The 44050-nt window shown below is 62.3% G+C and carries 41 protein-coding genes and 1 pseudogene; 22 read left to right on the forward strand and 20 right to left on the reverse strand.

Annotation, left to right across the window (positions count from 1 at the left end):
• A pseudogene (locus CQW31_RS26900) lies at positions 1–126 on the reverse strand (IS5/IS1182 family transposase); the annotation flags it as partial.
• A 42-nt stretch (positions 127–168) separates the two neighbouring features.
• On the opposite strand from CQW31_RS26900, the gene CQW31_RS32280 reads away from it, so the two are divergent.
• From CQW31_RS32280 to CQW31_RS26920, 4 genes are all read left to right on the forward strand, one after another.
• The gene (locus CQW31_RS32280; RefSeq protein WP_349306186.1) at positions 169–402 is read left to right on the forward strand and encodes an S-type pyocin; all 234 of its coding nucleotides are present in this window, start codon (positions 169–171) and stop codon (positions 400–402) included.
• Positions 396–662 (forward strand): bacteriocin immunity protein, encoded by a 267-nt coding sequence (locus CQW31_RS26910; RefSeq protein ID WP_099815825.1) that lies wholly within the window; start codon positions 396–398, stop codon positions 660–662. The genes CQW31_RS32280 and CQW31_RS26910 overlap by 7 nt, the downstream gene beginning before the upstream one ends.
• The gene (locus CQW31_RS26915; RefSeq protein ID WP_099815826.1) at positions 659–841 is read left to right on the forward strand and encodes a hypothetical protein; all 183 of its coding nucleotides are present in this window, start codon (positions 659–661) and stop codon (positions 839–841) included. The genes CQW31_RS26910 and CQW31_RS26915 overlap by 4 nt, the downstream gene beginning before the upstream one ends.
• 62 nt (positions 842–903) lie before the next feature.
• Entirely contained in the window at positions 904–1584 is a 681-nt protein-coding gene (locus tag CQW31_RS26920; RefSeq protein ID WP_099815827.1) for an RES family NAD+ phosphorylase, read from the forward strand.
• Between the two features lie 32 nt (positions 1585–1616).
• On the opposite strand, the gene CQW31_RS26925 is transcribed toward CQW31_RS26920, so the two are convergent.
• The 4 genes from CQW31_RS26925 to CQW31_RS26940 all read right to left on the reverse strand — a co-directional run bounded on the left by CQW31_RS26925 (position 1617) and on the right by CQW31_RS26940 (position 6223).
• A complete protein-coding gene (locus CQW31_RS26925; protein WP_178075592.1) occupies positions 1617–2249 on the reverse strand; it encodes a hypothetical protein in 633 nt (210 codons plus the stop codon).
• A 155-nt stretch (positions 2250–2404) separates the two neighbouring features.
• Entirely contained in the window at positions 2405–4306 is a 1902-nt protein-coding gene (gene cysN, locus CQW31_RS26930) for a sulfate adenylyltransferase subunit CysN (RefSeq protein ID WP_099815828.1), read from the reverse strand.
• A gap of 16 nt (positions 4307–4322) precedes the next feature.
• On the reverse strand, positions 4323–5240 hold the full coding sequence (cysD, locus tag CQW31_RS26935) for a sulfate adenylyltransferase subunit CysD (protein ID WP_054884652.1): 918 nt from the start codon (positions 5238–5240) through the stop codon (positions 4323–4325).
• Between the two features lie 224 nt (positions 5241–5464).
• Entirely contained in the window at positions 5465–6223 is a 759-nt protein-coding gene (locus tag CQW31_RS26940; protein WP_099815829.1) for a Nif3-like dinuclear metal center hexameric protein, read from the reverse strand.
• Between the two features lie 167 nt (positions 6224–6390).
• Between CQW31_RS26940 and algW the strand changes: the two genes are divergently transcribed.
• Positions 6391–7551, forward strand: coding sequence for a Do family serine endopeptidase AlgW (gene algW / locus CQW31_RS26945; protein ID WP_099815830.1), 1161 nt, complete (start codon positions 6391–6393; stop codon positions 7549–7551).
• A 44-nt stretch (positions 7552–7595) separates the two neighbouring features.
• Here algW and CQW31_RS26950 read toward each other — a convergent pair whose 3' ends face one another.
• From CQW31_RS26950 to CQW31_RS26965, 4 genes are all read right to left on the reverse strand, one after another.
• Entirely contained in the window at positions 7596–8360 is a 765-nt protein-coding gene (locus CQW31_RS26950) for an amino acid ABC transporter ATP-binding protein (RefSeq protein ID WP_027918029.1), read from the reverse strand.
• Positions 8361–8370: 10 nt separating this feature from the next.
• Positions 8371–9468 (reverse strand): amino acid ABC transporter permease, encoded by a 1098-nt coding sequence (locus CQW31_RS26955; RefSeq protein ID WP_054884655.1) that lies wholly within the window; start codon positions 9466–9468, stop codon positions 8371–8373.
• 10 nt (positions 9469–9478) lie between these two features.
• The gene (locus tag CQW31_RS26960) at positions 9479–10657 is read right to left on the reverse strand and encodes an amino acid ABC transporter permease (protein ID WP_054884656.1); all 1179 of its coding nucleotides are present in this window, start codon (positions 10655–10657) and stop codon (positions 9479–9481) included.
• Between the two features lie 67 nt (positions 10658–10724).
• Positions 10725–11753 carry an amino acid ABC transporter substrate-binding protein gene (locus tag CQW31_RS26965; protein WP_054884657.1) on the reverse strand — a complete coding sequence of 343 codons (1029 nt, stop codon included), beginning with the start codon at positions 11751–11753 and terminating at the stop codon, positions 10725–10727.
• Between the two features lie 331 nt (positions 11754–12084).
• On the opposite strand from CQW31_RS26965, the gene CQW31_RS26970 reads away from it, so the two are divergent.
• Together CQW31_RS26970 and rhlB are read left to right on the forward strand one after the other, a co-directional pair.
• Entirely contained in the window at positions 12085–12741 is a 657-nt protein-coding gene (locus CQW31_RS26970; protein WP_054884658.1) for an alpha/beta hydrolase, read from the forward strand.
• A 100-nt stretch (positions 12742–12841) separates the two neighbouring features.
• Positions 12842–14305: an ATP-dependent RNA helicase RhlB gene (gene rhlB / locus CQW31_RS26975; RefSeq protein ID WP_099815831.1), complete on the forward strand. Its 1464-nt coding sequence runs from the start codon at positions 12842–12844 to the stop codon at positions 14303–14305.
• A 152-nt stretch (positions 14306–14457) separates the two neighbouring features.
• On the opposite strand, the gene moaE is transcribed toward rhlB, so the two are convergent.
• The 5 genes from moaE to CQW31_RS27005 form a co-directional block, all read right to left on the reverse strand.
• On the reverse strand, positions 14458–14904 hold the full coding sequence (moaE, locus tag CQW31_RS26985) for a molybdopterin synthase catalytic subunit MoaE (RefSeq protein WP_099815832.1): 447 nt from the start codon (positions 14902–14904) through the stop codon (positions 14458–14460).
• Between the two features lie 2 nt (positions 14905–14906).
• Entirely contained in the window at positions 14907–15152 is a 246-nt protein-coding gene (gene moaD / locus CQW31_RS26990) for a molybdopterin converting factor subunit 1 (RefSeq protein WP_099815833.1), read from the reverse strand.
• On the reverse strand, positions 15152–15622 hold the full coding sequence (moaC, locus tag CQW31_RS26995) for a cyclic pyranopterin monophosphate synthase MoaC (protein WP_054884662.1): 471 nt from the start codon (positions 15620–15622) through the stop codon (positions 15152–15154). The genes moaD and moaC overlap by 1 nt, the downstream gene beginning before the upstream one ends.
• Before the next feature lie 116 nt (positions 15623–15738).
• Entirely contained in the window at positions 15739–17133 is a 1395-nt protein-coding gene (locus CQW31_RS27000; protein WP_054884663.1) for a PhoH family protein, read from the reverse strand.
• Positions 17134–17415: 282 nt separating this feature from the next.
• The gene (locus tag CQW31_RS27005; RefSeq protein WP_099815844.1) at positions 17416–18543 is read right to left on the reverse strand and encodes a polysaccharide deacetylase family protein; all 1128 of its coding nucleotides are present in this window, start codon (positions 18541–18543) and stop codon (positions 17416–17418) included.
• A gap of 137 nt (positions 18544–18680) precedes the next feature.
• On the opposite strand from CQW31_RS27005, the gene yaaA reads away from it, so the two are divergent.
• Complete coding sequence (gene yaaA, locus CQW31_RS27010; RefSeq protein WP_054884664.1) at positions 18681–19460, forward strand: peroxide stress protein YaaA; 780 nt, start codon at positions 18681–18683, stop codon at positions 19458–19460.
• Here the strand turns inward: yaaA and CQW31_RS27015 are convergent.
• From CQW31_RS27015 to CQW31_RS27035, 6 genes are all read right to left on the reverse strand, one after another.
• On the reverse strand, positions 19445–20698 hold the full coding sequence (locus CQW31_RS27015; RefSeq protein ID WP_099815834.1) for an efflux RND transporter periplasmic adaptor subunit: 1254 nt from the start codon (positions 20696–20698) through the stop codon (positions 19445–19447). The genes yaaA and CQW31_RS27015 overlap by 16 nt on opposite strands.
• A complete protein-coding gene (locus CQW31_RS27020) occupies positions 20691–22154 on the reverse strand; it encodes a TolC family protein (protein ID WP_099815835.1) in 1464 nt (487 codons plus the stop codon). Before CQW31_RS27020 ends, CQW31_RS27015 begins: the two co-directional genes overlap by 8 nt.
• Positions 22147–23319 (reverse strand): ABC transporter permease, encoded by a 1173-nt coding sequence (locus CQW31_RS27025; protein ID WP_099815836.1) that lies wholly within the window; start codon positions 23317–23319, stop codon positions 22147–22149. The genes CQW31_RS27020 and CQW31_RS27025 overlap by 8 nt, the downstream gene beginning before the upstream one ends.
• Positions 23312–23977 carry an ABC transporter ATP-binding protein gene (locus CQW31_RS27030; protein WP_099815837.1) on the reverse strand — a complete coding sequence of 222 codons (666 nt, stop codon included), beginning with the start codon at positions 23975–23977 and terminating at the stop codon, positions 23312–23314. Before CQW31_RS27030 ends, CQW31_RS27025 begins: the two co-directional genes overlap by 8 nt.
• On the reverse strand, positions 23974–24765 hold the full coding sequence (locus CQW31_RS31030; RefSeq protein ID WP_143524260.1) for a hypothetical protein: 792 nt from the start codon (positions 24763–24765) through the stop codon (positions 23974–23976). Before CQW31_RS31030 ends, CQW31_RS27030 begins: the two co-directional genes overlap by 4 nt.
• Before the next feature lie 86 nt (positions 24766–24851).
• A complete protein-coding gene (locus CQW31_RS27035; protein ID WP_099815838.1) occupies positions 24852–25292 on the reverse strand; it encodes a hypothetical protein in 441 nt (146 codons plus the stop codon).
• 928 nt (positions 25293–26220) lie between these two features.
• Here CQW31_RS27035 and CQW31_RS27040 point away from each other — a divergent pair.
• The 14 genes from CQW31_RS27040 (at position 26221) to CQW31_RS27105 (ending at position 43888) form a co-directional block, all read left to right on the forward strand.
• Positions 26221–27537, forward strand: a complete 1317-nt coding sequence (locus tag CQW31_RS27040; RefSeq protein WP_054884671.1) for a nucleotide sugar dehydrogenase — start codon at positions 26221–26223, stop codon at positions 27535–27537.
• A gap of 73 nt (positions 27538–27610) precedes the next feature.
• On the forward strand, positions 27611–29092 hold the full coding sequence (locus tag CQW31_RS27045) for a glycosyltransferase family 2 protein (RefSeq protein WP_177332362.1): 1482 nt from the start codon (positions 27611–27613) through the stop codon (positions 29090–29092).
• Between the two features lie 37 nt (positions 29093–29129).
• Positions 29130–30296, forward strand: a complete 1167-nt coding sequence (locus CQW31_RS27050; protein WP_099815839.1) for an alginate biosynthesis protein Alg44 — start codon at positions 29130–29132, stop codon at positions 30294–30296.
• A 12-nt stretch (positions 30297–30308) separates the two neighbouring features.
• Positions 30309–31736: an alginate biosynthesis TPR repeat lipoprotein AlgK gene (gene algK / locus CQW31_RS27055; RefSeq protein ID WP_054884674.1), complete on the forward strand. Its 1428-nt coding sequence runs from the start codon at positions 30309–30311 to the stop codon at positions 31734–31736.
• Complete coding sequence (locus CQW31_RS27060; protein ID WP_099815840.1) at positions 31733–33211, forward strand: alginate export family protein; 1479 nt, start codon at positions 31733–31735, stop codon at positions 33209–33211. The genes algK and CQW31_RS27060 overlap by 4 nt, the downstream gene beginning before the upstream one ends.
• A gap of 16 nt (positions 33212–33227) precedes the next feature.
• Positions 33228–34787 (forward strand): mannuronan 5-epimerase AlgG, encoded by a 1560-nt coding sequence (gene algG / locus CQW31_RS27065; protein WP_054884676.1) that lies wholly within the window; start codon positions 33228–33230, stop codon positions 34785–34787.
• Positions 34788–34800: 13 nt separating this feature from the next.
• Positions 34801–36243 (forward strand): alginate O-acetyltransferase, encoded by a 1443-nt coding sequence (locus CQW31_RS27070; RefSeq protein ID WP_054884677.1) that lies wholly within the window; start codon positions 34801–34803, stop codon positions 36241–36243.
• A gap of 7 nt (positions 36244–36250) precedes the next feature.
• Positions 36251–37354 (forward strand): mannuronate-specific alginate lyase, encoded by a 1104-nt coding sequence (locus tag CQW31_RS27075; RefSeq protein ID WP_099815841.1) that lies wholly within the window; start codon positions 36251–36253, stop codon positions 37352–37354.
• Between the two features lie 216 nt (positions 37355–37570).
• On the forward strand, positions 37571–39031 hold the full coding sequence (locus CQW31_RS27080; RefSeq protein WP_054884679.1) for an MBOAT family protein: 1461 nt from the start codon (positions 37571–37573) through the stop codon (positions 39029–39031).
• A gap of 10 nt (positions 39032–39041) precedes the next feature.
• Positions 39042–40199, forward strand: a complete 1158-nt coding sequence (locus tag CQW31_RS27085) for an alginate O-acetyltransferase (RefSeq protein ID WP_099815842.1) — start codon at positions 39042–39044, stop codon at positions 40197–40199.
• A 20-nt stretch (positions 40200–40219) separates the two neighbouring features.
• The gene (locus CQW31_RS27090; protein ID WP_054884681.1) at positions 40220–40867 is read left to right on the forward strand and encodes an alginate O-acetyltransferase AlgF; all 648 of its coding nucleotides are present in this window, start codon (positions 40220–40222) and stop codon (positions 40865–40867) included.
• Between the two features lie 35 nt (positions 40868–40902).
• A complete protein-coding gene (locus CQW31_RS27095; protein ID WP_054884682.1) occupies positions 40903–42357 on the forward strand; it encodes a mannose-1-phosphate guanylyltransferase/mannose-6-phosphate isomerase in 1455 nt (484 codons plus the stop codon).
• Between the two features lie 101 nt (positions 42358–42458).
• Positions 42459–42923 (forward strand): hypothetical protein, encoded by a 465-nt coding sequence (locus CQW31_RS27100; RefSeq protein WP_054884683.1) that lies wholly within the window; start codon positions 42459–42461, stop codon positions 42921–42923.
• Positions 42924–43075: 152 nt separating this feature from the next.
• The gene (locus CQW31_RS27105; RefSeq protein ID WP_054884684.1) at positions 43076–43888 is read left to right on the forward strand and encodes an SDR family oxidoreductase; all 813 of its coding nucleotides are present in this window, start codon (positions 43076–43078) and stop codon (positions 43886–43888) included.
• Positions 43889–44050 lie beyond the last annotated feature (162 nt).

A 44050-nucleotide genomic window follows, 5' to 3' on the forward strand; every position in this document is an offset into this window, starting at 1 on the left:
GATGACGGGTTGCATTCGATATTGGTCGCAGTAGCGGCGTAGCGCTTCTGCGTCGTAGCCCTTGTCGGCAAGCAGCCATTTGCAGCGCTTGCGCGGGCGGCCACATTGGCTCGATGGAATGCTGACCAAACCTTCGCCAGCTTCGATGACTTCGCCCAGTCCTTCTGGATGGCCCTCGCCGAGGATCCGGTCTACTCCCACCAATTCGTCACCTCGCAACTCAACCGCATCAAGCAAGGCTGGCCACTCCGCGCGCCTTTCTGCGAGACGGCCAATGGCGTGCGCAACTATCAGATCTGCCACCTCGACCCGCCCACCATGGGCGGTGCGATGTACGACGCCAAGAACCTGCGGATCATGAGTGCCCTGCAGTACGCGCTGTCTTCGGAGGTGGAATGGTGATCAGTCAAAAGCACAGCCTCGCCGACTACACCTGCGCAGAATTCCGAGGCGTGGTCGATGAACTGCTCCAGGCAACCGGAACTTCAGCCTGGCAGGATCAATTATTGGAGCACTTTATCGACATGGCCGAACACCCGGATGGCTCCGACCTCCTCTACTACACGGCAAACGAGCTGGAGGGCTGCGCCGTGGGCGTGATTGCACGTATCATCGCTTGGCGAAAATCAAAGGGACTTCCCCTGTTCAAGGACGTGCAATGAACAAGTCTGTATGGATATTGATGCTGCTTCTATCCGGATGCGCCGACGGAAGAATCCTCATCCTGCCTAATCTGCAGGACCAGAAGTTCGCCTGCGACATGGATCCTTACAAGCAAGGTTGCGAACGCCATAGTGACTATGACCGGCACTACAAGTCGCTCGAGAAAAAAAAGGGCTAGTTAGCATATGCCGTTCATTCAGCGCTACCTGCGCCATCACCGCGATTGCTCGGAGGTGCCTCATGGGCGGTATAGCGATAAACCCGGATAACACTATCTCCGGGCAAGTGCTGGAAACTCTGAACAACTACCCCGAACTACTGCGCCAAAAACCCCCCGGTACTGTGCTGCACCGCGTTCAGCCCTCCCGTTACGATGCCAACCCCGTCCACTATCGCGCCGACTATCGCGCCGACTCCGACACACGCTATGCCGATCCCGCCAGACAGATCGGGGTCTACTCTCTCGGTTTCACCGCGGAAGTTGCCGTAGCCGAATCTTTCCAACCTGGACAGGGCATCGACGACCAGTCCGTTAGCCTCTGGCGACTTAAGCAAGCGTCCCTCCATCGGCTCAAGGCAGCACGCGTATTGAACCTGGTCGACGTCGCCGCGCTGGCAAACAGAGCCACTCACCATAAAGTACGAGATATCGTGCAGGCCAGGGGAGAAGGGCGAGAGGGATACGCACTCACCCAAAAATCCAGCCAGGCATGCATGGATATCCGAAAGGTCGACGGCCTGCTCTACCCATCAGCGGTCTATATGGTGACCGGGTCGATGCAGGGGTGCAACCTTGTCTTGTTCGAAGGCCGTGAGTGCCAAGTCGATGTGGTAAGCCACCAGCTTGTAATGGAACCCCTGCTATCGAATGGCGAGACAGCAGCGGAGTTCCTGGAGAGCTTGGGTGTAGTCCTGGAGTAAGGAACAAGGCGGGCCTCTCATGAGGCCCGTTCTCACTGCCCTGTCATCAGCGCATTCCGGTAATCACGCTTGATGATATCCAGAGCTGCTGGATCATCCAGCACTTCGAATCGGGGCAATACGTTGCCAGGTTCGCCTGGGTCCGAATAATCCATCCTGCCGACCAGATGCTGAACAAGCGTGTTCATGGCTTCGGTATCAGCGGGGTCGACATCAAGCGACCTGATCAATGCTTCAATAATCAACCTTGGCTTGTTTTCGACAAACTGAAACGAAGGGTAGAACTTTCTGCGGTTGCCCGTATTGGTATACGCCAAAAGTTTACCCGCCTTGGTCTTCTGACTCAGCGCTTGCTTGGTAATGCCCAGGATTTCGCAGGCTGCTTTGGCATCGAGCAGTTCACATCGGCTGTCTACCCGTTCAAAGGCACGTGCCTTCATCCTGGCCACAGCTTCCTGATTGCGCGTTGCAATACTGCGCTTGGCTTCAACTTCGACCTTGGCGAGCGCAGCAAAGGCCTTCTCGTCCGCAAGCGCCACGGCTTTTAGCACTACCGCCGCCGACGCTCGCGCAAGATGTTCCTCGAAGCGCTCCCGCAATGCAGCCTTGGCGGCCTCGATATGAGCGAGCGCAGGATGAATGGCATCATGGGTGACCACACTCATGGTTCCTCCGCGGGGCCTGAATAGCCCCTGTGCCCATAGGCTAGGGCGCCGCACCACATATGTCAACTTGTCAATTAGTCTATATGTAAAGCTTGTACTCACTTCACAGATACAAAAAACCCCGCCGAAGCGGGGCTTTTAACAAGTAGCAATACTTAGATCGCGCCACGCTGCCGCAGCACATCCAGCACCTGCTTCACACCTTCTTCAACACTGGTGTTCTGGGTATCGATCACCAGGTCAGCATCCAGCGGCACATCGAACGGGAAGCTTTCGCCCGGGATGTTGTCGCCACCGGCCGCATACAGGCCCTGCGGATCACGCTCGCGGCACGCCAGCGGCGAGGCCTGAACGTAAACGGTCACCAGGCGGTCCTTGCCGATCAGCGCCTTGGCCTGTTCACGGCCTTCGGCATCCGGGGCGACGAACGCCGCCAGGGTCAGCAGGCCGGCTTCGTTGAACTGGCGCGCCACATGGGCTGCGCGGCGCCAGTTCTCGGTGCGGCCGGCGCGGTCCTGTGGCAGGCCCTTGTTCAGGTCGTGGCGCAGGTTCTGGCCATCGAGCACGTATACCGCACGGCCCATGTCGAACAGCTTGCGCTCGACGGCATAGGCCAGGGTGCTCTTGCCAGCACCGGAAAGGCCGCTGAACAACACGGTGGCGGGCTGCTGGCCGAAACGCAGGGCGCGCTCTTCGGTGGCTACGTGAGCGAGCTTGCCATGCTGGCCAGCACCGCCGTGCGGCAGGACCGGCGGCGCGATGATCATGCCGGCGCCGACGGTGCCGTTGGTCAGGCGGTCGATGACGATGAACGCGCCGGTGGTGCGGTTGCTGTCGTAACCGTCCAGGGCGATCGAGGCGTCCAGGGCGACCTTGACGCGGCCGATCTCGTTCAGCTGCAACGCGCTGGCAGCGCCATGCTCCAGGGTGTTCACATCGACCTTGTGGGTGATGCTGGCAATCGAGCCCGGCACATAGCTGGTGGCGCGCTTGATGTCGTACTTCTTGCCCGGGAGCATCGGCTCCTCGGCCATCCACACCAGCATGGCGTCGAACTGGTCGGTAACTGGCGGCACGTTATCGGCGTGCACCAGCAAGTCGCCACGGGAGATGTCGATCTCGTCTTCCATGGTCAAGGTCACGGCCTGGCCTGGGCCGGCGTTCTCCAGTTCACCTTCGTAGGTGACGATGGACTTGACCCGGCTGCTCTTGCCCGACGGCAGCACGACCACTTCGTCACCCTTGTGCACCACGCCGCTGGCGATGGTGCCGGCGAAGCCGCGGAAGTTCAGGTTCGGGCGGTTGACGTACTGCACCGGGAAGCGCAGGTCGGTGAAGTTGCGATCGGCCGACACTTCGACGGTTTCGAGGATTTCCATCAGGGTCGGGCCGGCGTACCAAGGCGATTGCTCGCTGTGGTTGACCACGTTGTCGCCCTTGAGCGCCGACATCGGCACGAAGTGCAGGCTGCTCGGCTTCAGGTTGATGGCATCGGCGAACTTCAGGTAGTCGGCCTTGATCGACTCGAACACGCCTTCGTCGAAGCCTTTGAGGTCCATCTTGTTGACTGCGACCACGATGTGCTTGATGCCCAGCAAGGATGCGATGTAGCTGTGACGACGGGTCTGGGTCTGCACGCCGTAGCGGGCATCGACCAGGATGATCGCCAGGTCGCAGGTGGACGCGCCGGTGGCCATGTTGCGGGTGTACTGCTCGTGGCCCGGGGTGTCGGCGATGATGAACTTGCGCTTGGCGGTCGAGAAGTAGCGATAGGCGACATCGATGGTGATGCCCTGCTCGCGCTCGGCCTGCAAGCCGTCTACCAGCAGCGCCAGGTCGACTTCTTCGCCGGTGGTGCCAACTTTCTTCGAATCACGGGTGATGGCCTCGAGGTGGTCCTCGTAGATCATCTTCGAGTCGTGCAGCAGGCGCCCGATCAGGGTGCTCTTGCCGTCATCCACGTTACCGCAGGTGAGGAAACGCAGCAGTTCTTTACGCTCGTGCTGAGCCAGATAAGCGAGGATATCTTCGCTGATCAAATCGGATTGGTGCGACATGGAGTGACCCTGAAAATTAGAAGTAGCCCTGACGTTTCTTGTCTTCCATGGAACCGGCGCCATCGTGGTCGATGACTCGGCCCTGGCGCTCGGAAGTGCGCGTCAGGAGCATTTCCTGAATGATGTCGGTGAGCGTTTCGGCTTCCGACTCGACAGCGCCCGTCAGCGGGTAGCAGCCGAGGGTACGGAAACGCACCTTCTTCTTGACGATGCGCGCCTTTTCTTCCTCGGAAAGGTGCTCGAGGATGCGATCGTCGTCGATCATGATCAGGGTGCCGTTCTTTTCGATGACTTCACGCTCAGCGGCGAAGTACAGCGGCACGATCGGGATGCCTTCGAGGTAGATGTACTGCCAGATGTCCAGCTCGGTCCAGTTCGACAGCGGGAAGACGCGGATCGACTCGCCCTTGTTGACCTTGCCGTTGTAGACGTTCCACAGTTCCGGGCGCTGGTTCTTCGGGTCCCAGCGGTGCTTGCTGTCACGGAACGAATACACGCGCTCCTTGGCCCGGGATTTCTCTTCGTCGCGGCGCGCGCCACCGAAGGCGGCGTCGAAACCATGCTTGTCCAGCGCCTGCTTGAGGCCCTGGGTCTTCATGATATCGGTGTGCTTGGAGCTGCCATGGGTGAACGGGTTGATGCCCTGCGCCACACCCTCAGGGTTGACGTGGGTGATCAACTCCAGGCCCATTTCCTCGACCATCTTGTCGCGGAAGCGGTACATCTCCTGGAATTTCCACTGGGTGTCGACGTGCATCACCGGGAACGGCAGCTTGCCCGGGAAGAAGGCCTTGCGCGCCAGGTGCAGCATCACGGCGGAATCCTTGCCGATCGAGTACAGCATCACCGGGTTGTCGAACTCGGCGGCCACCTCGCGGATGATGTGGATGCTTTCCGCCTCCAGCTGTTTCAAGTGCGTCAGTTTGTCGACCATGGCTACTCACGAAAAACGATCTTATGGACGGCCTGCGGGCCGTGTTCGAGCGAGCCACTTTATCACAGCGGCTGCTTCTATTTAGGAGGCGGGCTAGATCGAAAAAGTCTAACGATATGACTGCGGGTTTGGGCCTGGCAGGCCCGACCCTTTCGCGGGTAAACCCACAGGCCCGGCGCGATCCTGTGGGAGCGGGTTCACCCGCGAAGCAGGCGACACCGATGTCAGACAGGATTCGGGCAATCGATGAACAGGTGCTCCAGGGCGAAGCGCCGCGCCAGGTAATCACCCAGCGCCTGCACCCCATAGCGCTCGGTAGCATGGTGCCCGGCAGCAATGAAGCTGACGCCATTCTCGCGGGCGCTGTGATAGGTCTGTTCGGACGCCTCGCCCGTGAGGTACAGGTCAACTCCCGCAGCAATCGCCGTGTCGATGTAGCCCTGCCCGCCCCCGGTGCACCAGCCCACCCTGCGGATCATCGCGTCACCTTCTACCAGCAATGGCTCACGCCCGAGCACTTCCTGCACCCGGCGGGCAAAATCGCGCGCGGTCACCGGTTCCGCCAGCGAACCGACAAGCCCGACCACCTTGGGGTTTTCCGGGTCCAGCGGGCCTTCGACAGTGACGTCCAGTTGCCGCGCCAGCTGCACGTTGTTGCCAACTTCAGGGTGCACATCCAGCGGCAGGTGAAACGCCAGCAGGCTGATGTCGTGCTTGAGCAGGGTCTTCAGCCGGCGTTGTCGGATCCCGGTCACGCAGGGGTTCTCGCCCTTCCAGAAGTAACCATGGTGCACCAGGATCAGGTCGGCCTCGGCTTCGACCGCGGCATCCAGCAAGGCCTGGCTGGCGGTGACGCCGCTGACGATGCGGCTGACCTGCGGCCGGCCCTCGACTTGCAGGCCATTGGGGCAATAGTCCTGGATCTTCGCGCTGCCCAGGTAGCGTTCGGCTTCCTCGACCAGGGTGTTGAGAGCGACGGCCATGAAAATCTCCTCGAAATCTGCGCTTTTCACGGGCGCAACGCCTGCAGAACGCCCGTATAATGCCGGCCATTATGGGCCGTCGCCGGCATCGGGGGAACCGGTGTATGATCGCGCGCGCTCATGCCCCATTGCGTGGCCACCGGCCCCCGCTCTTTCAGGACTCGTTCATGTTCAAGGCGTTGCGTTACTTTGGCTGGCCCCTGCTTACCGGTATTCTGATCGCCGTACTGATCATCCAGCGCTACCCGGAGTGGGTCGGCCTGCCCAGCCAGGACGTCAACCTGCAGCAAGCTCCACAAACCACGCGGATCATGCAGGGCCCGGTGTCCTACGCCGACGCCGTGACCCTCGCCGCCCCGGCCGTGGTCAACCTGTACACCACCAAGGTGGTGAACAAGACCGCCCACCCGCTGTTCGAGGACCCGCAGTTCCGCCGCTTCTTCGGCGACAACCTGCCCAAGCAGCGCCGCTGGGAGTCGAGCCTGGGCTCGGCGGTGATCATGAGCCCCGAGGGCTACCTGCTCACCAACAACCACGTCACCAGCGGCGCCGACCAGATCGTCGTGGCCCTGAAAGACGGCCGTGAAACCCTGGCACGGGTGATCGGCAGCGACCCGGAAACCGACCTGGCGGTGCTGAAGATCGACCTGAAGAACCTGCCAGCCATCACCATCGGCCGCTCCGACAACATCCACATCGGTGATGTGGTACTGGCCATCGGCAACCCGTTCGGCGTTGGCCAGACCGTGACCATGGGCATCATCAGTGCCACCGGCCGCAACCAGCTGGGCCTGAACAACTACGAAGACTTCATCCAGACCGACGCGGCAATCAACCCGGGCAACTCCGGCGGTGCACTGGTCGACGCCAATGGCAACCTGGTCGGCATCAACACCGCGATTTTCTCCAAGTCCGGCGGTTCCCAGGGCATCGGCTTCGCCATTCCGATCAAACTGGCACTGGAGGTGATGAAGTCGATCGTCGAGCATGGCCAGGTGATCCGTGGCTGGCTGGGCATCGAAGTGCAGCCGTTGAGCCAGGAGCTGGCTGAATCGTTCGGCATGCAGGGCCGTCCGGGCATCGTGGTGGCCGGGATCTTCCGCGACGGCCCGGCGCAGAAGGCCGGGCTGCAGCTGGGCGACGTGATCCTGAGCATCAACGGTGAACCGGCCGGTGACGGGCGCAAGTCGATGAACCAGGTAGCGCGGATCAAGCCGACCGAGAAGATCACCATCGAGGTGATGCGCAATGGTCAGCAGCTCAAGCTGATTGCCGAGGTGGGGCTACGACCACCACCGGCGCCGAGCCCGGCGAAGGAAGAGAACTGAAAAAAAGGGGCCGCATGCGCGGCCCCTTTTTTTCACTGCGCGTATCAGTGCAGGATCTGGCTGAGGAACAGTTTGGTCCGGTCACTGCGCGGGCGGTCGAAGAAGTCATCCGGCGCCGCCTGCTCGACGATTTCCCCTTTGTCCATGAAGATCACCCGGTTCGCCACGGTGCGGGCAAAGCCCATTTCGTGGGTCACACAGAGCATGGTCATGCCGTCCTCGGCCAGGCCGACCATGGTGTCGAGCACTTCCTTGACCATTTCCGGGTCCAGCGCCGAGGTCGGCTCGTCGAACAGCATGATCTTCGGCTTCATGCACAGCGCCCGGGCAATCGCCACACGCTGCTGCTGGCCACCGGAGAGCTGCCCTGGGAACTTGTGCGCCTGCTCCGGAATGCGTACCCGCTCAAGGTAGTGCATGGCGATTTCCTCGGCCTTGCGCCGTGGCATCTTGCGCACCCACATCGGTGCCAAGGTGCAGTTTTCCAGAATGCTCAGGTGCGGGAACAGGTTGAAGTGCTGGAAGACCATGCCCACCTCTCGGCGGATCGCTTCGATCTGCTTGAGGTCGTTGGTCAGTTCCACGCCATCGACCACGATGCGGCCCTGCTGGTGTTCCTCCAGGCGGTTGAGGCAGCGGATGGTGGTCGACTTGCCCGAGCCGGATGGCCCGCACAGGACGATGCGCTCGCCCTGGCGCACGTTCAGGTTGATGTCCTTGAGCACATGGAACTGGCCGTACCACTTGTTCACGCCCTGCATCTGGATGATGCCTTCGGGGCCGGCAGGCTGCTTGATCGCTTCACTCATTTCGAAACTCCTAACGCTTGTGGCCAGTGTCCAGCTTGCGCTCCAGGTGCATGGAGTAGCGGGACATACCGAAACAGAAAATCCAGAACACCAGGGCGGCAAACACGTAGCCCTCGGTGGCCATGCCCAGCCAGGCCGGGTCAGCGGCGGCTTGCTTGACGCTGTTGAGCAGGTCGAACAGGCCGATGATGATCACCAGGCTGGTGTCCTTGAACAGGGCGATGAAGGTGTTGACGATACCGGGGATCACCAGCTTGAGCGCCTGCGGCAGAATCACCAGGCCCATCGAGCGCCAGTAGCCCAGGCCCATGGCAGCGGCGGCTTCGTACTGGCCCTTGGGGATAGCCTGCAGGCCACCACGGACCACTTCGGCGACATAGGCCGACTGGAACAGGATCACCCCGATCATCGCTCGCAGCAGCTTGTCGAAGCTCATGCCTTCCGGCAGGAACAACGGCAGCATCACCGACGACATGAACAGCACGGTGATCAGCGGCACGCCACGCCAGAACTCGATGAAGGTCACGCAGACCACCTTCACCGCCGGCATCCGCGAGCGCCGGCCAAGGGCGAGCAGGATGCCCAGTGGCAAGGCGCCGACGATCCCCACGGTAGCGATCACCAGGGTCAGCATCAGGCCGCCCCACTGGCTGGTGGCGACATTGCTCAGGCCCAGCACGCCGCCATGCAGCAAGGTGTAGGCGATGATCGGATACAGCACCAGAAAGCCCAGGCCGTAGAAGGCCTTGCGCGGGAAACGCTTGATGAACAGCGGTGCCGCACCGAGCACCGCCAGCCACACGGTGAGGTCGACACGCCAGCGCAGCTCGGCCGGGTAGTAGCCGTACATGAACTGGCCGAAGCGCTGCTGCACGAACACCCAGCAGGCGCCCGACCGGGTGCAGTCAGCGCGGGTAGTGCCGACCCAGTTGGCGTCGATCAACGCCCATTGCACCAACGGTGGCACGATCAGCCACACCAGGTACACGGCGAACACGGTCAGCAGGGTGTTGAGCCAGCTGGAGAACAGGTTTGCACGCATCCATGCGAGCACGCCGACGGTTTTCACCGGTGGCGGCATGTCGGGTTTGAAAACATGAGCATTCACGGGCGTATCCTCACCGCTCGATCAGCGCGATGCGCTTGTTGTACCAGTTCATCAGCAGCGAAATGCTGATGCTGATGGCGAGATAGACACTCATGGTGATGGCGATCACCTCGATGGCCTGGCCGGTCTGGTTGAGCACGGTACCGGCGAACAGCGAGACCATCTCGGGGTAACCGATACCGGCCGCCAGTGACGAGTTCTTCGCCAGGTTCAGGTATTGGCTGGTCAGCGGCGGAATGATCACCCGCAGTGCCTGGGGGATGATCACCTTGCGCAGGGTCGGGCCGTCGCGAAGGCCAAGCGAGTGGGCCGCTTCGGTCTGGCCGTGGCTCACCGAACGAATGCCGGAACGCACGATCTCGGCAATGAACGCCGCCGTGTAGATGGTCAACGCCAGGGTCAGCGCCAGCAGCTCAGGGATCAACACCCAGCCGCCGACAAAGTTGAAGCCTTTGAGCTGCGGTACCTCCCAATGCACCGGGCTGCCGAACAGCAGCGCGCAGGCACCTGGAATGGCGATGAGCAGCGCCAGCCCCACCCAGAACTTGTGGAACGGCTCGCCGGTTGCGTCGAAGCGCCTGTTGGCATAACGCACCATCAGCACGATTGCCACCAGTGCCAGCACCAGGGCGACCACGAACGGCCAGAAGCCTTCGGCCATCGAGGCACCGGGCATGTTCAGGCCCCGATTGCTGATGAAGAAGGCATCGTTGATGTTGATGCTGCCCCTTGGCCCCGGCAGGGTCAGGAACACCGCGAAGTACCAGAACAGGATCTGCAGCAGCGGCGGAATGTTGCGGAAGGTTTCCACATAAACGGTCGCCAGCTTGTTGATCATCCAGTTCGGCGACAGCCGCGCCACGCCGATGATGAAGCCAAGGAGGGTCGCCAGGATCACGCCGATGAACGTCACCAGCAAGGTGTTGAGCAAGCCGATGACGAATACCCGCGCATAGCTGTCGGATTCCACGTAGGGAATCAGGTGCTGGGCGATGCCGAAGCCAGCGCTACGTTCGAGGAAGTCGAAGCCCGAGGTGATACCCCGGTGTTGCAGGTTGGTTTGCGTATTGTGAAACAGGTACCAGCCCAGGCCCACCACGAAAGCGATCGTGAGAACCTGGAACAGCCACGCGCGCACTCGTGGATCACTCAGGGTCAAGCCCTTCCGTGCGCCGATATGATTTTGCATGAAGTGCCCCGGACATTAGGGATTCGAACAGCCCGCGGCGGCAACACGCCGCCGCAGGGTGCAACCATCAGCGCACGGGTGGCGCGTACTGGATGCCGCCGTTGTTCCACAGAGCGTTCAGGCCACGGTCGATCTCCAGCGGTGTGCTCTTGCCCAGGTTCTTCTCGAACACTTCGCCGTAGTTGCCGACCTGCTTGACGATCTGCACTACCCAGTCCTTGGGCAGCTTCAGGTCCTTGCCATATTCACCGTCTGCGCCCAGAAGGCGGGCAACGTCCGGGTTCTTGGTGGACTTGGCCTCGGCCTCGACGTTCTTCGAGGTGATGCCGGCCTCTTCGGCGTTGAGCATGGCGAACAAGGTCCACTTGACGATGCTGAACCAGTCTTCGTCGCCTTTGCGCACTACCGGGCCCAGGGGTTCCTTGGAGATGGTTTCCGGCAGCACCACGTAATCTTTGGGCGATGCCAGCTTGGAGCGCTGGGCGAACAGCTGCGACTTGTCCGAGGTCAGCACGTCGCAACGACCGGATTCCAGCGACTTGGCGCTTTCGTCGGAGGTGTCGAAGGTGATCGGGGTGTACTTCAGCCCGTTGGCGCGGAAGTAGTCCGAAACGTTCAGTTCGGTGGTGGTACCGGCCTGGATGCAGATGGTCGCACCGTCGAGTTCCTTGGCGCTGGAAACGCCGAGCTTTTTATTGACCAGGAAGCCGACGCCGTCGTAGTAGGTCACGCCCGCGAACACCAGGCCCATGCCGGCATCGCGCGAGCTGGTCCAGGTGGTGTTGCGCGACAGCACGTCGACTTCGCCCGACTGCAGCGCGGTGAAGCGTTCCTTGGCGTTGAGCTGGCTGAACTTGACCTTGGTCGCGTCGCCGAACACGGCGGCGGCCACGGCGCGGCAGACATCGGCGTCGATACCGACGATCTTGCCCTGCGTATCAGGTACCGAGAAGCCTGGAAGACCGTCGCTCACGCCACACTGGACGAAGCCCTTCTTCTTTACCGCATCGAGCGTGGCGCCGGCCTGGGCGGTGCTCACGGCGCCCAGTGCAGCGGCAGCGGTCAGGACTGCCAGGGTGGTTTTCAACATCTTCATTCACAACCTCCAAATCGCTCTTGTTGTACGAGCCGGAATTGCACCGCACCCTTATGAGGCGCATCCGACCCTTGTTGGCTTGTTATTGGGTCAATTGGCGCAATGGGCTGTTCTGTGACAGCCTTCGCGTGCAGAGGGTGTTACCGTCACGGCCCGCCCTTTGCATCGTATGAAGAAGTGCAAAGCGCGTACCAGATTTGCTGGCTGGAGCGTTTAAGCGCTCGTCAAGTAGGGAAAGTTGTATCGTTGCGACATTCTTTTTCCGACAATCAATTGCAGCGCCTTCTTTTCACGCACGGCCTAATAACATCCGCACTCTTTCGGAGCAGTCATGACCAACCCGTTGATTCTCGAACCCCAGAAAACCGCTGACGCCTGTGTGATCTGGTTGCACGGTTTGGGTGCCGACCGTTACGACTTCCTACCAGTGGCCGAATTCATGCAGGAACGGCTGACCAGCACCCGCTTCGTCATGCCGCAGGCGCCGACCCGCCCGGTGACCATCAACGGCGGCTACGCCATGCCCAGCTGGTATGACATCAAGGCCATGACCCCGGCCCGCGCCATCGACGAAGCACAGCTGGAAGAATCGGCCGAGCAGATCATCGGCCTGATCAAGGCCGAGCAGGCCAAGGGCATCAACCTGTCGCGGATCTTCCTCGCCGGCTTCTCCCAAGGTGGCGCGGTGGTGCTGCACACTGCCTATATAAAGTGGCAGGAAGCGTTGGGCGGAGTGATCGCCCTGTCGACCTACGCCCCGACCTTCTCCGACAGCCATCAGCTGAGCGCTTGTCAGCAACGCACCCCGGCCCTCTGCCTGCATGGCGTGCACGACCCGGTAGTGATTCCGTCCATGGGCCGTACCGCGTTCGAATACCTCAATACCTGGGGCGTCGCCGCACGCTGGCACGAATACCCGATGGAGCACGAGGTGGTGGTCGAGGAACTGAGCGATATCCACGACTGGCTGAGCAAGCAATTGCAATAAGCCTCAGCTTCTGTAGTTGTGGGAGTTTTCCGCTACGCCGCGCCCAAATCTTGCTTTACACTGCCCGGCGTACATTCCTTAACCAGTTGATGAGACGATCGTGCTCAAGGCACTCAAGAAAATATTCGGCAAAGGAGACGCTGCGGCACAGCCCGCCGCTCCTGCTGCCAGCGTGACGCCGACGGCGCCCGCCCCCACTGCCGAGGCCCGGCCCGCGCCGAAACCGGACGCGCCCCGCGCCAAGCCCGCCGCCAAAGCAGAAGCACCCGCCCACGCGGCAGCGCCTGCCGACAAGCCGGCCAAGGACAAACCACGCCGCGAACGCAAGCCAAAGCCCCAGGCGAGCCTGTGGAAGCCGGAAGACTTCGTGGTCGAGCCGCAAGAGGGCAAGACCCGCTTCCACGACTTCAAGCTCTCAAACGAGCTGATGCACGCCATCCACGACCTCGGTTTCCCTTACTGCACGCCGATCCAGGCGCAGGTACTGGGTTATACCCTGGCCGGCCAGGATGCCATCGGCCGCGCCCAGACCGGTACCGGCAAGACCGCGGCATTCCTGATTTCGATCATTTCCCAGCTGCAGCAGACGCCGCCGCCCAAAGAGCGCTACATGGGCGAGCCGCGCGCGCTGATCATCGCGCCAACCCGCGAGCTGGTGGTGCAGATCGCCAAGGATGCCGTTGCCCTGACCAGGTACACCGGCCTGAACGTGATGAGCTTCGTCGGCGGCATGGACTTCGACAAGCAGCTCAAAGCGCTGGAAGCCCGTCATTGCGACATTCTGGTGGCCACCCCGGGCCGCCTGCTGGACTTCAACCAGCGCGGCGAGGTGCACCTGGACATGGTCGAGGTGATGGTGCTGGATGAAGCCGACCGCATGCTCGACATGGGCTTCATCCCCCAAGTGCGGCAGATCATCCGCCAGACCCCGCCGAAGAGCGAACGCCAGACCCTGCTGTTCTCCGCCACCTTCACCGACGACGTGATGAACCTGGCCAAGCAGTGGACCACCAACCCGGCGATCGTCGAGATCGAGCCGGAAAACGTCGCCAGCGAAACGGTCGAACAACACGTTTATGCGGTGGCCGGCAGCGACAAGTACAAGCTGCTGTACAACCTGGTGACCCAGAACAAATGGGAACGGGTGATGGTGTTTGCCAACCGCAAGGATGAGGTACGGCGCATCGAGGAAAAGCTCGTGCGCGACGGTATCAACGCCGCGCAGTTGTCCGGTGACGTACCGCAGCACAAGCGTATTCGCACCTTGGAAAACTTCCGCGAAGGGCGCATCACCGTGCTGGTGGCCACGGATGTGGCCGGGCGCGGGATTCACATCGACGGCATCAGCCACGTGATCAACTTCACCCTGCCGGAAGACCCGGACGACTACGTGCACCGCATTGGCCGTACGGGCCGCGCGGGCACCAGCGGGGTGTCGATCAGCTTTGCCGGTGAGGATGATTCCTACCAGCTACCGGCCATCGAAGAGCTGCTGGGGCGCAAGATCAAGTGCGAGATGCCGCCGGATGAATTGCTGAAACCGGTGCCTCGCAAGCACCACTGATGCGCTAGCCGCCCTTGTAGGAGCGGCCTTGTGTCGCGAAAGGGCCGCGGAGCGGCCCCAGGATTTCAGCTTGTATGCAGAAATTGTTGGGACCGCTTCGCGCTCCTTTCGCGACATAAGGCCGCTCCTACAAAAGCGATCTGTGTCCTGCCTTACCAGCGCCCGGCGGCATCCTGGTCACTCTGCTTGCCTTCCACCCAGCGCGGCCCATCCTGGGTATTTTCCTTCTTCCAGAACGGCGCCCGGGTCTTCAGGTAGTCCATGATGAAGTTGCAGGCATCGAACGCCGCCTGCCGATGGGCACTGGCCACACCGACAAAGACGATCGGCTCACCCGGCTCCAGCGCACCGATGCGGTGCAGCACCTCGACCTTGAGCAACGGCCAGCGCTGCTCGGCCTCGACCACGATCTTGGCCAGGGCCTTCTCGGTCATGCCCGGATAATGTTCGAGAAACATCCCCGCCACGTCCCGACCATCGTTGAAATCGCGGACATAGCCGACGAAACCGACCACGGCGCCAACGCCGACGTTGGCCGCATGCATGGCATTGACCTCGGCCCCCGGGTCGAACGCCCCGTGTTGCACTCGCACTGCCATGTTCAGCCTCCGGTCACCGGCGGGAAGAACGCCACTTCATCGCCCTCTTCCAGCGGCTCGTCGAGCTTGCACAGCTCTTCGTTTCGCGCACTCATCAGGTTCTGTTCGGCCAGCACCGCATACTGCCCACCCTTGGCCACCAGGGCCTGGCGCACATCGTCGACCACTTTGAACTCGCCTTCCAGGCGCTCGGCATCGACGCCCAGCAATTCACGGTAACGGGCGAAGTACATCACTTTGACCTTCATCACGCCTCCACCTTGTAGTGCCCACTCTTGCCGCCAACTTTTTCCAGCAGGCGCACCTGTTCGATGACCATGCCCTTGTCCACTGCCTTGCACATGTCATAGATCGTCAGCGCAGCGACGCTGGCGGCAGTCAGCGCTTCCATCTCGACCCCGGTCTGGCCGGCCAGCTTGCAGCGGGCCAGGATACGCACCGCGTCCTGGCCTTCGGCGCTCAGTTCGACCTTGACGCTGGTGAGCATCAGCGGGTGGCACAGCGGGATGAGGTCACTGGTCTTCTTCGCCGCCTGGATGCCGGCAATGCGCGCCACGGCGAACACATCGCCCTTGGGATGCTCGCCGTCGACGATCATCTGCAAGGTCTGCGGCAACATGCGCACCCGCGCCTCGGCCACGGCCTCGCGCTCGGTCACGGCCTTTTCAGTGACGTCGACCATGTTGGCGCGCCCCTGGGAATCAAGATGAGTCAGCACTGCTCTGCTCCTGTGAAGGGAACAGAGAGTGTAAACCCGTGGGTCAGGTTTGCGCAGCGATATGTGTCGGCAGGACCGGCGAAAAGGCCGGGCGGCGCACCGCCCGGCTGGAGGTATTACAGATGGGACTCGGCGTACTCGGCCAGCACCGAGCGTGGCACACCCTGCAGGGTGATGTGCACGCCATGGGGGAAGTCCTTGAAACGCTCGGTCAGGTAGGTCAGCCCCGAACTGGTCGCGGACAGGTAAGGCGTGTCGATCTGCGCCAGGTTGCCCAGGCACACCACCTTGGAACCGGAGCCTGCCCGGGTGATGATGGTCTTCATCTGATGCGGCGTCAGGTTCTGGCACTCGTCGATCAGGATCAGGCTCTGCTGGAAGCTGCGCCCACGGATGTAGTTAAGCGACTTGAACTGCAGCGGAACGCGTTCGAGGATGTATTCGACGCTGCCATGGGTGCTTTCATCGTCCATGTGCAAGGCTTCCAGGTTGTCGGTGATGGCACCCAGCCAAGGCTCCATCTTTTCCGCCTCGGTGCCCGGCAGGAAGCCGATCTCCTGGTCCAGCCCCTGCACGCTGCGGGTGGCGATGATGCGCCGGTAGCGCTTGCTGACCATGGTCTGCTCGATGGCTGCGGCCAGGGCCAGGATGGTCTTGCCGGAGCCGGCAGCGCCGGTCAGGTTGACCAGGTGGATGTCCGGGTCGAGCAAGGCGAACAGCGCCAGGCTCTGATGAATGTCCCGCGGCTTCAGGCCCCAGGCTTCCTGGTGCAGCAAGGGTTCCTGGTGCAGGTCGAGCAATAGCAGTTCGTCGTTGCGAATGCCTTTTACCCAGCCAACAAAACCCTGCTCATCAATGATGAACTCGTTGATATGCACGGCCGGCAGGTTATCGATCATCTGCACCCGATGCCAGGTGCGGCCACGTTCCTGGCGGGTATCGACTTTGCTGACCCGGTCCCAGAACGAGCCGGTGACCGAGTGATAGCCCTTGGACAGCAACGACACGTCGTCAACCAACTGGTCGGTACTGTAGTCCTCGGCCGCGATCCCGCAGGCGCGCGCCTTCAGGCGCATGTTGATGTCTTTGGTAACCAGCACCACGTCCAGGTCGGTGCGCCGGCTGCGAACTTCGAACAGGGTGTTGATGATGATGTTGTCGTTGAGGTTTTCCGGCAGCAACTTGCTGGGTTCGTTGCGCGGGCTCATCAGGATCGACAAGTAGCCCTTGGCGCCGCTCTTGCCACGCTGAATCGGCACGCCCTGCTCGACATCGCTGGGCGAAGCGTCACCGAGGGTCTGGTCGATCAGGCGAATGGCCTGACGACATTCGGCGGCGATGCTCTGTTTGCCGGTCTTGAGCTTGTCGAGTTCCTCCAGCACCGTCATCGGAATGGCGACGTGATGCTCCTCGAAGTTGAGTAATGCGTTGGGGTCGTGAATCAGGACGTTGGTATCGAGCACATAGAGGATTGGCTTGCTGGAGGAAGGGTTGCGTCCTTGGTCATCCATACTCGGTCACCTTATGTCGAAGCCACACGGCACGCTCTGTGTGCGCCGCAGAGTGACCGCCGTTCTCCCCGTATCCGCGTTGCTACGGGCGGGAAGCGTTCCTGGCAAGGTGGGCCTGGATGACGCCACCTGTGCTGCAGGAATCGGCTGTCTGGTTTCTTCATACCGCAAAAGCCATTACCGGAAAAAGCATTTTTACGAGATTTTGAAGTTTATTTTTCCGATTGACGAAGAGCGCTTGGCGGCAGCACCAGACGAGGCTACAGTCAGAAGTCATACCCTCTATTCGCGATAGGCGTAATCGTGGCAGCCCTCCCAGCCGATGCCGCTTTGCGCGGTGTTGTGCAGCAACCACTCGAGCGCCGTCCGGGCCTTGGGCAGGCTGTCATGGAACTGGATCACCCCCTTGCGCCATAACAGCATCAAGGTTATCACCCGCTGGGCCGAAGCTTCGGCAGTCAGCGCGCCATCATCCAGAGCGTCGATGTCCCATAGCGAAACCCGCAGCTGCTGGCTGGCCATGAACCCTTCGGCGTCAGCCCGGCGCTGCCCATATGGCGGGCGGAACAGCGGCACGTATTGCTCCGGCAGGTCGGCCTGAACCCGCGCCTGGGCGCGTTTGATCGAATCCTGCCAGCCCTGCCACTGGGCGTGGGAGCGATATTCCCAGCCCTGGATACCCACGCATTGGCCGGCATAGAGATCGGTCAATGCGTTCGCCGCGCCTGCATCTCGCCGCTGCTGCAGGCGATTGCCCAGGACAAAGAAGGTGCCCTGCAGCTTCTGCTTGCGCAGGTACTCGGTGAGTTCATCGGTACTTGCGCCATCAGGCCCGGGGCCACCGACGAAGGTCAGCAGGAACAGGCGGTCGTTCAGCTCATCGCCATTGCGCTCGCGGCTGGACAGGCGTTCGACCTCGCTGCTGGTCTGCGGCAACAACGCTGCCTTGCGCAGCTGTTCATCCAGGTAACGGACATGGAACTGATGACTGGGTTCGATCCAACCGGTATAGAACGTGCCGACATCGGCAGCGAATGTTGCCGCCTTGGTGCGCAAATCTGCCATTGACTCCAGCAGATAGCAGAACGAGGCGTCTTGCTCGCAACTGCGCTGGGCCTGCTGGTAACCCTGCCACAAACGCTGCCACATCTGCGCACGCACAGCGCGAATCTTTTGCAGGTTGATCTGCCGCAATCCCAGCCGTGCAGCCAGTGTGGCATCGTCGAGCAGCTCGCTTTCATGCAGGACTCGGGCAAACGACAGGATCTCTGCCCGCGAGGCGACGTCGAACAGCACCGGGCTATCCAGTTGCTCGGGCCACTGGCTGCGGTCCAGGCTGGCCGGGGGCACGGGGGCGGCCTGGGCGGCCAGGCTCAACAAGGTGGCCAGCAAGGCCCCGGCAATGCGCACGATCAATCTCTCCGTGACAGCCAAAACGCGCACTATAACGCCTGCTTTGGCGATGGTCTGTGACTATTGTCGTCATAGTTTGGCGTTCCCGGTCGCGATCCGTAGAATCCGCTGCAACGATTCCAGGAGCCGACCCGATGCTGACGGTGATTTCCCCCGCCAAGACTCTCGACTATGACACCGCGCCGGTGACCGACCGTTTCACCTTGCCACAATACCTGGACGACTCCCAGGAACTGATCCTGCTGCTGCGTGAGCTTTCACCCGCTCAGATCAGCGAGTTGATGCACCTCTCCGACAAGCTCGCCGGCCTCAATGCCGCGCGCTTCGGCAGCTGGACCCCGGACTTTACCCCGGCCAATGCCAAGCAGGCGCTGCTGGCATTCAAGGGGGACGTGTACACCGGCCTGGATGCCGAAACCCTCGGCGAGGATGACTTCAGCTATGCCCAGGCGCACCTGCGCATGCTCTCCGGCCTGTACGGCCTGCTGCGCCCGCTCGACCTGATGCAGCCGTACCGACTGGAAATGGGTACCAAGCTGGCCAATGCCCGCGGCAAGGACCTGTATGCCTTCTGGGGCACGCGCATCAGCGAATGGCTGAACCAGGCGCTGGCCGACCAAGGCGACGACCTGCTGCTGAACCTGGCCAGCAACGAGTACTTCAGCGCCGTGAAACGCAGCGCACTGAAGGCCCGGGTAATCAACGTCGATTTCAAGGACCTGAAGAACGGCCAGTACAAGATCATCAGCTTCTATGCCAAGAAGGCCCGCGGCATGATGAGCCGCTTCGTCATCCAGGAACGGGTCAACGACCCGGAGCAGCTCAAGCAGTTCGACGTGCAGGGTTACTACTACAGTGCCGAGCAGTCCAAGCCGGATCACCTGGTTTTCCTGCGCGATCACCCGGCCGAATGATCAAGACCGGAGCCGTCTGGCGGCTCCGGCGCAATCAGCACGTAACCACTTTCCAGGCCCTGAACTTCGACCCCCTGCACCCCTGCCGGACCAGCCGTGACCGGTACTTTGCGCGGCGCCTGGGTTTCGTCGGCCCGAAACAGCACATAGGTGCGCCCGGCCTCGTCCACCTGCAACGCGGGCGCAGGTACCACCATCGCCCGTTCCTGGCGATGCAGCAACAACTGCAACTGGGCGCTCATGCCCAGGCGCAGGCCCAATTGCAGGGGTGCGGCGGGCAAATCCAGATCGACGCGCACGTCATACCAGGCTCCCTGGGCCGTATCGTCGCGAGCTTGCATGGCAATACGGTCGATGCGGCCTGCAAGCCGCTGCCCGGCGATGACGGCTTCAACCTCCATGCCCTCGCGCACCTTCAACAGATCGTGCTCTTCCAGCCTGGCCATCACTTGCAGACGCTCCAGGTCGACCAGCGTCATCAACGCCATCCCCTGGCTCACCGCTTGCCCGACGTGTAGCTGCCGGCCGCCGTGGCCGGCCTCCGTACTCACGGGCAAGAGCACGCCAGTGAAAGGCGCTTCGATCACCTGCTGATCACGCATCCTGATCAGGGCCCGGCACTGTGCTTGCGCGTTGGCAAGCTCCATTTCAGCGATCAACAACGCATCACCCTGCCCCCGGGCACGCGTCAGCCGCAGTTCCTGCTCGGCATCCAGCAACGCCTGACGCTGCTCCCCAAGCAGTTGTTCGAGGCTGACGACTTCCATACGGGCGACAATGCCACCCTCGAAAAGACGCTGGGTGTCATCCAGGCTCGCCTGGGTGGCCGCCATGGCGGCGCGAGCTGCTGCCACAGCGCGCAAACTTCGCGCCACCTGCGGGCCGCTTTGCCAACTACGCAACTGCATGAGCTGTTCCTCGGCCTTGAGGCGCTCTGCCTGGGCACGGCGCAGCTGGATGTCCAGCTGAGCAGTGTCCAGGCTGATCAACGGCTGGCCTGCCTCGACGCGCTGCCCTTCCTCAACCGGCATTGCCGCGACCACGCCAGCGAACGGCGCACTCAGTGTCACCTGACGTGCCGCCTGAAGTCTGCCGACAAGCCCCAGACGGTTTTCCAGCAATTGCGGTTCGACCCGCAGCCACCTCTGCTCGCGCGGCTGCACGGCGCCGGGCCAGTTCAACATCGCCAGAACAACACCGGTCATCGCTACCGCCAGCCAACAGCCCCACTTAATCATTGAGGCTCACCTGCCACTTGAGCAACGTGGTCCCTACGACCTGGTCGAGGACGACCTGCGCATCCAGGTACGCGATCGTAGCTTCGAGTTGCGTGCTTTGCGCCTGACGCAGATCACTCTCGAAACTGAGCACCTGGAAATTGCTCGAGCGCCCTGCCGCGAGCTTTTGCTGTTCGATGTCCAGCTTGCGCCGGGTCAGTGCCAGCGCCCGTCCGGCGATTTCCAGCTGTCGCCAGCGCACCTGCAGGTCGCGTATCGCGGTACTCACATCACGCTCAAGCTGTTGACGGGATTCGACCAGGCCCAGGCGCTGGGTTTCCACCTCGACCTGGGCCCGTACCTGCGCCTGGCGGCGACTTAAGTCACCGATCGGTACCTCCAGCTCCAGCCCCAGGTAGTGCTCCCATGCCGCTTCATTGCCGGGCCGTTGATGCATCTGGCTGGCCCCACCGACCAGCGACAGGTCCCACCATTGCGCGTTGCTTGCGACCTGCAACGCGATGGCCGCCTGTTCGGTCGCCAGCTGCTGCATCAGATAGGTCGGCTGCAACGCTTCGGCGCGGGCCAGGGCCTGCTCCGTGCTCACCTGCCAACGCTCGGCCAGCAGCCGCTCCGCGGCCCGCAGCGGGGTCGCAAGGTCCAGGGCGAGCAATTGCGCAAGGGCTACGCGGCTGTGGTGCAGCTGGTTGCGGCTGCCTTCGACGGTCAGTTCCTGACTGGCAACCTCGGCTTCTGCCTGCACGACTTCAAAGGCAGCCATGCGCCCGGCGGCGATCAAGGCGTGGCTTACTGCCACCAGCTGACGGGCACGCAACAGGCTATCTTCGGCGATACGCAGTTGCTCCTGGGCACGCAGCAGCTCCCGGTACGACAGCAGCGTCCGGGTAATGACCTGCGCCACGTCGTCGGCGAGCGCCAGGCGGTTCGACTGTTCAGCCAGCGTGGCCTGGCGCAACGGTGCGCTGGCTATCTCGCGTCCGGCGCCGCGCAGCAACGGCTGGACGATCATCAGGCTGGCACCATCCCGATACCGCCGCCCCGCCGAATCGGCTCGGGTATGCCCGTAATCCCAGTCCAGGCTCAGGCGCGTTCCGTACGGGGTCAGCAGGCTGGCGCTCGGGGCCAGCTGCGCCTCACGGTAGCGATCGGCATGATTGCGATTGCCCAGGTAGCGTGCCTTGAGCGACAGCTGCGGGGCGAACCGGTCATGGGCCACGCGCAGGTCGAACTTCTGCGCGACACGCTCAAGGTAGGCACTGCGGATCGCCCGGTTGTCGCGCAGGGCCAGGCCAACGGCATCGGCCAGGTCGATCTCCACGGGTTCGCCGTGCATTGCCGACAAGGCACTCACCGGGCCTGCCTGCCGCAAGGTCGGCCGGGACGGTTGCAACGCGCGGTCGGCCATGGCCAACAGAGGTAACGACCAGATGCAGGCCATCGCCAGCCACTTACTCATCACGCAACGCGACAACAGGTTGAAGACGCGCCGCTGCCAGTGCGGGCTGCAAACCGAAGAACAGCCCCAGGATCAGCGCCATGCCCATGCTCGCCGGAAGCGACCTTGCATCGAGCGCAAAATCCCACCCTGATCCGCGGGCAAACAGCCAGGCGGCCACAAGGCCCAGCACCGCGCCCAGCAGCGCGCCGGCAACGGACAGCACCAGCGCCTCAAGCAGGAACTGCCAGGCGATATCCCGAGCGCGCGCGCCCAGGGCCATGCGCACGCCGATTTCGCGTCGACGCTGCACCACGTTCATCACCATCACATTCATCACCCCCACACCGCCCAGCAGCAAGGCAACGGCGGCGGTGCCGGCCAGCAGCCCGGACATCACCCGCGACTGACCAGCCATGCCTTCGAGCATCTGCCGTGGTAACTGGACATCTACCTCATGCTGCGTGAGCCTGGCGCGCAGGTAGCGCTCCAACGAACGTGCCGCCTGGACCAGGGTCGAGGCATCGGCCCCCTTCGCGATCAGCGTCGCCACCTCGGGTATCGGGCTCAAGCGACGCATGCCTGGCAACGGCATCAACACGCTGTCGTTGAAATTGATCGGCAACATCGGGTTGTACCCTCGTGGCGCGAGCACGCCGACTACCTCGAACAGATAGCTACCCAATTGCACGCGGTCACCCGGCCTCGCCTGCAACCGCGCCGCCAGCGAAGCCCCCAACAGCACATGCGCGGCCGGGTCATCGTAAGCAGACAGCGAGCGGCCCTTGGCAACCTCGAGGTCGATGACCTCGAACAACTGTGCGCTGCTGCCTGCCACCATCGTCTCGACGCTCTCCCCGTTGAACTTGACGGCGAACACACCGGCTGCCAACGGAGCGACAGCTCGGATGCCTGGCGGCAATCCGACAAGGTCCAGACGCACGGGCATGCCGCCTTCGGCCGTGGCCTGAAGGTTCACCACCAGCAACTCGCTTCCCAGGCCCTGGAACAGTTGCCGGGCAAACTCGGTCGCGCTGTGGCCGATATTCATCAGGGCCACCAGCGCGGCACAGCCGACTGCGATGCCTGACAGTGCAAGCCAGGCGCGGGGGCCCAACTGCCAGACGCTGAGCAAGGCCTCGCTGAAGCGTTGCTGCCAGCCTGGGCCGTAGGCGGCTTCAGGCATCGAATACGCCACCATTGCGAACCAGCAGGCAGCGGTCCATGCACCGCGCAATGGTCGGGTCGTGTGTCACCACCAGCAGCGTCATGCACTGCTCACGATTCAGCTTCGTCAGCAGCCCGATGATGTCCCGTGCCGTCTCACCATCCAAATTGCCTGTGGGCTCATCGGCCAGCAGAATCCTTGGTTCTGTAACCAAAGCCCTGGCTATTGCCACTCGCTGGCGTTGGCCACCGGAGAGATGAGCCGGGCGATATTTCGCACGATGCTCCAGGCCGACTTTCTCCAGCTGGGCCTTGGCGAGCTGCCGAGCCGAAGCCAGACAGATGCCACGGTAGCTCAACGGCAGCGCAACATTGTCCAGCACGGACAGCCTTGGCAGCAGGTTGAAACTCTGGAACACGAAACCAAGCAGGCGATTACGGATGATGGCGCGCTGGTCGTCATCAGCGTGTGCCAGTTCACACCCATCCAGGACCAAACGCCCGTGACAGGGCTGGTCAAGGAGACCGATCAGGTTGAGCAGCGTGCTTTTGCCAGATCCGGATCCACCGATGATGGCGCAAGACTGGCCTGCGGGGAGGGATAACGATACGTCCTGCAGGACGGCTTCGCCTCCCAGACGGCGGGTGATGTGGTGCAGGGAAATGATCGAGGTCATCGCTCGGTTCCCTCCTTGCCGATTGCATCTGTGGTGGGATCAAACGGCACCGGGGGCAGCTTGTCTTCCGCATTCCATTGTTTGGCAACTATCTCGATCAATGACATACCTGATGCCTCGCCCTCTTCACGGTTGCGAGAAAGCATCATTCTGTAATCCACCTCCCAATTACCCTGAATCTGTGCTTCTTCTATAGCCGGAAGCGCTCTGTAGTACTCTATAATTTCGCGTAAACCTTGTTCTATCCCTCCTGTTGACCGGCGTTCGCCTTCCATTTTCCCGGTTATGTAGACGGACCATTCCGATCGTCGGCTCGCCAATTCCAACCGCGCAGCGCGTCGCTCATTGACAGTAAAGTCACCGCCTTCATCATAGGTAATCAAACTGAGTTGATCAGAAGATAAACTCGTAAACGGATTGGGGCCTCGACCATTAGCAAAATCGTTAGCTTGTTGCGCCCGCTCTAACAGCTCCACATCATCGGTATCGGGTAGAAAGTTATCGTAAGATGACTTGCTGAATAAGTAGCTTGCTCCCGTCAGTTTATCCAGCACGCGTGAAGCCAATGCCGACAGTTCGCTACGAGAAAGCTGACTGTCTCGAATCGCCGCGCGTTGCGCTGCAGCGCTGAGCTGACGAGAAAGGCTTGAAAGCGTTGATTCCTCTGCCTTGTGGGCACTTGCAAGAGCCTGGACCTGTGGCTCTTCCTCAACACTTTGGCCTCGCCTTACCGGCAGCGTTTCTGTCATTTCTGTTTTTGCAAAAACCGTATTTATTGGAAGTTGCATATATCACCCCACCCGAAAATACCCGCCGTTCGGCAGCAACACGCGGACCAGAAAGGTGCGTGCTGCCGCCAATCAAAAGATGCAAATTACTTCATGGTGAATTCCACTGACCATGAGTAATCGGCATTGGTACGCGTAATGTTCGCTGTGCAGGTCGCCCCTCCGCTCGGGGTCGCTGTCTTGGTCCACTCCGGCTGTTTGAAGCCTCCTGGTAAAAGTCTCATCTGGAAAGAGGTCCCAAACGCGCACGTCTTACGACCCAGGGTATAACGTACCATTGCTGCATTGACGTCAGGACTTATTACACGCTGCACATCGAACGTGGTCTGCATCTTCGGCGCTACTTTGTTGGCAGGCTTCGGAGTGGCTATCTGGTAGGTACTGCTTTCATTGGCAGTTACCATTTTAAGCTCGGCGTCTCCCCCGCCGAGATTCTTGAACGTTACATTTACGGGGGGCCCTGCCTGCACCATGCCAGCAAGCAGCAGCGATACCCCGCCGATCAGAACCTGTGTGGTCTTCTTCATAAGCTTTCTCTCGTCTCTTCCATGTGATTGATGGATGAGACGCCCTCGTTGGCCAGTGGCCAGAGGCTGCCCAGGACGCTCCTTCGTTCATGGACAGCTGCGCAGAGCGTCCAAAGGGAATAACGGCAGCTGACGAAAAAGCCTTAGCTTTAGTATGGCCTTTGTGTGTTACCGGATATGTTTCCAGCAGCGCCCCATTGCAGGGCAGCTGCGAAAGCCATCAAGTCAATCTTCAGGCGCCAAAAAAACATCACACAGGGTGCTATCGCCGAACGCCATAAGACCGTTCGTACTTTTTTGACGAATTTTGAAAAATTTTTTTCCATGCTGGCACAACACTACCAAGCCTCAGTTTCGTCCTTTCTACGCGGGGGTGAAACTGCAACGTGCTATCAATTTGAAAGTATTTGCCACTTAAAAATTATTTAGAAATCTTTCATCGAAGCGGAACCCACCTCGGAACTTCTCCCACGACCCATCGCTCATAGTGCCGTAACGAATTTCCTGCCCCTGCGGTGTGAGAGATGACTTACAGATGACAACCGGCAGGTATCACTACCCGCTTCGATAATCTGGCAGACGCAACGGGAACCCCCGCAGGCGCTGCTCAAAGAGGAGTAACGCGCCCTTTCAAACTCGTCCTAGTGGTTGATTTCAAAGGATTTTTCCACTTGAAAAAACAAGCACAGCATGGCGCCAAGTAGCGCTTTGCAATAAAGACGGCTGCATTACAGGGCACGCCTTTTAAGTACTGGCTTAATACTGCCAACTTTTAGTGCACAACTTTGTGCGCGACGGATTTATTCATGCCTGCGCTCGGCGAAGTGAGCTTTCGCCCATGGATCCGTGCGCCTGAAAACTGTTGTTAATCAACCCAGTCCGGCTCTTTCCGGAAGAGCTGGCGTGATAAACACATGAGGTGATAGCGATGCGTATCAGCATCTTTGGTTTGGGTTATGTGGGTGCGGTCTGTGCAGGCTGCCTGACGGCGCGAGGTCATGACGTGATTGGTGTGGACGTGTCCAAGACCAAGATCGACCTGATCAATCAGGGCAAGTCGCCCATCGTCGAACCTGGCCTGGAAGCACTGCTGCAACAAGGCATCGCCAACGGCCGCCTGCGTGGCACCACCGACTTCGCCGAGGCCATCCGCGCCAGCGACGTGTCGATGATCTGTGTCGGTACCCCGAGCAAGAAGAACGGCGACCTGGGCCTTGAGTACATCGAGTCGGTGTGCCGCGAAATCGGCTATGTGCTGCGCGACAGCGAGCGTCGCCACACCATCGTGGTCCGCAGCACCGTGCTGCCGGGCACCGTGAAGAACGTGGTGATCCCGATTCTCGAAGACTGCTCGGGCAAGAAGGCCGGTGCCGACTTCGGCGTTGCCGTGAACCCGGAGTTCCTGCGTGAAAGTACCGCCATCAAGGACTACGACCACCCACCGATGACGGTCATCGGTGAACTGGACAAGGCCAGCGGCGATGTGCTGCAAGCCCTGTACGAAGAGCTCGACGCGCCGGTCATCCGCAAGCCGATCGAAGTGGCCGAGATGATCAAGTACACCTGCAACGTGTGGCACGCCACCAAGGTCACTTTCGCCAACGAGATCGGCAACATCGCCAAGGCGGTCGGCGTGGATGGCCGTGATGTGATGGAAGTCGTCTGCCAGGACAAGGTCCTGAACCTGTCGCAGTACTACATGCGCCCTGGCTTCGCCTTCGGTGGCTCGTGCCTGCCGAAAGACGTGCGCGCCCTCACCTATCGCGCCGCTTCCCTGGACGTGCGTGCACCGCTGCTCGACTCGCTGATGCGCAGCAACGAATCGCAGGTGCAGAACGCCTTCGAGCTGATCGAAGCCCACGACAAGCGCAAGGTCGCCCTGCTCGGCCTGAGCTTCAAGGCGGGCACCGACGACCTGCGCGAAAGCCCGCTGGTGGAACTGGCCGAACGCCTGATCGGCAAGGGCTACCAGTTGGATATCTACGACGAGAACGTCGAGTACGCCCGCGTCCACGGGGCGAACAAAGAGTACATCGAGTCGAAGATCCCGCACGTCTCGTCGCTGCTCAACGCCGACTTCCAGAAGGTCATCGACAACGCCGACATCATCGTCCTGGGCAACCGTGACGAGCAGTTCCGCGCCCTTGCCGAGCAAGCGCCGGAAGGCAAGCAGGTGATCGACCTGGTCGGCTTCATGAGCAAGCCAACCTGCACCACCAGCCGTACCGAAGGCATTTGCTGGTAATGCCCGACCGGGCAGCGGTGGCCTCCCCACCATCGCTGCCCACCCTTTCCCGAATTCTCGACGGATGCTGAACATGCAAAGGCTCCAGACAGTGCTGTTGCAGTGCGCCGGGTGGCTGCTCTACATGAGCCTGCTCATGCTGATCGCCCTGGCCCTGCCAGCCGATATCTTCGACTCGCAGTCGAAGCACTTCATCTTCCTGGTCGGCGCAGTCGGCATCTGGCGCTATTCCATGGGCGCCACCCATTTCATCCGCGGCATGATCTTCCTCTACGGCGTCTACCCGTACCTGCGCCGCAAGGTGCAGAAGATGGGCGATGCCGCCGCGCCGTCGCACGTGTACCTGATGGTCACCAGCTTCCGTATCGAAGCGCTGACCACCGCCCAGGTGTACAGCTCGGTGATCCGCGAGGCGATCGAATGCGGCTACCCCACCACCGTGGTCTGCTCGCTGGTGGAGATGTCCGATGAACTGCTGGTAAAGAGCCTGTGGGCCCGTTACAACCCGCCCGCACACGTCACACTGGACATCGTGCGCATTGCCGGTACCGGCAAGCGCGACGGCCTGGCCTACGGCTTCCGCGCCATCTCGCGGATGCTGCCTGACGAAAACGCCGTGGTCGCCGTGATCGACGGTGACACCGTGCTCGGCGAAGGTGTGGTGCGCAAGACAGTGCCGTGGTTCAAGCTGTTCCCCAACGTCGGCGGCCTGACCACCAACGAGTTCTGCGAAGTGCGCGGCGGCTACATCATGAGCGAGTGGCACAAGCTGCGTTTCGCCCAGCGCCACATCAACATGTGCTCGATGGCCCTGTCCAAGCGCGTGCTGACCATGACCGGGCGCATGTCGATGTTCCGCGCCAGCGTCGTGACCAACCCTGAGTTCATCGCCGACGTCGAAAGCGACTCGCTGATGCACTGGCGCCTGGGCCGCTTCAAGTTCCTCACCGGTGACGACAAGTCCAGCTGGTTCAGCCTGATGCGCCTGGGCTACGACACCTTCTACGTGCCAGACGCCGCGATCAACACGGTCGAGCACCCTCCGGAGAAGAGCTTCCTCAAGGCCAGCCGCAAGCTGATGTACCGCTGGTACGGCAACAACCTGCGTCAGAACTCCCGTGCACTGGGCCTCGGCCTGCGCCGCCTGGGCCTGTTCACCAGCATCGTGCTGTTCGACCAGCGCGTGTCGATGTGGACCAGCCTGCTCGGGCTGACCGTGGCGGTGATCGCCAGCCTCAAGTTCGGCATGGGCTACCTGCTGGTGTACCTGCTGTGGATCGGCATCACCCGCCTGATCCTCACCATCATGCTGCTGTGCTCCGGCCACAACGTCGGCCCGGCCTATCCGCTGATTCTCTATTACAACCAGATCGTCGGCGCGCTGATGAAGATCTACGTGTTCTTCCGCCTCGACAAGCAGTCCTGGACCCGCCAACCGACTGCCCTCAAGCGTGACCTCGCCAGTTTTCAACAATGGTTCAACACCTGGTCCTCGCGGACCATGACCTTCTCGGCTGCCAGCATCTTCGTCGCTGTGCTGTTCATGGTCGTGTGAGCCCAACCCGGATCGGAACTAACAGGAACAAACCAAGATGAATACCGCCGTGAACGTCAACGTCGTGCATGAGTCCGAAGCCCAGCGCCAACACGCCCGGGTACGCATCCCGGCCAAGCTGCGTTTCCTCGACAAAGAACGCCAGGCCCACGATGTGAAGGTCGACGACCTCTCCGCCGGTGGCCTGAGCTTCCACACCCAACAGCCACTGTCGGTCGGTGAAGTGCTGCGCGGTCGCCTGCAGTTCACGGTCGATAACCTCGGCCTGTCGATGGACATCGAATTCCAGGTGCGCGCCCACGACAGCAAAAGCGGCCGCACCGGCGCGCAGTTCCAGAACCTCGAACCGCGCGACATCGCCACCCTGCGCCACATCATCACCACCCACCTGTCGGGTGAGCTGATCACCGTCGGCGACGTGCTCAGCACCCTGCAGCGCGACAACTTCACCAAGGCCCGCAAGCAGAAGGACAGTGGCTCCGGCCTGTCCGCCTTCGGCCGCCTGAAGGCCGTGACGGTAACCCTCGGCGTGTTCGTGGTCGGCGTGGCCGCCTTTGGTTTCGTCGCCAAATCGCTGTACGGCATGTACTTCATCAGCCATGCCGAAGCCGGCGTGGTTGCCGTGCCGACCACCACCGTCACCATGCCGCGCGACGGTACCGTCAACAGCCTGGCCGAAACCGGTGGGCAGATCGTCAAGGGCGCACCGCTGGCCAGCTTTACCACCAGCATGCTGGACATGCTCAAGGGCAGCCTGGACGACTCGCAGCTGGAACCGGCAAAGATCGAGGAACTGTTCGGCAAGCAGCTCTCCGGCACCCTGACCAGCCCTTGCGATTGCGTGGTCACGCGCCAGCTGGTGGACGACGGCCAGTACGCTGCCAAGGGCCAGCCGATCTTCCAGCTGGTGCCACGCACCACAACCCCGATGGTCGAGGCCCGCTTCAGCTACCGCCAGTTCGACGAGGTCAAGCCAGGCACCCGGGTCAACTTCCAGGTGGCCGGCGAGGACGAAGTCCGTACCGGCCAGATCGTCAGCAGCGCCAGCCTCAACAGCGATGACCTGGCCTCCGACATCCGCGTGCAGATCAAGCCCGACAGCGCCATGCCTGCCGAGCTCGCCGGCCGCCCGGCTTCGGTCAACAGCGACCGTGGCCCTTCGCTGAACTGGCTGATCGACAAAGCCGTGGCCCGCGGTCTGTAAGAGGATCCCGTGATGATTCCCCATAAGAAAAGCGCAAGCCTGGGCCTCTGTGCCCTGGCGGCCGCGGTCGCCCTGGCCGGCTGTGCGGGCCTGCCCGACCAGCGCCTGGCCAACGAAGCCCTCAAGCGCGGCGACACCGCATTGGCCGAGCGCAACTACAAGGCCCTGGCCGACCTGGGTTACAGCGACGCACAAGTGGGCTTGGCCGACATCAAGGTTGCCACTCGCGACCCGGCGAAAATCAAGGAGGCCGAAGCCACCTACCGCGCAGCCGCGCCTTCCTCGCCGCGTGCCCAGGCACGCCTTGGCCGCCTGCTGGTAGCCAAGCCCGACAGCACGCAGGCCGAGCGTGAAGAAGCGGAAACCTTGCTCAAGGCCGCCGCCAGGCAAGGTGAAGGCAATACCCTGATCCCGCTGGCGATGCTCTACCTGACCTACCCGCAGAGCTTCCCCAAGGTCAACGCGCAGCAGCAGATCGACCAATGGCGCGCCGCCGGCAACCCGGAAGCGGGCCTGGCCCAGGTGCTGCTGTACCGCACCCAGGGCACCTACGACCAGCACCTGGACGACGTCGAGAAAATCTGCAAAGCCGCGCTGAACGCTACCGACATCTGCTACGTCGAGCTGGCCACCGTTTACCAGAAGCGTGGCCAGGCCGATCAACAGGCCGCCCTGCTTGGGCAGCTCAAATCCGCCTACAGCCGTGGCGCGGTGCCGGCCACCCGGGTCGACAGCGTTGCCCGCGTGCTGGCTGACCGCAGCCTCGGCCAGACCGACGAGAAAACCGCCAAGGACTTGCTCGAACAGGTCGCCCCGGCCAACCCGGCGTCCTGGGTCAGCCTGGCACAGCTGCTGTACGACTTCCCCGAACTGGGCGACACCGACCAGCTGATGGCCTACATCGACAAGGGCCGCGAGGCCGAACAGCCACGCGCCGAACTGCTGCTGGGCCGCCTGTACTACGAGGGCAAGACCCTGCCAGCCGATGCCAAGAAGGCCGAGCAACACCTGCAGGCCGCCGCCGACGCCGGCGAAATCAGCGCCCATTACTACCTCGGCCAGCTGTACCGCCGCGGTTACCTGGGCCATGTCGAGCCGCAAAAGGCCGTCGACCACCTGCTGGCTGCTGCCCGCGGCGGCCAGAACAGCGCCGACTACGCCCTCGCCCAACTGTTCAGCGAAGGCCATGGCATCCGTCCACAGCCGGGCAACGCCTGGGTGTTCGCCCAACTGTCCCAGGTCAACCCGACACCACAGTCCAGCGAACTGCTGCAGCAGCTCGACCAGCAACTCACGCCTGACCAGCGTACCCAGGCGCAGAACCTGCTGGCGCAGGAAAAGCAGGCGCGCGGCAGCATGCTCCAGGGTGCCACCAGCACCTTGGCCCTCGAAGCGCTGCAAGACGACGAAAAAGAAGTAGAAGCTGAGGACTCGCTATGACGCTCAATCCATTCGTGAAAGCCGGCATTGGCCTGAGCTTCGCCCTGCTGTGGTCCTGCCCGACCCTGGCGGACATGACCGCCCAGAAGAATTTCGGCCTTGATGTGAAAATCACCGGCCAATCGGAAGACGACCGTGACCTCGGTACCCGTCCGGGCGGCGACGTCAACGGCCTGGGCCTCGACCTGCGCCCCTGGGTGTACGGCGAGAGCGGCAACTGGAGCGCCTACGCCATGGGCCAGGCGGTCACCGCCACCGACACCATCGAAACCGATACCCTGCGCCAGAACGACGACGGCACCACCACCGACACCGCCGCCGATGGCCGCAAGCAGGACAAGAGCTACCTGGCCATGCGCGAGTTCTGGGTCGGCTACAGCGGCCTCACTGCCTACCCGGGCGAGCAACTGCGCCTCGGCCGCCAGCGCCTGCGCAGCGACGATGGCATGTGGCGCGACACCAACATCGAAGCCTTGAACTGGACCTTCGACACCACCCTGCTCAAGGCAGACCTGGGCGTTGCCCAGCGCTTCAGCGAATACCGTACCGACCTCACCGAGCTGGCCCCGGAAGACAAGGACCGCACCCACATCTACGGCAACGTCGCCACGCAGTGGACCCCTGGCCACTGGGTCGGCCTGCGCGCCCACCACACCCATGACAGCGGCAGCCTGAAAAACCCGGGCGAAACCGTCGACGCGCTGGACAAGACCCGCACCGGCGACCTCACCTGGCTGGGCCTGGAAGCCAACAGCGACGCCTACAACTGGCGCAACGACCACACCGTCAACTACTGGGGCAGCGTCACCTGGCTGACCGGTGACCGCGACACCCTCAGCAGCCAGACTGTCGGCGACCAGACCGTGGCCACCGGCAAGCAGAGCGGCAATGTCAATGCCTGGGCCACCGACCTCGGCATCCGCCTGCGCCTGGACCCGCAATGGCAGGTCGGTGCGGCCTACGCCCGTGGTAGCGGTGGCGGCGGCGACGACGGTTCGAACAACTTCGAGCAGACTGGCCTTGAGAGCAACCGCTCCAACTTCACCGGCACCCGCTCGCGCGTGCACCGCTTCGGCGAAGCCTTCCGCGGCGAGCTGGGCAACCTCCAGGCGGCCACCCTGTTCGCCTCCTGGCAGCTGCGCGACGACTACGACGCCAGCCTCATCTATCACAAGTTCTGGCGTGTCGACGGCAACCAGAACATCGGTTCCAGCGGCATCAATGCAGTGGTCGACGACAACGGCGTGAACCGCCAACTGGTCGATGGCGAAAAAGACCTGGGCCAGGAAATGGACGTGGTCGTCACCAAGTACTTCAAGCAAGGCCTGCTGCCGGCCTCGATGAGCCAGGCGATCGACGAGCCTTCCGCCCTGGTGCGCCTGCGTGCCGGCGTGTTCAAGCCAGGCGATGCCTATGGCAAGGAAGCGGACTCGTACATGCACCGCGCCTTCGTCGACGTGATCTGGCGCTTCTGAGGCCGGGAGACCCCTGATGAACCTTCACCCGCACATCCGTCCCAGCCTCCTTGCCAGCGCTTTGCTGCTGGCAAGCCACCTGGCCGTCGCCGCAGAGCCCCAGGTGATCGCCAAGGAGCTGCAGCAGGCCAAGACCTACACTGTGGCCAGCGCACCGATCGAGCCGCTGCAGATGGACCCGCCGAAACTGCCCGACCTCACCGGCTACACCGCGCAGGCCGTGCAGAAGAAGATCGACCGCCGCCACAAAGGCAAGGTCAGCCTGCGCCGCATGTTCCAGGAGGACACCCTCAAGGAATTCGTCGGCGGCGACAACAAGGCCGCCGAGTGGGTGCAGCGCCAGCACGGCATTCCTCAGGCGATCTTCATCGATGACGGCCATGTCGACCTGGTCGAGCTGAGCAAGAAGGTGCCCAAGCAGTACCTCAGCGAAGTCGAGCCGGGCGTCTACCTGGCGCGCCTGCCGATCGTGGTCGGGCAGAAGGGCATTCTCGAGATCGACGGCAAGGTCAAGCAACTGCGCCTGTCCCAGGAAGGCGGTTCGTTCCTGGTCAACGACGGCAAGCTGTTCGTCACCGACACCCAGGTGATCGGCTGGCGCGAGAAGGACAACGGTCCGGCGACCTTCCGCTCGCCCAAGGAATTCCGCCCCTTCCTGCTGTCGTGGGGTGGAACCGAGACTTACATCGTCAATACCACGATGGCCAGCTTCGGTTATGCCAAGTCCAAGTCGTATGGCGTGAGCATCTCGCAGTACACACCGAACATGTCCAAGCGCATGGGCCGCGCGGAACCGACCGGCTGGATCATCGGTTCGACATTCAGTGACATGTGGTACGGCTTCTACTGCTACGAGACCTCCGACTTCGTGGTCAAGGACAACACCTACCACGACAACATCGTCTACGGCATCGACCCCCACGACCGCTCGCACCGCCTGATCATCGCGGGCAACACCGTGTACGGCACCAAGAAGAAGCACGGCATCATCGTTTCGCGTGAGGTCAACGACAGCTGGATCATCAACAACAAGAGCTACGACAACAAGCTTTCCGGCGTGGTGATCGACCGTAACAGCGTCAACAACCTGGTGGCCTACAACGAGATCTACCGCAACCACACCGACGGCATCACCTTGTACGAGAGCGGCGACAACCTGATCTGGGGCAACAAGCTGATCAACAACCGTCGCCACGGCATCCGCGTGCGCAACAGCGTGAACATTCGCCTGTACGAGAACATCGCCATGGCCAACGGCCTGGTCGGCGTGTACGGGCACATCAAGGACCTGTCCGATACCGACCGCGACATCGCTCTCGACCCGTTCGACACCAAGGTGTCGCTGATCGTGGTCGGCGGCGAGCTGTCGGCCAACGGTTCCGGCCCGCTGTCGATCGACTCGCCGCTGTCGGTCGAGCTGTACAAGGTATCCATGCTCGCCCCGCGCAAAGCCAGCGGCATCAGCCTCAACGGCGTGCTTGGCGAACGCCAGGACGAAATTCTCGACCTGCTGGTGCGCCAGCAGAAGGCCGTGCTGATCGACCCGGTCGAACGCCAGACCGAAATGATCGATTAAGGAAGCCCAGACCATGACTCCACACCTGATGAAACTGCTGGGCCTGTCCGCCGCCCTCCTGGCCATCAGCCAGGGCGTGCGCGCCGACGAAGTGAAGGCCCCGACCTTCACCGCCGAGCCCTGCTGCCAGCTGTGCCCCGAGGCGCATGACGCGAGCCGCTACACCACCCGCTACCAGCAGAACTTCACCACCTTGGTACAGGCCCAGGGTGACTGGCTGTTCCGTACCCGCGAAGACCTGCGCACCGAGTTCAATACCACCCCGGCCGGCTACAAACGCCTGCAGCAGGTGCACGATGCGTTCAAGAAGCGCGGCGTGGAACTGGTCGTGGTCTACCAGCCGACCCGTGGCCTGGTGAACCGCAACATGCTCAATCCAGAAGAGAAAGCCGCCTTCGATTACCAGAAGGCACTGGGCAACTACCAGGCCATGCTCAAGCGCTTCGCCAGCATGGGTTACAACGTCCCCGACCTGTCGCCGCTGACCAACGAGCAGCTGGCCGCCGCTGACCAGGGCAAGGACTTCTACTTCCGTGGTGACCAGCACTGGACGCCTTACGGCGCCGAGCGCGCCGCGAAGATCGTGGCCGAAACCGTGCACAAGATGCCGGCCTTCGAAGGCATCCCGCGCAAGGAATTCGAAACCCACAAGTCCGGGCGCATGGGCAAGACCGGCACCCTGCACAACGTTGCCGGCCAGCTCTGCGGCACCAGCTACGCCGTGCAGTACATGGACCAGTTCACCACCGAGCCGAAAGGCTCGACCGGCGGCGGCGACGACCTGTTCGGTGACAGCGGCAACGCCCAGATCACCCTGGTCGGCACCAGCCACAGTGGCAAGAACTACAACTTCTCGGGTTTCCTGGAGCAGTACATCGGCGCCGACGTGCTCAACGTCGCCTTCCCCGGTGGCGGCCTGGAGGGCTCGATGATCCAGTACCTGGGCAGTGAAGAATTCCAGAAGAACCCACCGAAGATCCTCATCTGGGAATTCTCGCCACTGTACCGCCTGGACCAGGAAACCATCTGGCGGCAGATCCTCGCCCTGCTCGACGACGGCTGCGACGATCGCCCAGCCCTGATGAGCGCCAGCGCCACCCTCAAGCCCGGCAAGAACGAGCTGATGGTCAATGGCAAGGGCGGCGTGATCAAGGACCTGATCAACCGCAACATGCAGATGGACGTCAAGTTCGAAGATCCGTCGGTCAAGGTGCTGCAGGCCACGCTCTGGTACCTCAATGGCCGTCACGAAGACATCAAGCTGGAAAAACCGGAGACCTCGGACACCGACGGCCGCTTCGTCTTCCAGATGCGCGAAGACGAAGACTGGGCCGGTCAGAGCCTGCTGGCTTTCGAAGTCCAGGGCCCGGAACAAGGCACGCAGAAAGTCGAAGCCAAGCTCTGCAAACGCAACAACTTTGCCGTGCCCGCGCAGACTGCGCAGGCTGGCCAGTGAGGCGACCATGACCATGCTCAAGCGAATTTTCAGCCCCGCCCTGCTTACCCTCGCCCTGTTTGGCAGCGCCGCACAGGCCGCACTGGTGCCCCCGCAGGGTTACTACGAGGGCATCGAAAAGTTGAAGACCAGTGACGGCAACTTCCGCTGCGAGCCAGCCCCCAAGCCGTATACCGGCGCGCTGCAGTTTCGCAGCAAGTACGAAGGCTCGGACAAGGCCCGGGCGACACTCAACGTTGCCTCGGAAAAAGCCTTCCGCAAGTCCACCGAAGACATCACCACGCTCGAGAAGGGTGTGAGCAAGATGGTCGGCCAGTACATGCGCGACGGTCGCCCGGCGCAGCTCGACTGCACCCTGGCCTGGCTCGGTACCTGGGCACGCGCCAATGCGCTGCTGTCCACCGACTACAACCACACCGGCAAGTCCATGCGCAAATGGGCGCTGGGCAGCATGAGCGGTTCGTGGCTGCGCCTGAAGTTTTCCAACTCGCAGCCGCTGGCCGCGCACCAGGCCGAGGCCGAGCTGATCGAGAAGTGGTTCGCCCGCCTCGCCGAGCAGACCGTGCGCGACTGGAGTGACCTGCCGCTGGAGAAGATCAACAACCACAGCTACTGGGCGGCTTGGTCGGTAATGGCCACCGCCGTCGCCACCGACCGCCGTGATTTGTTCGACTGGGCCGTGAAGGAATACAAGATCGGCGCCAACCAGGTCGACGAACAGGGCTTCCTGCCCAACGAGGTCAAGCGCAAGCAGCGTGCCTTGGCTTATCACAACTATGCCCTGCCGCCGCTGGCGATGATCGCCAGCTTCGCCCAGGCCAACGGCGTGGACTTGCGCGCCGAGAACAACTTCGCCCTGCAACGCCTGGGCGAAGGCGTGCTGGCGGGTGCCCGCGATCCAAGCCACTTCAAGGAACGGGCCGGCGAGAAACAGGACCTGACCGACCTCAAGCTGGACAGCAAGTACTCCTGGCTCGAGCCCTGGTGCGCGCTGTACCACTGCGTCGGCGACACCCTGCAGCGCAAGCAGCACATGCAGCCGTTCAACAGTTTCAGGCTCGGCGGCGACATGACCCGGGTCTATGACCCGAGCGCGGAATCGAAGAAGTAGGTGTCGCCTGGATTGGGGCCGCTTCGCGCCCCATCGCGACACAAGGCCGCTCCCACAAGGGATGCGCGGTACCTGTGGGAGCGGCCTTGCGTCGCGATACGAGGGCGAAGCCCTCGCCAGCAGTATTGAAGTAACAACGGTTTCCTCCGGTTTTTTTACCGGGGGGGTTGGGGGGCGCTGTGCCCCGGATGCTGTGAACAAAAAAGGAGAACCGGGATGGTCTTTTCGTCCAACGTGTTCCTGTTCCTGTTCTTGCCGGTTTTCCTCGGCCTGTACTACTTGAGCGGGCAACGCTATCGCAACCTGCTGCTGCTGGTCGCCAGCTACATCTTTTATGCCTGGTGGCGGGTCGACTTCCTCGCCCTGTTCGCCGGCGTGACCCTGTGGAACTACTGGATCGGCCTGAAAGTCGGCGCTGCCGGCGTGCGTACCAAGCCGGCCCAACGCTGGCTGCTGCTGGGCGTGGGCGTGGACCTGGCGATCCTCGGCTACTTCAAGTACGCCAACTTCGGCGTCGAAAGCCTCAATGCGATCATCACCTCGTTCGGCCTCGAACCGTTCATCCTCACCCACGTGCTGCTGCCGATCGGTATCTCGTTCTACATCTTCGAGTCGATCAGCTACATCATCGACGTGTACCGCGGCGACACCCCGGCCACCCGCAACCTGATCGACTTCGCCGCGTTCGTGGCCATCTTCCCGCACCTGATCGCCGGCCCCGTGCTGCGCTTCAAGGACCTGGTCGACCAGTTCAACAACCGCACCCACACCCTGGACAAGTTCTCCGAAGGCTGCACCCGCTTCATGCAGGGCTTCATCAAGAAGGTGTTCATCGCCGATACCCTGGCGGTGGTGGCCGACCATTGCTTCGCGCTGCAGAACCCGACCACTGGCGACGCCTGGCTCGGCGCTCTGGCCTACACCGCGCAGCTGTACTTCGACTTCAGCGGCTACAGCGACATGGCCATCGGCCTGGGGCTGATGATGGGCTTCCGCTTCATGGAGAACTTCAAGCAGCCGTACATCAGCCAGTCGATCACCGAGTTCTGGCGGCGCTGGCACATCAGCCTGTCGACGTGGCTGCGCGACTACCTGTACATCACCCTGGGCGGTAACCGCAAAGGCACCTTCAACACCTACCGCAACCTGTTCCTGACCATGCTGCTGGGCGGCCTGTGGCACGGCGCAAACTTCACCTACATCATCTGGGGTGCCTGGCACGGCATGTGGCTGGCGATCGAGCGGGCGCTGGGCATCGACACCAACCCGCAGCGCTTCAACCCGGTCAAATGGGCCTTCACCTTCCTGCTGGTAGTGGTCGGCTGGGTGATCTTCCGTGCTGAGAACCTGCACGTCGCCGCCCGCATGTACGGCGCCATGTTCAGCTTCGGCGACTGGCAGCTGTCGGAGCTCAACCGCGCCCAGCTCACCGGCCTGCAGGTGGCGACCCTGGTGATCGCCTACCTCACCCTGGCGTTCTTCGGCCTGCGCGACTTCTACCGCAACGCCACGCCGGCAGCAGCCGTGCGCACCCCGGCCCAGGTCAACGCCGATGGCTCGATCGGCCTGGACTGGACCCGGGTGATGACCCGCGCCCTGATCCTGCTGCTGTTCGTGGCCTCGATCCTCAAGCTTTCGGCGCAGAGCTACTCGCCGTTCCTGTACTTCCAGTTCTGAGGTGGATGAAATGACCCGGACATTACGCGTCACCTATTCCCTGTCGTTCCTCGGCCTGCTGGTGGGCATGGGCGCCTGGTCCACCGGTGGCTTCCAGAGCTTCCACCGTACCGAGCAGATGACCCTGCTCAACGGCAAGCTGGCCAAGGCCGCCGAAACTCACTACGACGACCAGTTCCCGATCAAGCGCCTGGGCACCAACCTCTGGGCCGCACTGGACTTCAAGCTGTTCAACGAAGGCCGCCCAGGCGTGGTGCTGGGCCGCGACCAGTGGCTGTTCAGCGACGAAGAGTTCAAGCCCAGCGCCGGTGCCGAGCAACAGATGCAAGACAACCTGGCACTGATCCGCGGGGTACGCGACACCTTGCAGAAGCATGGCAGCCAGCTGGTGCTGGCGATCATTCCGGCCAAGGCACGGGTGTATTCCGAGTACATCGGCAAGCAGCAACCGGCCAGCCTGCACGACGACCTGTACAACCGGTTCCATGCCCAGGCACGCCAGGCCAACGTGTTCGCCCCTGACCTGATGGCAGCCCTGGAACAGGCCAAGGGCCGCGGTCAGGTATTCCTGCGTACCGACACCCACTGGACGCCGATGGGTGCCGAAGTGGCGGCGCAGGCGCTGGCCGAGGCCGTCAGCCGCCAGAACCTGCTCAACGGCGCCCCGCAGACCTTTATCACCGAAGCGGGCAGCTCCACCCCGTACAAGGGTGACCTGACCAACTTCCTGCCCCTGGACCCCCTGTTCAGCAACCTGCTGCCGACCCCGGACAACCTGCAGCAACGCACGACCCGCCCTGCCGAAACCGCAGGCGAAGGCGGCGACGCCCTGTTCGCCGATAACCAGATCCCGGTCGCCCTGGTGGGCACCAGCTACAGCGCCAACCCGCACTGGAACTTCCTCGGCGCGTTGCAGCAGGCGCTGCACAGCGACGTCGCCAACTACGCCGAAGACGGCCACGGCCCGCTGCTGCCGATGCTCAAGTATCTGCAGAGCGATGCCTTCAAGAACGCCGCGCCACAAGTGGTGGTGTGGGAATTCCCCGAGCGTTATCTGCCAATGACCAATGACCTCAGCAGCTTCGATCCGCAGTGGATCGCACAGCTGAAGAACTCACGTAAATCCGAAGAAAACCTGGCCTTGTCGTCCACCCGGACGAATCACTGATCGATAGAGAGGAAATGCACATGACTACCAAAACTTCCATTGCCAAAGCCCTCACCCTCGCGGCCGGCCTTTCCCTTGCTTCCATGCAGGCCTTCGCCGGTGCCGACGCCGCGCTGTACGGCCCGAGCGCGCCGAAAGGCTCGACCTTCGTGCGCCTGTACAACGCCTCCAGCGCCCCGGCTGCGGCCAGCGTCGGCAACACCCAGATCAAGCAGGTCGGCGCCCAGGCCAGCAGCGACTTCAGCTTCCTGCCCGGTGGTGACTACACCGCCCAGGTCGGCGGCAAGAGCGTGCCGGTGAAGCTGGCGGCGGACAAGTACTACACCCTGGTCAACAGCGCCAGCGGCACCCCACAGCTGATCGAAGAACCACCGTTCAAGAACAAGCAGAAAGCCTTGGTTCGCGTGCAGAACCTCAGCGACCAGGCGGTGACCCTGAAAACCGCCGACGGCAAGACTGAAGTGGTGCCGTCGGTGGCCACCAAGGGTCGCGGCGAGCGTGAAATCAATCCGGTCAAGGTCAACCTGGCCTTGTTCGAAGGCAACAAGAAAGTCAGCGACCTGAAACCGGTCGCCCTGGAGCGTGGCGAAGCGGCCGTGCTGTACGTAACGGGTTCCGGCGGCAACTTGTCGCCGGTGTGGGTAACTCGCCCCGTGGCTAGCAACTGATCCCCCTGCCTCATAACGACTATTGGAGAAACATGATGATCCCGGTAATTCTTTCTGGTGGTAGCGGTTCCCGTCTGTGGCCTCTGTCGCGCAAGCAGTTCCCCAAGCAGTTCCTGGCGCTGACCGGTGAACACACCCTGTTCCAGCAGACCATCGAGCGCCTGCGCTTCGAAGGCATGGACGCGCCGATCGTGGTCTGCAACAAGGACCACAAGTTCATCGTCCAGGAGCAGCTCGCGGCCCTGAAACTGGAAACCCAAGGCATCCTGATGGAGCCGTTCGGGCGCAACACCGCGCCAGCCGTGGCGATGACCGCCATGAAGCTGGTCAACGAAGGCCGTGACGACCTGATGCTGGTGCTGCCCGCCGACCACGTGATCGACGACCAGAAGGCCCTGCAACGTGCCCTGGCCCTGGCCACCGTGGCTGCCGAGCGCGGCGAGATGGTGCTGTTCGGTGTGCCGGCCACCAAGCCGGAAACCGGCTACGGTTACATCCGTTCCAGCCAGGACGCGCTGCTGCCCGAAGGCGTGGCCCGGGTTGCCCAGTTCGTCGAGAAGCCCGACGAGAAGCGCGCCGCCGAGTTCGTCGCCGCTGGTGGCTACTTCTGGAACAGCGGCATGTTCCTGTTCCGCGCCAGCCGCTTCCTTGAAGAGCTGAAAAAGCACGACTCCGACATTTACGATACCTGCCTGCTGGCCCTTGAGCGCAGCCAGGAAGACGGCGATGTACTGAGCATCGACGAAGCCACCTTCGCCTGCTGCCCGGACAACTCCATCGACTACGCGGTGATGGAAAAGACCCAGCGTGCCTGCGTGGTGCCGATGTCGGCCGGCTGGAGCGATGTCGGCTGCTGGTCGTCGCTGTGGGAAGTGCACGACAAGGACGCCGACGGCAACGTCACCAAGGGCGACGTGGTGGTGCAGGACAGCCGCAACTGCATGATCCACGGCAACGGCAAGCTGGTGTCGGTGATCGGCCTGGAGAACATCGTCGTGGTCGAGACCAAGGACGCGATGATGATTGCCCACAAGGACAAGGTCCAGGGCGTCAAGCAGATGGTCAAGACCCTCGACGAGCAGGGCCGCAGCGAAACCCAGAACCACCTGGAAGTGTATCGCCCGTGGGGCTCGTACGACTCGGTGGACATGGGCGGCCGCTTCCAGGTCAAACACATCACCGTCAAGCCAGGCGCCAGCCTGTCGCTGCAGATGCACCACCACCGCGCCGAGCACTGGATCGTGGTGTCCGGCACTGCCGAGGTGACTTGTGACGAGAACGTGTTCCTGCTCACCGAGAACCAGTCGACCTACATCCCGATCGCCTCGATCCACCGCCTGCGCAACCCCGGCAAGATCCCGCTGGAGATCATCGAGGTGCAGTCTGGCAGCTACCTGGGCGAAGACGACATCGAGCGCTTCGAGGATGTCTATGGGCGGACTTCGACGCCGATCGAGCGTGGCGTTTCGGTGAAAACCATCGCGCAGTAAAGCAACACCCAAGGGGCCGCCAAAGCGGCCCCTTCCTTTTGAGGCCAGCCCGTTTTGGCGCTACGATGGTCAGACCTGCGCAACCAAGGTCTGCCTGCCCCATGATCATCGGTGCCTTTCTCATCCTCACCTGGCTGGTGCTGTTGTTGCGCTACCCGGCCAAGGCCCTGCCGATTAGCCTGGCCGCAATCTGTGGCCTTGGCCTGGTGGCATTGTTGGTCTTCTGGCAGGACAACCGCGAAGCCTCGCAACTGGCACGCCTGGAATTGCGCCTGAGCTATGCCCCCGAACACTGCCCTGCCGACCGTGCGCTGCAGGTGCGCATGAAGAACGGTAACGAAGTGCCATTGACCGAACTGCGCTGGCGCGTAGCGGCGTATGCACCGGGCGATACCGTGAACCTGGCGGAAAACACCTATAACGCACCGCGCTACCGTGGCCCGGGTGAGTTGCAGCCAGGGGCCGAGTGGCAGGACTGCTTGCCTCTGCCCCCGCTGCGCTCGGGATACCGCCCACAGACATTGGAATTCCGTGCAGAGCATCTGCAAGGTACATTTGCCAACTAGTCCAGCGCCTGTTCCGGCCCTTTCGCGGGTAAACCCGCTCCCACAGGTACAGCGCTGCCCCCAGGCTCGGCGACATCCCTGTGGGAGCGGGTTTACCCGCGAACAGGCCGGCACAGGTTAAACAAACCCCACCTGCAAAACAGGCCTCAAACATGCCCACCGTCCTGATCACCGGTTGTTCCAGCGGCATCGGCCGCGCCCTGGCCGACGCCTTCCGCGATGCCGGCCACCACGTCTGGGCTACCGCCCGCAAAGCTGAGGATGTCGAGCGCCTGAACGCCGCCGGCTTCAGCGCCCGGCAACTGGATGTGAACGACAGCGAGGCCCTGGCCCGTCTGGCCGAGGAGCTTGAAACCCTCGACATCCTGATCAACAACGCCGGCTACGGCGCCATGGGGCCGCTGCTCGACGGCGGCGTCGATGCCCTGCGCCAGCAGTTCGAGACCAATGTCTTCGCGGTTGTCGGGGTGACCCGCGCACTGTTCCCGTTGCTGCGCCGTGCACGCGGGCTGGTGGTTAATATCGGCAGCGTCTCGGGGGTGCTGGTAACGCCGTTCGCCGGCGCCTACTGCGCGTCCAAGGCCGCCGTGCATGCCCTGAGCGACGCACTGCGCCTGGAGCTGGCGCCGTTTGGCATTCAGGTGATGGAAGTGCAGCCGGGGGCGATTGCCTCGCAGTTCGCCAGCAATGCCCAGCGCCAGGCCGATCAGGTGCTGGCGGCGGATTCGCCGTGGTGGCCGCTGCGCGAGCATGTGCAGGCGCGGGCGCGGGCATCGCAGGACAAGCCGACGTCGGCGGCGGAATTTGCCCAGGGGGTGTTGGCGGCAGTTGGCAAGTCTCCGGTGCCGGGTGTGGTGCGGTTGGGCAATGGCAGCACGGCGCTGCCACTGATGGCCCGCCTGCTGCCACGGCGGTTGCTGGACTGGGCCCTGCGCAAACGCTTCGGGCTACTGCGCCCGCTTTGAGTCATGGGTTGGCTGTACCGGCTTCTTCGCGGGCTCGCCCGCTTGTATGGTTAGACTTGAAGGGGTGGTGGGACTAAATGCCCGATTCTGACTGTTCGCAGCAGTACAGACCGTGGGAGACATCGCCCCACCCCTTCCACCAAAGCGCCGATAAAGAATGCA

Source organism: Pseudomonas sp. 382 (genome assembly GCF_002759075.1).
In the GTDB taxonomy this organism is placed as follows: Bacteria; Pseudomonadota; Gammaproteobacteria; order Pseudomonadales; family Pseudomonadaceae; genus Aquipseudomonas; species Aquipseudomonas vlassakiae.

Bases quoted from the DNA above. Each gene is read 5' to 3' on its own strand.
- CQW31_RS32280 (WP_349306186.1), top strand. From the start codon at position 169: ATGGCCCTCGCCGAGGATCCGGTCTACTCCCACCAATTCGTCACCTCG.
- CQW31_RS26910 (WP_099815825.1), top strand. From the start codon at position 396: ATGGTGATCAGTCAAAAGCACAGCCTCGCCGACTACACCTGCGCAGAA.
- CQW31_RS26915 (WP_099815826.1), top strand. From the start codon at position 659: ATGAACAAGTCTGTATGGATATTGATGCTGCTTCTATCCGGATGCGCC.
- CQW31_RS26920 (WP_099815827.1), top strand. From the start codon at position 904: ATGGGCGGTATAGCGATAAACCCGGATAACACTATCTCCGGGCAAGTG.
- CQW31_RS26925 (WP_178075592.1), bottom strand. From the start codon at position 2,249: ATGAGTGTGGTCACCCATGATGCCATTCATCCTGCGCTCGCTCATATC.
- cysN (WP_099815828.1), bottom strand. From the start codon at position 4,306: ATGTCGCACCAATCCGATTTGATCAGCGAAGATATCCTCGCTTATCTG.
- cysD (WP_054884652.1), bottom strand. From the start codon at position 5,240: ATGGTCGACAAACTGACGCACTTGAAACAGCTGGAGGCGGAAAGCATC.
- CQW31_RS26940 (WP_099815829.1), bottom strand. From the start codon at position 6,223: ATGGCCGTCGCTCTCAACACCCTGGTCGAGGAAGCCGAACGCTACCTG.
- algW (WP_099815830.1), top strand. From the start codon at position 6,391: ATGTTCAAGGCGTTGCGTTACTTTGGCTGGCCCCTGCTTACCGGTATT.
- CQW31_RS26950 (WP_027918029.1), bottom strand. From the start codon at position 8,360: ATGAGTGAAGCGATCAAGCAGCCTGCCGGCCCCGAAGGCATCATCCAG.
- CQW31_RS26960 (WP_054884656.1), bottom strand. From the start codon at position 10,657: ATGCAAAATCATATCGGCGCACGGAAGGGCTTGACCCTGAGTGATCCA.
- CQW31_RS26965 (WP_054884657.1), bottom strand. From the start codon at position 11,753: ATGAAGATGTTGAAAACCACCCTGGCAGTCCTGACCGCTGCCGCTGCA.
- CQW31_RS26970 (WP_054884658.1), top strand. From the start codon at position 12,085: ATGACCAACCCGTTGATTCTCGAACCCCAGAAAACCGCTGACGCCTGT.
- moaE (WP_099815832.1), bottom strand. From the start codon at position 14,904: ATGGCAGTGCGAGTGCAACACGGGGCGTTCGACCCGGGGGCCGAGGTC.
- moaD (WP_099815833.1), bottom strand. From the start codon at position 15,152: ATGAAGGTCAAAGTGATGTACTTCGCCCGTTACCGTGAATTGCTGGGC.
- CQW31_RS27000 (WP_054884663.1), bottom strand. From the start codon at position 17,133: ATGGATGACCAAGGACGCAACCCTTCCTCCAGCAAGCCAATCCTCTAT.
- yaaA (WP_054884664.1), top strand. From the start codon at position 18,681: ATGCTGACGGTGATTTCCCCCGCCAAGACTCTCGACTATGACACCGCG.
- CQW31_RS27015 (WP_099815834.1), bottom strand. From the start codon at position 20,698: ATGATTAAGTGGGGCTGTTGGCTGGCGGTAGCGATGACCGGTGTTGTT.
- CQW31_RS27020 (WP_099815835.1), bottom strand. From the start codon at position 22,154: ATGAGTAAGTGGCTGGCGATGGCCTGCATCTGGTCGTTACCTCTGTTG.
- CQW31_RS27025 (WP_099815836.1), bottom strand. From the start codon at position 23,319: ATGCCTGAAGCCGCCTACGGCCCAGGCTGGCAGCAACGCTTCAGCGAG.
- CQW31_RS27030 (WP_099815837.1), bottom strand. From the start codon at position 23,977: ATGACCTCGATCATTTCCCTGCACCACATCACCCGCCGTCTGGGAGGC.
- CQW31_RS31030 (WP_143524260.1), bottom strand. From the start codon at position 24,765: ATGCAACTTCCAATAAATACGGTTTTTGCAAAAACAGAAATGACAGAA.
- CQW31_RS27035 (WP_099815838.1), bottom strand. From the start codon at position 25,292: ATGAAGAAGACCACACAGGTTCTGATCGGCGGGGTATCGCTGCTGCTT.
- CQW31_RS27040 (WP_054884671.1), top strand. From the start codon at position 26,221: ATGCGTATCAGCATCTTTGGTTTGGGTTATGTGGGTGCGGTCTGTGCA.
- CQW31_RS27045 (WP_177332362.1), top strand. From the start codon at position 27,611: ATGCAAAGGCTCCAGACAGTGCTGTTGCAGTGCGCCGGGTGGCTGCTC.
- CQW31_RS27050 (WP_099815839.1), top strand. From the start codon at position 29,130: ATGAATACCGCCGTGAACGTCAACGTCGTGCATGAGTCCGAAGCCCAG.
- algK (WP_054884674.1), top strand. From the start codon at position 30,309: ATGATTCCCCATAAGAAAAGCGCAAGCCTGGGCCTCTGTGCCCTGGCG.
- CQW31_RS27060 (WP_099815840.1), top strand. From the start codon at position 31,733: ATGACGCTCAATCCATTCGTGAAAGCCGGCATTGGCCTGAGCTTCGCC.
- algG (WP_054884676.1), top strand. From the start codon at position 33,228: ATGAACCTTCACCCGCACATCCGTCCCAGCCTCCTTGCCAGCGCTTTG.
- CQW31_RS27070 (WP_054884677.1), top strand. From the start codon at position 34,801: ATGACTCCACACCTGATGAAACTGCTGGGCCTGTCCGCCGCCCTCCTG.
- CQW31_RS27075 (WP_099815841.1), top strand. From the start codon at position 36,251: ATGACCATGCTCAAGCGAATTTTCAGCCCCGCCCTGCTTACCCTCGCC.
- CQW31_RS27080 (WP_054884679.1), top strand. From the start codon at position 37,571: ATGGTCTTTTCGTCCAACGTGTTCCTGTTCCTGTTCTTGCCGGTTTTC.
- CQW31_RS27085 (WP_099815842.1), top strand. From the start codon at position 39,042: ATGACCCGGACATTACGCGTCACCTATTCCCTGTCGTTCCTCGGCCTG.
- CQW31_RS27090 (WP_054884681.1), top strand. From the start codon at position 40,220: ATGACTACCAAAACTTCCATTGCCAAAGCCCTCACCCTCGCGGCCGGC.
- CQW31_RS27095 (WP_054884682.1), top strand. From the start codon at position 40,903: ATGATCCCGGTAATTCTTTCTGGTGGTAGCGGTTCCCGTCTGTGGCCT.
- CQW31_RS27100 (WP_054884683.1), top strand. From the start codon at position 42,459: ATGATCATCGGTGCCTTTCTCATCCTCACCTGGCTGGTGCTGTTGTTG.
- CQW31_RS27105 (WP_054884684.1), top strand. From the start codon at position 43,076: ATGCCCACCGTCCTGATCACCGGTTGTTCCAGCGGCATCGGCCGCGCC.